Source organism: Hoylesella loescheii DSM 19665 = JCM 12249 = ATCC 15930 (assembly GCF_000378085.1).
In the GTDB taxonomy this organism is placed as follows: domain Bacteria; phylum Bacteroidota; class Bacteroidia; order Bacteroidales; family Bacteroidaceae; genus Prevotella; species Prevotella loescheii.
Genome location: NZ_KB899226.1, coordinates 1 through 48,578, shown reverse-complemented (window position 1 = coordinate 48,578; position 48,578 = coordinate 1). Strand labels below are relative to the sequence as shown.

Annotated in this window: 34 protein-coding genes and 3 pseudogenes; 27 read left to right on the top strand and 10 right to left on the bottom strand. The window is 42.3% G+C overall.

The window, feature by feature from the left end; translation table 11 throughout:
* The 3 genes from F453_RS0112785 to F453_RS0112775 all read right to left on the bottom strand — a co-directional run.
* On the bottom strand, positions 1 to 5,909 hold a 5,909-nt coding region (locus F453_RS0112785; RefSeq protein WP_018968364.1), incomplete at its 3' end, for a helicase-like domain-containing protein.
* A gap of 93 nt (positions 5,910 to 6,002) precedes the next feature.
* Complete coding sequence (locus F453_RS0112780; protein ID WP_018968363.1) at positions 6,003 to 8,084, bottom strand: type IA DNA topoisomerase; 2,082 nt, start codon at positions 8,082 to 8,084, stop codon at positions 6,003 to 6,005.
* A 21-nt stretch (positions 8,085 to 8,105) separates the two neighbouring features.
* The gene (locus tag F453_RS0112775; protein ID WP_018968362.1) at positions 8,106 to 9,515 is read right to left on the bottom strand and encodes a DUF3945 domain-containing protein; all 1,410 of its coding nucleotides are present in this window, start codon (positions 9,513 to 9,515) and stop codon (positions 8,106 to 8,108) included.
* 214 nt (positions 9,516 to 9,729) lie between these two features.
* On the opposite strand from F453_RS0112775, the gene F453_RS15495 reads away from it, so the two are divergent.
* The 11 genes from F453_RS15495 to F453_RS0112715 are packed head-to-tail and all read left to right on the top strand — an operon-like array spanning position 9,730 to position 24,377.
* Complete coding sequence (locus F453_RS15495) at positions 9,730 to 9,933, top strand: helix-turn-helix transcriptional regulator (RefSeq protein ID WP_018919960.1); 204 nt, start codon at positions 9,730 to 9,732, stop codon at positions 9,931 to 9,933.
* 51 nt (positions 9,934 to 9,984) lie between these two features.
* Positions 9,985 to 10,887, top strand: coding sequence for a DUF4007 family protein (locus tag F453_RS0112760; protein ID WP_021825659.1), 903 nt, complete (start codon positions 9,985 to 9,987; stop codon positions 10,885 to 10,887).
* Positions 10,874 to 14,023: a hypothetical protein gene (locus F453_RS0112755; RefSeq protein ID WP_018968360.1), complete on the top strand. Its 3,150-nt coding sequence runs from the start codon at positions 10,874 to 10,876 to the stop codon at positions 14,021 to 14,023. Before F453_RS0112760 ends, F453_RS0112755 begins: the two co-directional genes overlap by 14 nt.
* Positions 14,020 to 15,129, top strand: coding sequence for an adenine nucleotide alpha hydrolase family protein (locus F453_RS0112750; RefSeq protein ID WP_018919963.1), 1,110 nt, complete (start codon positions 14,020 to 14,022; stop codon positions 15,127 to 15,129). The genes F453_RS0112755 and F453_RS0112750 overlap by 4 nt, the downstream gene beginning before the upstream one ends.
* A gap of 5 nt (positions 15,130 to 15,134) precedes the next feature.
* Complete coding sequence (locus tag F453_RS0112745; protein WP_234398573.1) at positions 15,135 to 17,321, top strand: sensor histidine kinase; 2,187 nt, start codon at positions 15,135 to 15,137, stop codon at positions 17,319 to 17,321.
* Between the two features lie 9 nt (positions 17,322 to 17,330).
* Positions 17,331 to 18,437: a hypothetical protein gene (locus F453_RS0112740; RefSeq protein WP_018968358.1), complete on the top strand. Its 1,107-nt coding sequence runs from the start codon at positions 17,331 to 17,333 to the stop codon at positions 18,435 to 18,437.
* A 3-nt stretch (positions 18,438 to 18,440) separates the two neighbouring features.
* Positions 18,441 to 19,103 (top strand): hypothetical protein, encoded by a 663-nt coding sequence (locus F453_RS0112735; RefSeq protein WP_018968357.1) that lies wholly within the window; start codon positions 18,441 to 18,443, stop codon positions 19,101 to 19,103.
* Between the two features lie 10 nt (positions 19,104 to 19,113).
* Positions 19,114 to 21,384 (top strand): DEAD/DEAH box helicase family protein, encoded by a 2,271-nt coding sequence (locus tag F453_RS0112730; protein ID WP_018968356.1) that lies wholly within the window; start codon positions 19,114 to 19,116, stop codon positions 21,382 to 21,384.
* A 6-nt stretch (positions 21,385 to 21,390) separates the two neighbouring features.
* Entirely contained in the window at positions 21,391 to 21,624 is a 234-nt protein-coding gene (locus F453_RS0112725) for a hypothetical protein (protein ID WP_018919968.1), read from the top strand.
* Positions 21,621 to 23,795, top strand: coding sequence for an AAA family ATPase (locus F453_RS0112720; protein ID WP_018968355.1), 2,175 nt, complete (start codon positions 21,621 to 21,623; stop codon positions 23,793 to 23,795). The genes F453_RS0112725 and F453_RS0112720 overlap by 4 nt, the downstream gene beginning before the upstream one ends.
* Before the next feature lie 6 nt (positions 23,796 to 23,801).
* The gene (locus F453_RS0112715; RefSeq protein ID WP_018919970.1) at positions 23,802 to 24,377 is read left to right on the top strand and encodes a hypothetical protein; all 576 of its coding nucleotides are present in this window, start codon (positions 23,802 to 23,804) and stop codon (positions 24,375 to 24,377) included.
* A gap of 116 nt (positions 24,378 to 24,493) precedes the next feature.
* On the opposite strand, the pseudogene F453_RS0112710 reads toward F453_RS0112715, so the two are convergent.
* The 4 genes and pseudogenes from F453_RS0112710 to F453_RS0112690 all read right to left on the bottom strand — a co-directional run.
* Positions 24,494 to 24,895: pseudogene (locus tag F453_RS0112710) on the bottom strand (conjugal transfer protein TraG); the annotation flags it as partial.
* A gap of 7 nt (positions 24,896 to 24,902) precedes the next feature.
* A pseudogene (locus F453_RS14620) lies at positions 24,903 to 25,500 on the bottom strand (DUF3945 domain-containing protein); the annotation flags it as partial.
* Between the two features lie 195 nt (positions 25,501 to 25,695).
* Positions 25,696 to 27,393, bottom strand: a complete 1,698-nt coding sequence (locus tag F453_RS0112695) for an ABC transporter ATP-binding protein (protein WP_026292578.1) — start codon at positions 27,391 to 27,393, stop codon at positions 25,696 to 25,698.
* Positions 27,394 to 27,395: 2 nt separating this feature from the next.
* A complete protein-coding gene (locus tag F453_RS0112690) occupies positions 27,396 to 29,141 on the bottom strand; it encodes an ABC transporter ATP-binding protein (RefSeq protein WP_018968351.1) in 1,746 nt (581 codons plus the stop codon).
* Between the two features lie 199 nt (positions 29,142 to 29,340).
* On the opposite strand from F453_RS0112690, the gene F453_RS0112685 reads away from it, so the two are divergent.
* The 4 genes from F453_RS0112685 to F453_RS15490 all read left to right on the top strand — a co-directional run bounded on the left by F453_RS0112685 (position 29,341) and on the right by F453_RS15490 (position 34,432).
* Positions 29,341 to 31,716 (top strand): TonB-dependent receptor, encoded by a 2,376-nt coding sequence (locus F453_RS0112685; RefSeq protein ID WP_018968350.1) that lies wholly within the window; start codon positions 29,341 to 29,343, stop codon positions 31,714 to 31,716.
* Between the two features lie 18 nt (positions 31,717 to 31,734).
* Positions 31,735 to 32,916, top strand: a complete 1,182-nt coding sequence (locus tag F453_RS0112680; RefSeq protein WP_025790150.1) for a DUF4374 domain-containing protein — start codon at positions 31,735 to 31,737, stop codon at positions 32,914 to 32,916.
* Positions 32,917 to 33,041: 125 nt separating this feature from the next.
* Positions 33,042 to 34,022: a helix-turn-helix domain-containing protein gene (locus F453_RS0112675; protein WP_018968348.1), complete on the top strand. Its 981-nt coding sequence runs from the start codon at positions 33,042 to 33,044 to the stop codon at positions 34,020 to 34,022.
* Positions 34,023 to 34,105: 83 nt separating this feature from the next.
* Positions 34,106 to 34,432: an RteC domain-containing protein gene (locus tag F453_RS15490; RefSeq protein ID WP_026292577.1), complete on the top strand. Its 327-nt coding sequence runs from the start codon at positions 34,106 to 34,108 to the stop codon at positions 34,430 to 34,432.
* A 254-nt stretch (positions 34,433 to 34,686) separates the two neighbouring features.
* Here the strand turns inward: F453_RS15490 and mobC are convergent, their stop codons facing one another.
* From mobC to F453_RS0112655, 3 genes are all read right to left on the bottom strand, one after another.
* Positions 34,687 to 36,690: a conjugal transfer protein MobC gene (gene mobC / locus F453_RS0112665; RefSeq protein WP_018968346.1), complete on the bottom strand. Its 2,004-nt coding sequence runs from the start codon at positions 36,688 to 36,690 to the stop codon at positions 34,687 to 34,689.
* 84 nt (positions 36,691 to 36,774) lie between these two features.
* Positions 36,775 to 38,055: a conjugal transfer protein MobB gene (mobB, locus tag F453_RS0112660; RefSeq protein WP_018968345.1), complete on the bottom strand. Its 1,281-nt coding sequence runs from the start codon at positions 38,053 to 38,055 to the stop codon at positions 36,775 to 36,777.
* A complete protein-coding gene (locus F453_RS0112655) occupies positions 38,052 to 38,465 on the bottom strand; it encodes a plasmid mobilization protein (RefSeq protein ID WP_018968344.1) in 414 nt (137 codons plus the stop codon). Before F453_RS0112655 ends, mobB begins: the two co-directional genes overlap by 4 nt.
* 591 nt (positions 38,466 to 39,056) lie before the next feature.
* Here F453_RS0112655 and F453_RS0112650 point away from each other — a divergent pair.
* From F453_RS0112650 to F453_RS15485, 12 genes and pseudogenes are all read left to right on the top strand, one after another.
* Complete coding sequence (locus F453_RS0112650) at positions 39,057 to 39,860, top strand: division plane positioning ATPase MipZ (RefSeq protein WP_018968343.1); 804 nt, start codon at positions 39,057 to 39,059, stop codon at positions 39,858 to 39,860.
* On the top strand, positions 39,847 to 40,374 hold the full coding sequence (locus F453_RS0112645; protein ID WP_018968342.1) for a DUF3408 domain-containing protein: 528 nt from the start codon (positions 39,847 to 39,849) through the stop codon (positions 40,372 to 40,374). The genes F453_RS0112650 and F453_RS0112645 overlap by 14 nt, the downstream gene beginning before the upstream one ends.
* Entirely contained in the window at positions 40,371 to 41,141 is a 771-nt protein-coding gene (locus F453_RS0112640; RefSeq protein WP_018968341.1) for a hypothetical protein, read from the top strand. Before F453_RS0112645 ends, F453_RS0112640 begins: the two co-directional genes overlap by 4 nt.
* Positions 41,142 to 41,274: 133 nt before the next feature.
* A complete protein-coding gene (locus F453_RS0112635; protein ID WP_018968340.1) occupies positions 41,275 to 41,574 on the top strand; it encodes a DUF4134 domain-containing protein in 300 nt (99 codons plus the stop codon).
* Positions 41,575 to 41,578: 4 nt separating this feature from the next.
* Positions 41,579 to 41,914, top strand: a complete 336-nt coding sequence (locus F453_RS0112630; RefSeq protein ID WP_018968339.1) for a DUF4133 domain-containing protein — start codon at positions 41,579 to 41,581, stop codon at positions 41,912 to 41,914.
* A complete protein-coding gene (locus F453_RS0112625; RefSeq protein ID WP_018968338.1) occupies positions 41,911 to 44,424 on the top strand; it encodes a TraG family conjugative transposon ATPase in 2,514 nt (837 codons plus the stop codon). Before F453_RS0112630 ends, F453_RS0112625 begins: the two co-directional genes overlap by 4 nt.
* Before the next feature lie 27 nt (positions 44,425 to 44,451).
* Positions 44,452 to 45,081, top strand: coding sequence for a DUF4141 domain-containing protein (locus F453_RS0112620; protein ID WP_018968337.1), 630 nt, complete (start codon positions 44,452 to 44,454; stop codon positions 45,079 to 45,081).
* 53 nt (positions 45,082 to 45,134) lie between these two features.
* Positions 45,135 to 46,172, top strand: a complete 1,038-nt coding sequence (traJ, locus tag F453_RS0112615; protein ID WP_018968336.1) for a conjugative transposon protein TraJ — start codon at positions 45,135 to 45,137, stop codon at positions 46,170 to 46,172.
* Between the two features lie 45 nt (positions 46,173 to 46,217).
* Positions 46,218 to 46,841, top strand: coding sequence for a conjugative transposon protein TraK (gene traK, locus F453_RS0112610; RefSeq protein ID WP_018968335.1), 624 nt, complete (start codon positions 46,218 to 46,220; stop codon positions 46,839 to 46,841).
* A gap of 4 nt (positions 46,842 to 46,845) precedes the next feature.
* Positions 46,846 to 47,148, top strand: coding sequence for a hypothetical protein (locus F453_RS0112605; protein WP_025790148.1), 303 nt, complete (start codon positions 46,846 to 46,848; stop codon positions 47,146 to 47,148).
* Complete coding sequence (gene traM / locus F453_RS0112600) at positions 47,141 to 48,409, top strand: conjugative transposon protein TraM (RefSeq protein WP_018968334.1); 1,269 nt, start codon at positions 47,141 to 47,143, stop codon at positions 48,407 to 48,409. The genes F453_RS0112605 and traM overlap by 8 nt, the downstream gene beginning before the upstream one ends.
* Before the next feature lie 49 nt (positions 48,410 to 48,458).
* Positions 48,459 to 48,578 (top strand): annotated as a pseudogene (locus tag F453_RS15485) (conjugative transposon protein TraN); the annotation flags it as partial.

Here is a 48,578-nt window from a genome sequence, read left to right as displayed (position 1 = left end):
TTAATGAAGTTCTGACACGCAAGTTTCGGGTCTGTTGCCAACTTACCATTATTATAGGTATAGTAGATACTCTCCTGTCCTTTGACGAAGAAGCGGTTCACCGAACAGTCAAACAAATCCTTGGAAGTACTCTCTGTCTTGACCATAATGGAGAAACCATAGATTTCGCCAATTTTGTGGTATTCCCCTTTGGTGCGAGCTTTCTCGTCAATCTCCTGTAAACGTGCAGCAATGACCTTGAAGTCTGTACTATCTTCCACACCCTTGATAGTTAGTTTGTTGATGGGCTGTCCATCGGCATCACGTTCTACACGCTGCTCAAATAGAGCTAAGTCAGACTGTGCTTCCTTGATTTTGTCTGTATGGAAAGATACGGAACTGTCAATCTCAGCCAACTTCCCTGTTGCAGCATCACGTTCACGGAGGAAGTTCTTACGTTCTGATTCCAAGGTAGTAATCTTCTTATCCAATCTTGCTTTTTCCAAAAGGTCGGTATTGCCTGAAAGCACTGCTACATACTCTGAGAAGTTCATGCCGCTGTCCTCATCCATCGAACCCTCGTCGATGGTGCGACAACCAAGCTGGTTACTTTTCAGTTGATTGATGAACAGCTGCTTGTTATGCAGCAGGTTAAACTTGTAGCTATCCAAGGAACGTTCCACGGCATAGATAATCACATCGACTTTGTTGTCGGCAAACTCTTTGGCGATGAGGTTTCCTTTGCGTACGGCACGTCCGTTACGCTGCTCTAAGTCCGAAGGTCGCCAAGGCGTGTCCAAATGATGGATCGCAACGGCACGTTGCTGGGCATTCACACCAGTACCCAACATGGACGTAGAACCGAAGATAATGCGAATATCACCGCGGTTCATCGCATCTACCATTGCCTTCTTTGCTTTCTCGTTCTTGCATTCCTGAATGAAACGTATCTCGTAGGACGGGATATGATAGTCTTCTACCAGCTTACGCTTGATTTCCGAATAGATGTTGAACTCTCCGCCGGGCTTGTAAGTTCCCAAGTCAGAGAACACGAACTGTGTACCTTTCTGTGTATCGTACTTTCGGTAATAGTCATTGAGCATCTTGGCACAATGGCTTGCCTTGTTGTCTATATGGTCTGAGTACCCTTTTTCATCAATCATGCGTAAATCAAGGCTCATCTTCCTCGCGTAGTCTGTTGCGATAAGCATCTTTGCCCTTTCCTCACTCTCACTCAGAGGTGCTCGCCCCAAGATTGTGGCATCGCCACTCTTGGCAAACTCCATCAGCTTTCCGATAAAGACTTCCTGCTCGGGTGTAGGCGGAATGTTGTGTAGTATCTCATTCTTTTCCGGGCGGTCGATGCCAATATCCTTTGCCGTGCGAAAATCGCAAATCTCCGCATAGAAAGCAGCCAGTTCGGGCACTTTGATGAAGGTACGGTAACGTTCCTTTTGGATAATCTCATTGGTGATGGAGAACTCGTAGTCAGTCGATTTCTTGGCAAAGACGGCTGCCCATGCATCAAAACTATTGATACCTTGCTTTTCCAAAGCCTGCGGACGGAGATACTTGAAAAGAAGATACAACTCCGTCAGGCTATTGGAAATGGTCGTTCCCGAAAGGAAAGTGGCTCCTAAGTCCTTTCCGGACCGTTCTTGTATGGTATGAATGGCAAAGAGCATGTTTAAGGCACGCTGTGAACCATCAGGATTACCCAAGCCCGATACACGGTCATGGCGAGTGTTGAACATCAGGTTCTTGAATTGGTGCGATTCATCTACAAAGAGGTGATCGATACCCATCATCTTGAAATCCACCGCATCGTCCTTGCGTTCGGTGATGCTGTCCTGTATGTTCTGTAACTTGGCTTCAAGCGTCTGTTTGCGTTTTTCCAGTCCTTTGAGCATCCCACGGGAGATATCTCTTCCTTGTTGCCGCAACACCTCGAGGTTCTCTTCCACGGAGTCCAGTTCCTTTTGCATAATCGCTTCCTGTATCTCCAAGGCCTGCGGTATCATACCGAACTGTTCGTGCGTGAGGATGATACAGTCCCAGTCGTTGTTCTTGATGTCGTTGAAGATACGTTGTCTGTTCTGTTTATTAAAATCGTTCTTACCAGGATAGAGTACCTTAGCATTAGGATAAGCTTTCCTAAAGGTATCGGCAATGTCGAATACATTTGCCTTCAGTCCGATAATCATCGGCTTGTTTGCCAGTCCCAAGCGCTTCATCTCGTAGGCAGCTGTACACATGATGAGTGTCTTTCCCGCCCCCACCTCGTGGTCGCAGATGCCGCCACCGTTGGTTTTGAGCATCCACACTGCATCCTTCTGGCTCTTGTAAAGGTCATCAATACCCAATCGTTTGAGGTCAAGGTCGGGAAAGGTCTGGTGCGTACCGTCAAAGTTAGGGCGTACAAAACAGTTAAAAAGGCGGTTGTATCTGTCGGAGAGTTGCTGTTTGAAGGTATCGGGTGTGCGCCCGAGCCAATCGACAAAGCCTTGTCTGATTTCCTCAATCTTGGCATTTGCCATCTGGATGGCATGTCCGTCCCTTACTTTGATGGTCTTGGTCTCTCCCGTAACCTTGTCCGTCACCTCCTTGCTCTTGTTGATGTCGGGAATGGTATTGTGCAGGGCATGCTTCAAGAGATTGATGCCGTCATAGCGGCGGAACTCTCCCTGTACGGCATACTTGTGCCAGATATTGGCATTCTTTCGGTCGCAGACAATGCCGTACTCGTCCATGTTGGAATGGTAGGATACGCCAATATCCGTCCCGAAAAACTCCGAAGCAAACCTGCCATAGACCTTGGCAGGTATCCAGCGTTCACCGAGATTGAAGTCAAGGTCCGCAAAAGGAATGGGTGTTGGCGTGGCTGCACGTAGGGCAGCAAGGCTCTGCTTTGCTTCCTCGTGCCCGGGATGGTCCAAGAGCCACGACTCGATGCGCTCCGCCTTTTCTATTACATTGCCCGAAATGAACTTATCCGCCACCTCGTATGCGTTTTTTTCGGGATTGAAATAGATGCGCCCTTCCAAGGAAGAAATGATGTCGCTTTCCTCCATATCAGGTAAAAGCGAACTCATGTAATCAAGTTCCACTGTGCCGTACTTGTTGAGCGATGCGCCAAGAGCCTCCATCGGGTCTGTGGCAATGGTCAGTTCCGTGGTAGAAAATGCCGTTGGATGGTCGAAGATGTCCGCCTTGATGTACCTGCCGTTCTCGGAGCGTTCCAAGAACAGCATTTCCACGCCTGTAGCATCCATCTTGATGATGTCGGTGTTCGCTTTCTGGTTAAAGTAGCCCCAACGTGCAACATAGTCATCATACAGGTGGTTGAGCCTGCTGCGGTCTTCCCTGTCTTCTGCATGGTTCTCTGCCTCGTAGTCATAGAGACGGTGATAGCACTCCCGTATCTCGATATAGGCTTTGAGACGGGAAAGCTGCGCATACGGCAAGTCCATCGGGTTGAAGGTCGGATGTCGCTTCAGGTCAGAAAGAAACCCCACCTGACCTTTCTGCACGACAATGGAGCCGTCTCTCAGGTGAGAGTCCGGCGAAGAGAGAAAAGGGCGCGGTGAAGCGTCAAACTCTTTTCTGACTTCTGCTATCGGCTGCGGCTTGCGCTCCTCGGCTTCGTTCATGAAGTCGAAAAGGGATGGCTCACGTGAAGAGGAAGAAGCCGCTTTCCTGCTGCCACGGGTACGCCGTTGAGGAATGGTCGCTGCCTTTTGTATCTTGGACTCCGATGGTTTCTGGGGAGCAGTTTGAGTTATAGGACGGCGCACCTGTGAAGTTCCTGAATTATCCTTGATTTCATGGTTCACACGGGTAACTTCTCTTGTCCAAAGACTGTATTCCTCCGGGGCAAATAGTGACAGTTGCTCCGGTTGTCCGATGTCTTCCATGTTATTGTCCACCACCGGATGATGATCGTCGTCAAAGAATATCGTCTGCCCGTTCATCTCTCTCGGGGCTTCAATATCCGTACGGATTTCTTGTGGTTCCTGCTCGTATTGATGATGAAGTGTCAAGGCGGGTACGCCTTCGGGAGCAGGTTCTATAGTCATGGAAGGCTGTTCTGATACGAATTGTTGTGGGGCAGACTCTGATGATGACGGCTGTAATGGAATTGTCTCGCCGTTAGGAACGGTATTTTCCATTATCTGCGTATCGTTCTCAGAAGCAATGGTTACAGTCTCTTTAACCTTATTCTCTGTTTCTGCCTTTGTTATCACTTCTTCCTTGATTTCCTCTGCTACCACTTCTTCTTTGGTATATTGTCCCCTGACTATTTCTTCCAGTTCGGCTATCTCGTGCAATTTCTTAGGAGAGAAGTACAGGTCACGTTCAATGCCCAGTCCTCTTACTTTTACGCCTTCCATCTCATCGAGGGACATATTGCCAAGCTCCCAGCCGTAACCCATCGTGACAGCACCGAAGCCAATGCGGCTCTTAGGATCATATTCCAGAAGGTAGGCTGTGTATGCTCCCATAGGGAAGAAATAGCATGCATAGGCAACCTTATCGCCTATGAGTTCCTTTTCCGTGCTGTAAAGTTTTGGTAGTTGCTTCCTGATACTGTCGGGCATGAGGTTATAGGCATCGTTTATACCCTTGTCTTCAGTCTTTGTCTTCTCTGTTTCTTCTTCCCGAATTATGGTAATACCCAACTTGCGAAGCTGTTTCTCCGCTTCTGCCTCTCGCTCTACCTCTGTCATCGGTATACCTGTTTCATATAGTTTACGGTCGATACGTTGTTCCATTTCAAGGGAGAGCCGTGTTCGGAGACTTTCTGCCATTTCCTCAATCCCTCCTGTGAACCGATACTCCCATGCAGGTCTTCCATAAGGGTCTGTACCCATTATGCGCTCTGTGGCAACGGTGCGATGAGATATGTCTTTCCAATCCCCTACAAAAAGAGAGTTATGCTTGAAGACGACAGAAGAGCCTTCTTCCTTGGGAACGGAAACGGTTTCTACGAACTGCTGCTCAATGCCCTCGCTGATTTCTTTACCTGTCTGCTTCTGTAGGACGATGAGGTCACTGCCCACGGCCGTTCCTGCATTGTCTGAAAACATACCCGATGGCAGTCGGAGAGCGGAGATAAGGCGGCTGTTCTGCATGAGGTAACGGCGTATGGCTTCATTGCGGGGACTGTCTAATACGCCCTGTGAGGTGATGAATGCCAAAATTCCACCTTCCTTGATGCAGTCCAGACCTTTCACGAAGAAGTAATTGTGAATGGCACGTGTGGACTCACGTTTAAGAGTGTCCTTACCTTTGCTGTATTCTCGGTCATAGACCATGAAATCACCGAAAGGAATGTTACTTGTAATAAGGTCGTATTTGTCTTTGTTTTCTAACTCCCCAATAGCTTCAAAAGGCTCGTTTCGGACGAAGATATTGCCTTTGCCATAGGGGTGCAGGGCCTGTGAGATGCGGGCAGTGAGCAGATCCTTTTCCATTGCATCTACAACTCCTGCTTGCCTTGCAAAGATTTCGGCAAAGGCACCCATACCCATAGAAGGGTCTAAGCATCGTCTTATCTGCAGGTTTGTGAAGGCAAGTGCGTCTGAGATGGCAGAAACGATGCGGGTATCAGTATAGAAGGAGGTTAGCACGCTTGCCTTGATGCTCTCCCAATACCGCTTGGCGGTATTGGCATCAACGGCATCACGGTAAATCATCTGCTTGAGCCTTTGGGTTGGCTCGAAGAGGTGTTGCTCCGACTTGCTCCAATAGCGGATGTCATCGGGGTTATCCGTACGGTTGAGTACACATTTCAAGCCACCGAAGCCTTGGTAGTCCCGTAAGATACTTTTCTCAGCTTCGGTGGCTTCGCGGCGTTCTTTCTCCAGGCGCAAGACCACACGGATAGTTTCCGTATTGGCTTCAAGGACGTTTTTCTTATTATATGCCATAGTGTTTTCTTTTAATAAAGTGGAGGTAAAAAGGTCGGGAGGTAATACTTGTATCTCCCAACCTATATCCGTTCCTCTCTGTATCTGTCAGGATTATCTCCCTTTTTGTTTTCCTTTCTTGTTCTCAAACTCAAAGGAAGTGGCGTAGTCTTCGCCCAGAACAAGTCGGGCATTAAACTTCTTGCCTGCCTTGCTGGTCAGCCCTTTAAGGATAGGCGTACGACCGGAACTTATCAAGTCGTGGATATTATCTTCAGAGAGAAGTATGCCGCAGACTTCACGAAACACATGGAAACCACAGGTCTCATGCCTGCACTTGGCTACCTTGGCATAGATGCCGACACTCTGCTGTCCGCATTTTGGGCAGCGGTAGACAGGATAGGACTTTTGCTCTGAAGAAAGCGAGAGGAGTTCCTCGCAGATTGTCCCCACGTATGAATTAATGCCCTGTGCGAACTTATCAGATGGCATCTTTCCTGCTTCAATAGCGGCAAGGGCAAGTTCCCAACTGCCTGTCATCTCCGCATTGGCAATCTTCTTGTCCTTGACAATCTCATAGACTGCCAGGCCTTTCTCGGTAGGTATGATGGATTTCTTGTCCCTACAGATATAGTCACGGAGGATAAGCGTCTCAATGATGTTGGCACGGGTGGCAGGTGTTCCGATACCACACTCTGCCATTGCCTTCTTACTTTCTGCATCTTCGACCTCTTTTCCTGCGTTCTCCATAGCAGAAAGCAGTGTCGCTTCTGTGTAGAGAGGTTTAGGTTTGGTCTTATGCGCGGTTATCTCGGCAGAAACAAGTGGTAAAATCTCTTCTTCTGTCAAACTAGGCAATGAAGACAAAATCTGTTCATCACCATCTTCTTTCTTCTCTACTTCAGTTGCCTGCTCTTTCTGTACAGCTTTCCAGCCTAAAGAGATTTGTCGGCATGCTTTCCAAGTAAAGGTATTGGTACCGTCAGTAAACCGCACCTGCATACGCTCTTCCTCTGAATCGGGGGAAAAGGCTTCTATAAAGCGATTAACTACCATTTGATAGATGGTCGATTCATCTGCCGACAATCCTAATGGTGTTTCACCTGTCGGTATGATGGCGTGGTGGTCGGTAACTTTGGTAATGTCCACCGAATGGCGGTTAAGTGGATTGGATAGTGTCTTGCCTATCTTGCGCAGCAGGGCGGGGACTTCCTCGAAGACATCCTCGCTGATGTATCGGCTGCCAGTGCGGGGATAGGTCGTGATTTTCTTCTCATAGAGGCTTTGGGCTATTGAGAGGGTTTTGTCCGCTGAAAAGCCGTGGCGTTTGTTGGCATCCTTCTGCAAGGCAGTGAGGTCGTACAAGAGTGGTGGCGGTGTATGCGTTACCTTTCTTGCGACCGATTCAACTTTAAGCCGGCTCTGACTGCGAAGCAAGGCGAGAGCAGTCTGTGCCGATGCTTCACTCTCATAGTCTGCACTGCCAATGGCTTTCAGCGACAAGCCCTCTTTTTCTGTGAGAACGGAGAGTTTCCAATAAGGTACGGAAGAAAAATCACGGTTCTCTATGTACCGACGGCAGACCATAGCAAGTGTCGGGGTCTGTACCCGCCCCAAAGAATAGCCTCCCTTGCGTGCGATGGACAGGGCACGGCTTGCATTGATACCCACCAGCCAGTCGGCTTCGCTTCTTGCTTTGGCGGAGTGATAGAGATTGTCGTAACTGCTTCCCGGTTTGAGATTGGAAAGTCCCTCACGGATAGCTTTGTCCGTGAGGGAGGAAATCCACAAGCGGTCGTAAAGCTTGTGACAATTGAGATAGGAATAGATGTAGCGAAAGATGAGCTCACCTTCACGCCCTGCATCGGTGGCGACGATGATGCGGTCTGCCTTGTCAAAGCAGGAACGGATGACTTTAAGTTGCTTTAATGCAGAAGGATCTGATACAAATTCCTTGTCCCTGCGCACTTGGCGCACGATGAGCTGGAATGGATTGGGACGGATGGGTAAGTCTTCGGCTTTGTAGGCAGAAAGACCGTAGGTTTCGGGCATGGCAAGGGCGATGAGGTGTCCCATTACCCAAGTAACGAGATAACCGCAGCCTTCCAAGTATCCGTCTTGTTTACTATTTGCCCCAACAATGCGGGCAATGTCTCTGGCTACCGAGGGCTTCTCGGCAATAATACAAGTTGTCATAGTCGATAATAGAATTAAGGGTTACATCTTACGTCCACGGGACTTCTTTTGTTTGTTCTCGTCCTGCTTTTGCTTCTGCTCGGAAGTAGGTTGTGTCTGACCCGTCTTGAGTGGTTCTTTCACGTTCTTGGTGGCTTCGTTGGTCTTGCCGTGGTTGTTCACGGCTACCTGCGTTTTGTGTTCTTCGGCTACGGCAACCACCTTTTCTTTGCCAGTTTCCTGCTTCTTGTCAGGATTCCACTTGTAAAAACGTGGGCGGTTCTGTTCCTTGTCCATGCGAACGTATGCGTTGAAAGGTTGTCCCTGTTTATCCACCATATTTTTTAGATATAGTGTACGACCGCTGTCCAATGCTTCACGCTGTTTATCAGATAACTCTAAGCCGCAAAGCTTATGTGGGACGCCTTGCTGCTGTGTCTGTTTGTGTTCCTGTCGTTCTCTTAAACTCTTGTTGTCGCCAAAGATAAACTCAATGCCCTTTCGCTCGGCATTGACCTGCAGGGTTGCATTGAATGTCTTACCACTCTTGGCAGTCATGCCTTCCACCTTCACAGCTTTGCCTTCCACAAGTTCTTTGTACTGGGCATCGGAAAGTGTCACGCCTTTGATTTCCTTAGGGATGTTCACACGGTCAGCACGCAAGGCTACAATTTCGTTGGTCTGCGGGTCAATAGATACGTAGGCAGAGAAAGGCTCTCCGTTCTTGGGTGTCACCTCGATGGTTTTGCCGAGATTGCCCATAGTGAGGAGTTGCTCCTTCTCTTCGGGAGAGAACTTGTAACCCATATAGGGAAAGTCAAGCTGTGGTTCTTTTCTCAAAGGATGAATTGCCAAACCGACATTGCCGTTATCGTCCGTGCGAAAAGCAAGGCGAGCTTCGGTGTAGATGGTTGTGTCGCCAATGGGAACGGCAATCGTCAAAAGATTGCTCTTCTGCCAATTGAGCATCTTTTCCAATTCTCCACTCTGCTCCAATCGCTCACGGGTAAGTCCGAGATTATCGAGTTGCTTCCAATCAACCTTCGACTCATCGATGGCAGTAGCATTCTTCTGCTGGGGCAGGTAATCCTCAAAGGGCACTCCCATCTCAGCCAGTTGCTGTTTGCTTTCGAGCTTCTCGCGGTTGTGCAACATAGTACGCAGGTTGTCCACACCCTGCTCCACATTGTCTGCCAATACCTTGTACAGTCCAAAATGAGTCGGGTTATTGAACTGTTTGAGGAAGTTGGCCATGAAGTTCTTCAGCAGTCCGTCTTTGTTGCTGAACTTCAAGAACGCTGCCTGATTGGCAGCAATTGCCTCAGTGGTTTTAAGGTTTCCCTTTTCGTCAACACTGGATACGACGGACAATTTACCCGCTTCCTGTTCATTCTTTACCTCCGTGCGGTCTTCCAGGACCAGCACGTAATTGTCATTACTGTTTGATTCCATTTTTTGTATTTAAGATGAATAAATAACTATTTTCTGCAAAAATACATGTATAAAACAAGCCTTTTATAAGGCAAGGATATAGCAGGAAATGATGGGGAAATATTGGAAATATGAAGATTTTTCGGAATTCCTGTGAACGTTCTTGCTTAATCTGATCAGAAAAGAGTACCTTTGTGTGGAATTTAATCATTGTCCAGATAAATGAAATCATCGTATGGCGATAATAAATAGAATCAAAATTATGCTTGTTGAAAAACAACGAACAAGCAAATGGCTTGCAGAACAACTCGGAAAGTCGGAAAATACTGTCTCGAAATGGTGTTCCAACAAGGTTCAACCCTCTTTGGAAAATCTTTACGAAATTGCTAAGCTGTTAGATATAGAAGTACGTTCTTTAATTTGTTCTTCAAAAGAATAAGTATGAATCTATTACGTATTCTTTTGATAATAGATACTAAGAAATCTATTAGTGATAGACATTTTGCTAAAAGCTTTAATTGTAATTCTAACTATGGTTATAACTAAATATACATTTTCAGGACACGAATCATTCCCCTGTAAGACATTGTGGCTTAAAAAAGGATATGATTTTGTTCTAGAAAATAATGATTGGAACAATCTTTACTCTGTTGTTAAACTCGGAGTTGGGAAAAATATGGTAGCATCTATACGTTATTGGATGCGATCTTTTGGTCTAATAAATAATGATGGGGTAACTGATGTTGCTCATCTAATTTTTGATTCAAATAGTGGTACAGATCCTTTTATGGAAGATCTAGGTACATTATGGCTTTTACATTACCAACTTGTAAGATCTAATGAAGCAACCCTTTATAATTTATTTTTTACACGATTTCAGCGAGAACGTATGACTTTTGACAGAAATCATGTTGTTGCATTTGTCAAACGTTTTATGCTTGAGAATGGGAAAATAAAACAGTTTAACGAAAATACTATAAAAAAAGACGTTGGCGTTCTTTTGCAAAACTATTCTCTTTCACGCACACCCTCTTCTATGGAAGATTATTCTGTTCTATTAGCAGATTTAGATTTAATATCGTTATCAAGTGATGAAAAACAATACTCTTTTAATATTGAAGGAAAGAGACAATTACCTATTGAGATACTCCTTTACGCTATCGTTAAGGAAAAAGGTAATACTGATAGTGTAGACTATGATACACTTCAGATGATAGGCAATGTATTCTGTCTTAACGATATGGGGCTCATCAATATACTTATGAAACTACAGACAAAATTCCCAAATATATTTCGTTATACCGATACAGCAGGATTGAGACAAGTACAATTTCTCAAGAGAGTGCTACCCTACGAAGTTCTTAAATATTACTATAGAAATGAAGAATTATAGTCCATCGGCCAATATAGAATCCGGGGTTACAGGTAATGAAAAATACATTATTACACCCAATGTTCAAAAAGTAGCGGGCGAAATCGTTAATCAGTATCAAGCAGGCATTCATTCTTTTACCATCATTGGGACATATGGTACAGGAAAGTCGTGTTTCCTTCTGAAATTAGAACGAGACCTAATTGGATTTGATTCTGAGGCTGCTTTGATAAAAAGCCTAAGAGTCTTAGCTCCAGTTAGCGGAGTTGACATACTAAACATAATTGGAGAGTATTCTTCATTAGAGCGGCTAATAATTGATAAATTAAATAAGAAGGCGAATGGAGATACTGCGATAGAACTATTAAAAAACTATTACAATAGATTGAAAAGGCAGAATAAAATGCTAGTAATAGTCATTGATGAATTTGGTAAACTTCTTGAACACGCAGCAAAAAATGAAGTTGAGAAAGAACTATACTTTGTGCAACAGCTGGCAGAGTTTGTCAATATGCCTGAAAGAAATATTCTTTTGCTAACAACTCTCCATCAAAATTTTAGTTCATATGCATCCAAACTCAGTTCGGTTCAAAAGAACGAATGGACAAAAGTAAAAGGACGCTTCCAAGAAGTGGTGTTTGCAGAACCTGTAGAGCAGTTGTTGTATATGGCTGCGGAGTCTCTTAACAATGAGGTTATCAATGCTGACATGCAGGTATCTAGTATTTATGCAATGGCTCTAAAGTGTAAGCTTATAGTGCCGACACTCAAAGAAGAGACGATACGAAAACTCTTTCCTTTAGATGCATTTTCTGCAGTAATACTCACAAAGGCTATTCAAAAATATGGCCAGAATGAACGTTCTTTGTTTTCATTTCTGAATGCTAATGGATCTCATGCTCTGAATTCTTTTGAGCCTACGCCTACTTGTACATATAATTTGAGTATAGTTTATGATTATCTTGTAGCTTATTTCCATTCATATTTGTCTGATGCAAATGCAGATTCAATGGGATGGAGAGCTATCCTTGTAGCCATAGAACGTGTGGAAACTGCCGACTGGAAGACTACTCAATTAATGGAGGAAGCAATAAAGACAATAAAAGCAATCGGCCTTCTCAATATTTCTGGAGGGGCGGGATTCTCTATGTCAAAGAATGAGCTTGTCGATTATATGAAACAAGCTATGTCAATAGATTTTGCAGAAAATTTACTAGATGAACTGATTCGACGTCGTATTATAAGGTATGCAGAGTACAAATCACGATTTATCCTGTTTGAAGGGACTGATGTAAACATTGAAGATGAAATTATAAAAGCTTCGACTATTGTATCTATTCCAACGAACCCTGTTGATTCTCTTAGAGACATTTTAGGCAATCATATAGTTCCTGTTAAGGCATATTATTACTATAGTGGTACACCTCGCTATTTTGAGTATCTTCTCTCTGAAAGTCCTTTGGATTTAATTCCAGTTGGAGAAGTTGATGGGTTTATTGAATTAATTTTCTCAACAAATGAAAATACAACAGATGAGGTACGAAAGTTTAGTGCAAATTGCGAATATGCACGTGTATTTGCAGTTTTCAACAATACAGAATCTTTTATTTTACATTTGCACAAAATACAGATTTATGACTATATCATTCAAAAAACTTTGATAGATAAGACTGATCATATTGCCTTACGTGAAATTAACAATCTAAAGTCATATGAACATAACTTGTTAAAAAAAGAGCTTAAAGAAAGCCTATTCTCATATAATGGACACGTCGTCTGGTTCTACAAGGGAGAAGAAAAGATAATAAAGAATCAGCGAGACTTCAATTCTTTATTATCTTATGTTTGCAAGGATGTTTATCCTCTTAGTCCTGTTATAAGTAATGAACTTATTAATCGTCATAAACTGAGCGGAAGCATATCTGCCGCACGTATAAAATACTTACAAGCCCTTATTGGTGAATCAGAAAAAGACGATTTTGGATGGGACAAAGAGAAATGCCCTCCAGAGAAATCAATCTATTACACTCTACTCAAAACGACGGGCTTACACAAAGGCGGAGAATTTGCAGAAGAGCCGACAGTAGATAGCATTATGCCCTTATGGAATGCCTGTGAGAGTTTTCTTCGTAGTACTCAAGATAAATCGCGAAAAATATCTGAACTGATTAAGATGCTATCCGAAAAACCCTACAAGGTAAAGATGGGAGTATTGGATTTCTGGATTCCTACATATTTGTATATGAAGCGGCTTGACTATTCTCTATTTGGAAGTAATGGTATGTATATCCCGGAAGTCAATATGGAATTCTTTGATTTATTAAAGAAGCATCCTTCAGATTTTAGTATAAAGGCATATACAGAAGATGGTGTAAAAATAAAATTCTATAACCAATATCGAAGGTTTATCAATGTAAGTGAAGACGAAAAGATTAAAGGAGACAAGTTTATAGAAACAATAAAACCTTTCTTTTCTTTTTATAGCCGTCTGAATGATTATGCTAAATACACACGTAAATTTGACAATATTACAACTCTTCGTTTTCGAGATGTATTGGCTAAAGCCAAGGATCCGGAGAAGACGTTTTTTGAGGATTTACCTGAAGCTTTAGGATACGATAAAAAATCTCTTAACAATGAGGTGTTTGTAAAAAATTATTGCAATCTCATCCAAAAGGCTGTGAGAGAACTTCGTTCGTGTTATAATGCGCTAATAGATCGAATAGAAGGACAATTAATCGAAAGGCTTGAACTACAAGGATATGAATATTCAGATTACATCATTGAGATTCGTCATCGTCTTTCACATATAAAAGAACATCTCCTGTCGGACAAGCAACATGATTTTTATAATCACGTTATGACAGTATTCGACAATCGACAAGAATGGTTTCAAAGTATTGCATATGCTGCTCTGGATCAACCTCTTGAGCGTTTAAAAGATGACCAAGAGGAACAACTAATAGATAATATCGTATATCTCTTCCGTGAGTGTGAGAAACACTCTATTGTTTCTGAAGCCATGTCTTTTCAAATAAATGCTGAAGAGAGAAAACGCTCTAAAGAGTTAGAAACGAAAATAGAGAAGCTATTGTCAGAGGATGTTAATCTCAATATCTATGCTTTGATGAATTTATTGAAAAAGAAAATGAAATGACAAACGTAAGACATATACTCGGCATATCAGGAGGCAAAGATAGTGCTGCCCTTTCTATCTATCTAAAGCAGAAATATCCTCAGATGAAGATAGAGTATTACAATTCTGACACGGGTTGCGAGTTGGAAGAGACCGAGAGGCTAATAGATAAACTTGAAGCCTATTTAGGGAGTATTAAGCGATTACGTGCAGCAGAAAGGAGTCCCGAAGCAACTCCCTTTGACCACTTTCTGAAAGCCTGTGGTGGATTTCTTCCATCTCCACAAGCTCGATGGTGTACGCAAAAAATGAAATTAGCTGAATTTGAACAATATGTTGGAGATGATTATGCGGTATCTTATGTCGGCATACGCGGTGATGAAAATCGTGATGGATACATCTCCTCAAAGCCCAATATCCAAGCGGTCTTTCCTTTCCGAAGAAATATTTGGAGCATTGACATTATTAATAAGATTCTCCATAATGATCAGCGGGAACAACTAATTGATATCTATAATCATTTTTATTCGGAGTCCCAGCAAGAAAAAATTATGGGAATATTAAAAAGACCACTTAGTAAACAGTTTTATTATTCTAAAACGCTTAATGCTTTACTTGACATTGACGTAAAATTATTCAACCGCGTAGTTTTTGAGTATCTAAAGACCACAGACTACCCAGTGGGAAAATTGGATTCATTTCCACTAATAGATAATGATGAAGTTCTCGTCAAGGAGGATATATTTCGTTTGTTGCACGAAAGTGGAGTTGGAGTTCCTGCATATTACGAAAAGATACCTTTTGAAGTTGATGGAAAGATTGGAACATATTGTCGAAGCCGTTCAGGCTGTTATTTCTGTTTCTACCAGCAGAAAATTGAATGGGTTTGGCTTTATGAACAGCATCCTGACCTATTTAAAAAAGCAATGGAATACGAAAAAGATGGTTACACCTGGAATCAAGGTGAGAGTTTGGAAGACTTAATTAAGCCTGAACGTATACGTCAAATTAAGTTAGATGCTATTAAACGACAAGAACAAAGAGCAAAGATGAACAGCAATTCTTTGTTGGTAGATATATTCACGGACGATGATAATGACGTTTTATGTGCAAATTGTTTTATATAGAAAGTATGGATGCGCAGAAAGAAATAAAGAAAGTCGGTTTTACTGTAGATGCTGGACTTATTCAAAGATTGGGATATGAATTGGTCGGTCGTGCAGAAACAGCTGTATCGGAATTGATTAAAAATTCCTATGATGCTGATGCAACGGTAGTTGATGTAGATTTTATTGATTCAAATGAAATTGGCGGAAAACTATTCATCTCAGATAATGGTGCCGGTATGTCAGAGAGTCAGTTGATTAATGGATTTATGAGAATTTCATCGACTGATAAAGTGCATAATCCTACTTCTGCAAGATTGCATAGGACAAAAGCTGGTAAAAAAGGTATTGGTCGATTCGCGGCTCAACGATTGGGAGAAAAATTGGTTATTGTTACACAAACTAAAGAATCTAAAAGTGCTATCCGGATTGAAATTGATTGGAATGAGTATTCGATAGACAGAGATTTAACATCTATCACTTTCCCTATTGAAACTGTTCAAAAAGAAAAATCTGAAGGTACAGTTATTGAGATCCACAGTCTTAGAGAGAGATGGACCGAAGCTGCTATTAAACGCATTTATAGATATGTCTTAGATTTATTTCAACCGGATTATTTGTCTGAACGAAGTAAAATCGACAGTATTGCAGTTCAAAACGAAGAGTCGTTCAAAGTGAATTTCAACTTAGTTTTCAATGATAAAAAGTATCCATTTCTAAACGACCAAATTTCTGTGTTCGATAAATCCTTAGCTGTTTTTGAAGGCTATATTAATAAGGAACATTGTGGGCTGGTAAACGTAAAAAGTGATAGTTTACACATCAATGATATTCTTGAAATTGAACACAAAGAAGATGATAACAAGTTTTCTGCTCTTTCAGATGTTTATTTTAAAATTCATTACTTCATTTACGATAGACCTCAATATTATGGAGATAAGCTTTCTGGTCTTGAATTAAAAAAAATACAAGAATTATCAAAAACAATTGGTGGTGTTAGGTTATATAGAAATGGATTCAGAGTATTACCATACGGAGAACCAAAGGATGATTGGACAAACATTGACAAACGTTGGAGCACGGAGTCTGGAAAAACAAATATCCCTCTAAACAATCAGAATTTGTTTGGTTTTGTTGAAATAATTGACCCAACAGGTAATATATTTGAAGAAACAGCCAGTCGGGAAGGTTTAATAGAAAATGAAGCATTTCATCAGTTATCTGAGTTTATTAACAAATCTCTTATTGCTGTTAGAGGTAGGATTGCAGAGAAGATAAAGTGCTTCAAAGATAGCCAAAATAATGATGATTTCACTCAAAATTCAGAGAAGAAAGATCAAACAACTCAGGAAATGTTCGAAAAACTGAAGAATATCCTTTACTACAAATCTGATCAAAACATAGAAACTCAGAATAGCGAACAATTCTCAGAAAATAACAGAGAAGAAGGGCTGGAAATTATAAAGAAACTGGAAAACCTAATTGAAGAAGCAGGAATGCTTCGAGTATTAGCCGGTTTAGGTCTTACGATTGGAGAATTTACGCATGAGATGAAGCAATACCATTCTTCTGTTTATGGGTATATCAGCAAATTAAATCAGATACAACTTGGGGTTGAGGCAAAGAGCCAATTAGACGGAATCAAAACTGATTTCGACAACCTATTTAGTTATACTGAGTATTTTGGAACAACTATATCTCAAAATATAAATAGAAAAAAAATGCCAATTGATTTATTGGCAACTTTGGATAGATTTAGCAACATAATAAAAAACGATTTGCAGAAAAATCAAATAGAGTTCAAAATCGATGCATTCGACTTTGATGCAATCACAATACCCATGCATAGTTCTGAATGGAATTCAATTTTTTACAATTTATACACAAATTCAAGAAAGGCTATAAAAAGAGCAAGAGTAGCTGGTAAAATTTTGGTCGAAGTTGGCGTTGAAAATGGAGATACGTTTATCAATTTTCATGATAATGGAGACGGTATTCCCAAGGAAAATGAAAGTCGGATTTTTAATGCATTCTTTTCAACTTCTACACCTGCAAGTTTCGATGCTCCTAACGAAGAACAATTGATTGGGACAGGGCTTGGACTTAAAATCGTAAAAGACATTGTGATTTCATACAGAGGAAATGTCAGTGTTGTATCCCCTAATCAAGGGTATTCTACGTGCTTAAAAATAACAATAAGTAAAAATAAATAAACATTTTTTATGGCAACAAAATTTTATTTTATTGATGATGATCCTAATTCTCAAAACAAGGTGCGTGGGTTTGAGAATAATGATTTAACCATTGACGCAATGCAACATAAAGACTCTTGGGGAGAAGAAATATCGTTTTTGAACGATCAGAAAGACCAATTTGATGGTATAATTCTTGATTTGAAACTTGATGATTTACCAAATAGAAATGGGAAAAGAGCCGATTTTCGAGGAACTTCTCTTGCACAAGAAATTAGGACGAGACAAAAAGAGGGAGATATGAATAGTTTCCCGATTATCCTGTTTTCTGCGAATGATAAAATCCAACAAGCATTGGAAAATTCGGGGAAAGATTTATTTGATATTCGTATCAATAAATCAAAGTTAAATGAAAGTGCATTTTCGTATTTCACCCCTCAATTAATTGATTTATCTGATGGTTACAAGCGTTTATCGGGTTCTTCATTAGCAATAAGCCAAGTTTTGCAAATTGATGAAATGACTCTTGACAGTAGGTTTGTTGGCGAGTATAATAAAAACAAGGAATGTCCAGTACATATTCAATCAAGATTCTTGATTACAGAATTCTTAACAAAACAAGGATTGGTAATTGACGAAAATGTACTTGCAGCAAGACTTGGTATTGATAAGTCGAATTCTGACAATTGGTCTGATTTATTGAAGAATTTATCGAAAGCCAAATATCAAGGGGTATTTAGCAAAGGTTGGTCTCGTTGGTGGATGCATTTGGTGGAACAATGGTGGAATGAAACTATCAAGGCTGAAACTTTTTTGCGTTCGACACCAGCAGCTGAAAGAGTTGAAAAAATCAAAGAAGTTACAAAATTACCCAAATTGGTTGCCGCAAAAAAAACAGAAAAATCAGAAAGTGACGAATTCTGGACGGTTTGCAAAGGACTTGGTCAACCATTAGATCCAGTTGATGGTTTATTAATTCAAGGTCAGGATAATTTGTTTTCTTGGCAAGAACCTGAATATGTTTCTGTTGATGCGGCTTTATTACGAAAGAATATTGAGAAATGGATTGGTATTGCTGATATTGAAAAAGAAAGATATGAAAATTTAAAGGTATTGTATTCACGTAAAAAACAATAAGATATGGGAAACTATGCAACGGAAATACATAATATTGCAACCATTCTTAGAAAGAATAAATTATGTTTTGACACTTCCCCATTAACTAATGGTTACAAAAATGGAAAATGCAATATCGCAAAGCTGAAGCTTAATATAAGTGACGTTCCACGGAATACGAGACCTACAGTGTCTTCTTTGGCTATTATCTTAGATGTTGTATTTGATGAAAAAACGGATACAGATATTCCCATTACTAATTATCTTTTTAAGGTAACGATAGAAGGACAAGATGATTGCAATATTGTAAAATCGTCTTGGCATTTGGATTATGATAGCAATGATAAGCAAGATTATATCCATCCTTGTTTCCATTTAACATGGGGTGGTGATACAATAAAAAAAGTGGACTTAGGGAATATATTGCTTTTACCAACTCCTCGAATTTCATACCCGCCTATGGATATTATATTGGGGATAGATTTTGTACTTTCTAATTTTGTAAAAGCAGAAATTTACAAGAAAATTCAGAGTGATTCACAATATAAAGCTGCAGTGAAAAAGGCACAAGAAAAACTATGGAAACCTTATATGTTGTCATTAGCTCATCATTGGTGTAAAAATATATGTTCTAATGTTCATTTGAATACTATTACTGCTACGAATTTCCATCCAACATTGATATAGGTTAATTGCAATGCTAAAAGAAGTGATATTTCCAGCACACCGCCATTTTAAATCGCGGACAGAGTGGGAACCTATAGGCTTCTTCTCTGATTGTTTGTGTAATGCCACTAGATTTGATTTAATGTTAGGGTTCTTTTCCTCTTCTGCAATTAATATCTTAGCTGATGGTTTCGCATCGTTTCTATATAATGGTGGACGTATGAATCTAATTGTAAACGACATTCTGACTGAGCAAGATAAAAATGCCATTGCCAGTGGTGAACTTGATTTGTACATACCATTTTTCGATATAACTGACATCGAAAAACTAAAAAATATATTGTCAGAACGAGATACTCATTTCTTCGAATGCCTTGCCTGGCTTATCCGCAACAATCGGCTTGACATTAGAATTATTGCCCCAAAAGATGGCATTGGTATTTCGCACACCAAAACAGGTATTTTTAGTGATGGAGTGAATAAAGTCTGTTTCGATGGCTCTTGCAACTTTTCACGGTCGGCATTGATTGACAATATCGAAAGCCTTACGGCTTTCTGCGATTGGGACGGCAATCCAGCATCCGCTACCATAAATAAAATCAACGGAGAGTTTGAACTTGTGTTTACAGGCAAAGATGAGAATGTTGTTTTTGTTCCAACCGACAGAGTGAAAACCCATATTGCAGAATCGTTCAAAAATAAGGAACTGAAGGATTTACTGGAAGATGAATACAAGTTTATTCAGCAGGATATTGCTGATAAGTTATTGCCAAAATCTGTGACTAAGGCGTTGGAAAAAGCCAAAAACAAAGTTGAGTTCGAGATAGAGAGAATCAAGAAGCAAGGCGAAACTATTGAGTCAATTGATTTTGGTAAGCCTAGTTTCCCATACGAATCTGGTCCACGTGAATATCAGAAACAAGCATTTGAGAATTGGAAGCATAATAAGCAGAAAGGCTTGTTTGTAATGGCGACAGGTACGGGCAAAACTATTACCTCTCTGAATTGTCTTCTTGAGATCTACAACAAGTTAGGCTACTACAAAGCCATTATCCTTGTTCCGACCATTACACTTGTCGAACAATGGGAATCTGAATGTAAAAAGTTCAATTTTAGAACAATCATAAAAGTTTGCTCAAAGTATAACAATTGGAAATCGGCGGTGGCTAATCTTCGCTTGCTCGAAATGACGAACGCCAGCAATGATTTGTCATACATTATCATATCAACTTACGCATCGTTTGTCCGTTCCAATGTTTTTATGGAATTGAACCAATTCCCCAAAAATAAACTTTTATTTATCGCTGACGAGGCTCACAATATGGGTGGCGGATTGATGGCTCAGCGCCTTTCTGATATAAAATATTTGCGTCGCATAGGACTTTCTGCTACACCCGAAAGGCAGTTTGATGATACGAGTAACCGAAAACTGATGGATTTCTTTGGCTGTGCCAACAATTACACCTTTGAATATTCAATGGCTGAAGCCATTCAAAAAGGTGCTTTGTGCCGTTATTATTACTATCCACACATTGTTCGACTGACCGAAAACGAAATGGCTGATTATGTTGAACTTTCAAAAAAGATAGTCAAAATAATGGGCTTTCACGATGAGGAAAGTTTGAAACGATTGAAAATGCTTTTACTAAAACGCAAACGTATCATTCACAAAGCAGCCAACAAGTTGTCCGCTTTCCAACAGATTGTTCAACAGCGTATGGAAGAAAAAAACAGTCTGAAATACACGTTGGTCTATGTTCCAGAAGGCAACAAGCCCGACAATTTCGAGGCAGATATTTTCGATCAATCCGACACCATCGATTCCGACCCTGAAACAGAACATCTGATTGACGTTTTCACTCGCATTGTCCGTGATATGAATTCTCATATCATTGTCCGTCAGTTTACTTCTGAATCAACCGACCGCGATGCCATGCTCAAAGGCTTTACCGATGGCAACATTGATGTGCTTACCTCGATGAAGTGTTTGGATGAAGGTGTTGATGTGCCGCGAAGCGAATTGGCTATATTCTGTGCAAGCACAGGGAACCCACGCCAATTCATTCAACGCCGTGGTCGTGTCCTACGTACACACAAAGACAAACGCTTCGCCATCATTCACGACCTCATCGTAATACCTGACAATGTGTTTGATGAAGAATGCTACGCTTTGGAGAAAAGCCTTGTGCAAAGCGAGTTGAGACGTGTCCGTGATTTTGCATTATTGTCAGAGAATCTGAATGATACCGACAACGAACTGCAAGAAGTATTAAATCATTATAATTTATCCATATTTAATTAGTGAAATATGAGTACATATAAAACAAACGGTGATAAGATTTTACAGGCTGTAATTGCTGATGAACAGCTTCTCAATTTCTATGGCTACAATCCCGATAATTTCAGGTCAATTTCAGAAGCCTTGGATTCTGAAATAGCAGTAATCCAAGCCATAGCACAAATTATCAACCGAAATGAGCAAAAAGCTACCGAAAGGGAAATCTACAATGAAGTCAGTAACTTTTTAAAAGCAAACATATGATTATCAAAGATATAAAAATAAATAACTTCCGTAGTTACTACGGAAGCAATAACCTTTCGTTATCAAAAGGTCTAACTTTGGTTATCGGAGATAATGGTGATGGTAAAACGACCTTATTTGAAGCGTTGGAATGGCTGTTCGACACGACGGGCGAGAACAGAAAAGATTCACACATTTCCGAAAAGCGTAAATCAGAATTAGAAATTGGTGAAAGTGATGAGGTCTCGGTAAGCATAACCTTTGAACATGATGGTGAGAAAGAGATAGAAAAGAGTTTCACTTTTGAGAGAATATCCGGAGACAACATTCGTACAAAGGATTACAAGTTTGTCGGATATTCCATTGTTGGTGCGGAACGTCATTCCATAGCCGGCGACAAGCTGTTGAATGGGTGTTTTGAGCCTGTCTTACGTAAATATTGTTTGTTCAAAGGGGAAAACGAACTCAATGTTTTCGACAATGACACTGCGTTGAAAACGTTGGTTGATACGTTTTCGGGAATCAGGGATTTTGACAAATTGGTTGATTTGACATCAAATTTTGAGCAAAGCTCTGCAAGAGCGGCAAACCGTGAATTGCAAAACGATAAGAAAGTATCGAAGCAAGCGAAAGAATTGAATACACAACTGAATGATGTTACAAACGACATTCAAAGCATCAAGACAGAACTCAATCAAAAGAAAATCTCAATCAATGAATTTTCGTCGAAGTTGGAATTGCTAGAAAAGAACCAAGAAACATCGGAACGCTACCAAGCCATAAAAGAACGTATCAAAGGGTTGAAAGACAAGCAGGCGAAGCTGGTGGCGTGGTCATCGTGCGAGTACAGCACTAACTTGTTGGATGAATATTGGATTTTACGTTCCTTCCCTGCAATCATAAAAGAGTTTTCCGCAAAAGTTTCTGCTTTGAGCAAAGAGAAACGAAGACTTGACAAACAGGAAACAGAACGTCGTGCGAAAGAGGCTGGAGAACGTGAGGCTATTTCAAAAATTCAAAAACTTGCCAATGATGCCGTTCCTTTGCCATGGAATTTGCCCGATGAGGCGACAATGAAAGAAATGATTGATGATGAAATCTGTAAAGTCTGCGGTCGCCCTGCCCCCAAAGATTCGGAGGCTTACGAATTTATGTGTAATAAACTGAATGAATATCTTGCCCATATAGCAGCGGAGGCCAATAAAAATTCAAGTTTAAAAGAGGATGATGATAAGCCGCTGTTTCCAAATTCTTTTATCAATGAATTACATTCTCGCCAAATCAAATTAAGTGGCGACACAGAGCAGGAGATTGCAAAGATTGCAACAACAATTTCAGATCGTTTGGAATTTGTTGCGAAAAGAAAGGCGGAATTGGCAGAGGTAGATAAACAGCTGCAAGAGTTGGAAATAGAACAAAATGATTTGCTGATGCAATCAGGTTTAAGCACAGATTTGCTAGATAAGACTATATCTGATTTAAGAGGTTTCTTTGATGCTAAAAGTCGTGCTGAAAGCCGTGTTTCAGAATTGGAAACCACTCTAAAATACAAGGAGAGTGCAAGAGACGAAATACAAGAAAAACTGTCGCAACTTGAACCGACAAGTTCTATGACACAGGTATATCAGCGTGTGCATATTGCATTTGAGAAGATAACCAAAGCATTCGCTAACGCAAGAGAGCAGAATGTTAATAATTTTCTTCAAATTCTTGAGAATGAATCAAATAAATATTTACAGAAGTTGAATAAAAACGACTTCTATGGAATAATTCGCATCAGAAAAACCCTCAACAGTTCTGCACGTATTGAACTCTATAGTGATAACGGAACTCGAATCGAAAATCCAAACGGTGCACTGAAGACAACTATGTATATGTCGGTCCTGTTTGCCATTTCTCAAATCACAACATTGAAACGCGAACAAGACTATCCATTGATCTTTGATGCCCCAACATCCTCATTCGGCGGTTTCAAGGAAGATACTTTCTACAATGTAATAGATACCATTGATAAGCAATGTGTTATCGTTACGAAAGACTTGCTCAATATCGACAAAGTAACAGGAAAAAAGGTGTTGGATTTCGACACAATCAATATACTTTCTTGTTCTGTCTTCCGGATTGAGAAAGTAGAACCATTCAATGACAAGGATTTGTCAACCATTCAAACAATTGTTAAACAGGTAAAATAACAAATTATGGCGACAGAAAAAATATATGATTTGTGGGCAAACCGAAATCCACAATGGGAAAAAAGATACGAAGACAGCATCATCAAAAACTTTTGTGACTATGGCCGTGGTGCAACTTCTTTACGTGAAGACAGAGGAAAAGTCTTTGGTGGTGGTTATGAAATATTCATTGTCGCATTTTTTATGGGACTTTATTTCAACCAAAAGCGACCACTCATAGAGGACACACAAAAACGCAAGACTTTCGGACAGCCCATTCAATATTGGGGCAATTTAGACTCTGTCAAAGGACGAAAAGCCTATCCGAAACTCCGGGAGTATATTTTCACCGCTCTTGTTTCCCGTACCGACATTGATTTCATTGCTTTGGAAAAAGGCGAAATGACATCACGAAAAGCGGTTGACATGCTTATGCAGACAATGGAGGAGTACGCCAATTGGGGGTTTCATTTTATGGAGGATAAACTGACCGATGCCCCTAATTATTTCTTTCGTGAAACTGCATTTTTAGAAGTATTTTTAGCTTTTGATGCCGCAGCTTCTGAAAATATAAATGAAGATGAACCAGAATCATTAGATTAAGCATATTCATATTGATCAAACACAGTAGAAGAGAATGTCTTATTTATTTTATATCTAATTGAATTTATTGTATATCAGATTCTATTACCAATACGGGATTCTGAACTTAGGCTTCACTAATCTCCATTCTTTATTAGATGACATAAACTTGGAGTGGTCTTAATTATTCTAATCTCATTATCAACAAGTGTTAGTATCTCTTTTTTTACACGTTTATAGTTGGCTTCGATGGTCTCGTTGAGATCGTCGGAGCCATTTTCGTTTGTAAAGTCTGCTATCACAGGTATGGGTTGGTAGGCTTTCATCTCGGCAGATACCTTGACACTGTCCACCACAATCTCTGCATGAAAAATCTTCTGGTTGATGCGTTCATCAAAGTTGTCTGATACTGCCCCCACAAACATTCCTTGCGTAAGGTTACTGATTTTGGATGCAGGGATAAGGCTATCCATCTGAGTGGAAATAGATGTGGATTTGTCATTGCGGTTGATGGTCATAGACTGCCGTTGCTGGAGCACATTACTTGTCAAAGATGAACTTAATGCCTTTTCGCTCGGCATTAACCTGCAACGTGGCATTGAAAGTTTTTCCACTCTTGGCGGTCATGCCCTCCACCTTCACAGCCTTACCTTCCACAAGGTCTTTATACTGTGCATCGGAAAGGGTAATACCCTTGATTTCCTTGGGGATATTCACATGGTCAGCACGCAGGGCTATAATTTCGTTGGTCTGCGGATCGATAGAGACGTAAGCAGAAAAAGGCTCAGCGTTCTTGAGTGTTACTTCGATAGTTTTACCGAGATTGCCCGTAGTGAGAAGTGCCTCCTTTTCTTCGGGAGAGAACTTGTAGCCCATATAGGAAAAGTCAAGCTGTGGTTCTTTTCTCAAAGGATGAATTGCCAAACCGATATTGCCCGCTATCGTCTGTGCAGAAAGCAAGGCGAGCTTCGGTGTAGATAGTCGTGTCGCCAATAGGTACGGCAATCGTCAAGAGATTGCTCTTCTGCCAATTGAGCATCTTTTCTAATTCTCCACTCTGCTCCAATCTCTCACGGGAAAGACCGAGATCGTCGAGTTGCTTCCAATCAACCTTCGACTCATCGATGGCAGTAGCATTCTTCTTGGTCTTTGATTTTTTCGTCCATATTACAATGTTTTTAATGACATTAACAGCGGTGTATGGGCAAAGGTAAATCAAAGAAACTGTGCATGTTAGCAGTTGGAAATAACTGCGTACTTGTGGCGTTAATATGGATGAAAGTGGCAAAAAGAGAGGTATGGATCAAACTCCATACCTCCATATTTTTCATTGATTAGGTTATTGCATAGACAGCAATTTGCAGTACATTCCGTTTTTTGCTGCAAGTTCTGCATGCGTCCCATTCTCTACAAGTCGTCCTTTGTCCATCACAATAATCTGATTAGCATTACGGATGGTTTGCAAATGATGGGCAATGACCAAGACTGTGCGATTTCGGATAAGGGCAGACATTGCCTGTTGTATCTTATATTCATTGACAGGGTCAACATTGCTCGTTATCTCGTCCAAAAGAATGATGGGAGCGTCTTTCAAGAAAGCACGGGCGATTGAAAGCCTTTGTTTCTGCCCTCCGGAGAGTCCCAAACCGTTTTCTCCGATTTTTGTTTCATAACCTTCCGGCAGGCTGATGATAAAGTCGTGTATCATCGCTCTACGTGCTGCTTCTTCGATTTCTTCCTGCGTAGCATGTTGATTGCCCACTTTGATATTATTGGCAATGGTATCTGAAAAGAGAATAACATTTTGCATCACTACACTGATTTTACCGAGCAGATAATCATAGTCCATTTCTCGAATGTTTATACCACCGATACGGATACTGCCGGTCTGCGGTTCCCAGAAACGGAGTAACAGGCTGGTAATGGTTGTTTTACCAGAACCTGACGATCCGACAAGTGCCGTTACCGTTCCTTCGGGAACATGGAACGTGAGATTTTTCATCTCAAAACCTTCCTTCTCATAATGGAAATCCACTTTGTCAAAGGAAAGATTGAAATGGGTTGCTGTTTTCGGCTGTTCAGGATTGGTGATAACAGGAGCATTCAATAAATGGGAAATGCGTCCGTAACTATCTTTTACCTTGATGTAATTCAGCCAATGACTCTCCATATTGACAAAAGGTTTGTAGAATTCTTTTGAGACGATGATAAACATTAAATAAGCGAAAAGAGAAAGTTCCCCCTGCTGTGTCCACCAAAGACCGATTGTAGCCATCAGAGCGAAAGCCAATTCTATCAGGAAAGTGTATCTGCCCACACTCACAGCTGCCAAACGAGAAGTATTCTTACTGCTTTCTCCAAATTCACTGACAGAGTGGTCAAGTCTGTCACGGAACATTCCTTTTCCTCCAAACACTTTCAAAACCGGAATGCCCTTGACGTATTCTACAAAGAGGCTGACCATATCCGCCAGATTGTCCTGAGACTCTTCCTGTGCTTTCATTCCCGAGCGAATGCCCCGATACAGAGAAAACAGGGCAATAGGAAGAATGGCTACCATTGTCAATCCCATGCGCCAGTCCACACAAAATAGTCCAATACCGAGTATTAGAGCTACAATGAAGTCGGCGGACATCCGTGTCCATAGATGTCCTACTACCATTTCCATATTATCAACGTCTTTGTGAATGATTGTACTTATCTCTCCCAGACGCTCATTGGTATAGAAGCCGAGTGAGAACATTTTCAGTTTCAGTATGATTTTCTCGCGGATACGTTCCACAAGATCAAATCCGGCAAAATGCTTACTCATATCGGCAATGGCATTGGATATGGTTTTCAAGACCAGCAGACTACCGAGTACCCATGCTGCCGAAATGAAAGAGATGCTTTCTCCATGTATATGACGGTCGATGAGAAACAAGACTGTGAGCATTATCGCCGTGCCACAAAGGGCATAAACCACGAAAAACAGTGCGGAGATAATTAGATGCCGCACTCCGCGAGCGGTCAATTCATTCAGTATATTGCGTACCATTCTTATTGCTCCTCTTCTTTTAATTGCCATTTACTTACTTGTTCTTGCGTTTCCGTCATATTGCGGTATAGAGAACAGTCTTTCATCAGTTCACGGTGTGTTCCCTTCGACACGACCTGCCCTTTGTCCATTACAACAATACGCTCCATATCCTGAATAGTATTGAGACGGTGAGCAATGGTAATGACAGTCTTGTTGCGCTGCAATTCATCAAGAGCTTCTTGGATTAGTTTCTCATTCTCTCCGTCCAATGCAGCAGTGGCTTCATCAAGAATAACTATTGGAGAGTCTTTGAGCAACATTCGAGCAATGGAAATACGCTGTTTTTCTCCGCCAGAGAATTTTATGCCGGCTTCGCCTGCCAGCGTATCATAACCATTCGGCAAGCCCATGATAAAATCATGAATACGAGCACGCTCTGCTGCCATTTCCACTTCCTTTTGTGTGGCGGTAGGTCTTCCAATACGGATATTGTCCCGAATAGTTGTGTTAAAGAGAAAAACCTCCTGCTGTACCATCGAAAAATAATCAGCGATATTACGTTCGGAGAATTCCATAATATTCTCTCCTCCTAGTCGGATAGTACCTGTTTGAGGTTGCCAGAACTCCATCATCAGACTTGCCAACGTGGTTTTTCCCGATCCGGATTCGCCGACGATAGCTGTATGACTTCCTTTCGGAAATTGAAGACATACATCTTTCAGCGCATTGTCTTCCTCGTTTGGATAGGAAAATGTAACATGCTCGAAACAAACATCCGTTTGTGTCGTATCCGTTTTCTTGTCAGCAGTTTCCTTTGTCTGTACCTCTGTAATGGACTGTACTTTTGCCAACGACTGAGCATAGATGATTCGGAAATGTTGGAATGTTGCCAACTTAGCAAAAGAGGACGAGAACAATCCACCCAATATCAGGGCAAGAATAAAACGGGCTACAGTTAATTCGCCCGAACTCATCATCCATAGTCCAATAAGGGTCATTACCACGATACCACCTTCCAAGAACATCGTTATCAATGTCATGGGAACGGTAACGCTAAACATGCTCCGCTTTACCCAACAGATGTAGTCGCGCATACCACCAAGTACCCGTTCCGTTCTGTTTTCCTCGTTACTGAAGGCTTTGATTACCGATATGGTAGCCACATATTCCAAAAGGTCTTCCGACATTTTTTGCGTACTTTCCATAAAGTGTTGAAAGCTCTTTCCCCAAAGTGTTTTGACAGCCATTTGCAGAAGAAATGCCACAGGTAAAAGAGAAATGAGCGACAGCCCCAAACGCCAGTCTAACACCATAATGATTACCCAGAGTAAGGCTGGAAAAAGCGTAGCCGAAAGGATTTCGGGTAATCCATGTGCTAAATAAATTTCAATTTGTTCCACATCGTGGTTAATAATATTCACCAAGTCGCCAACTTTCCGTTCTTGAAAGAAACCGAGCGGCAAGCGTTGCAGATGACTTATGATACGCAACCTCAATCGTGTAAGGGCATTGTAAGCCGACTGGTGTGCACGCCAAATCGAGGTTCCATAGAATACGCCTCTAAGCATTGCCAACAGTATCATTATTCCTCCAATACCCCAAACTATTATGGGAGAGAGTGTACTATTCATCAACTTGTCAACCGCCCACACTACAAGCAGTATAGGGAGTGTGCCTAAAATAAGGTGCAATATAACCACAACATTGGAGAGCAGGCTACGGCTCTCCCGTTCCTCATCAAGGGGTCTGACTTTTTGTTTATCCATATATGTGTCGTTTTGATTTTTTCTGTTGCAAAAGTACGGCAACAAACAGGGATAAAATAACCCCGATAAGCATTACACTGCCCCAAAACAACAATTTGCTCGCATATAAACACAACAGGGGTATAAGCGTGTATAATAGGGTTATTTATTTGCTCGGAAGGTAAGTACCTTTGCACAGAATCTCACAAACAAATATGATATGTCAATCAGCTCAATAGTCCATTTATACAAAAGAATGCTTATTGTCGGCTTTCTTTCGTTGTGGTCTTTTCCTATGTTTGCACAACTGCAACCAACAGAAATAAAAGTTATTGATTCAGAAAATGGGAACAGTATAGAATTTGCCGCCGTACAATGGAAAGGTTTGAATGCTCCAACGTACACGAATGGTACGACTACAAACAGGAAAGGTATTGCAAAATTAAATGCATCAAGTAATCAAAAACTTATGCTTATGGTAAGTTATGTCGGTTATCAGACCATTACCGATACGATTACTGCAAATGGGATGCGTTATACCATAAGACTACTCCCGGAATCAACAGAGCTGGCAGATGTAGTCGTAGTAGGAAAAACAAGAGCACAAATACTCAGAGAGTCACCTGAAGCAGTTTCTGTAATAAATGCAAAAGAACTTCAAGGCAGATCTATTTCGTTAGAAACCGTTTTGAATAAAACCATAGGTTTGAAAGTTGGGCAGACTGGCGGTTTGGGAAGCAGTTCGAGAATTATTGTTCATGGATTGGAAGGAAACCGCATTCAAATCTTATGGGACGGAATACCAATGAGTACTTCTGACGGGGCTTTTTCTCTTGATGAAATTCCGATAGACATTATAGAAAGAATAGAAGTCTATAAGAGTATCATACCCGCCCGTTTCGGATGTGATGGATTGGGGGGAGCCGTCAATATCGTTACTAAAGAGTTTAGTACGGATTATTTAGATGCCTCGTATGAATTCGGATCTTACCAAACACACAAAGGAAGTGTCTTCTCTCGCAAGAATTTTCCAAAGAGTGGCATTCTACTCGGTGCGGGAGGTTATTATACATCTGCAAAGAATGACTACTCTTTCAGAGTTCCCGAGAGAGAAAATCTGTTAGTAAGACGTGACCACGACCGTTTTCGTTCGTATATGTTGAAGGGAAAAATTGCTTTCACGAAACTTTGGCTCGATGAGATTAGTACCGAGTTCGGGTATTACAATCGTTTCAATGAAATCCAAGGTATCTTAAAAAACATACAACATGCCGAAAACAAATCAAGAATGTTTATGTTGGAAAACAAATTGATAAAAAGCGGAATGCTGAACGACCGCCTTAACTTTGAGTCCCATTTCTCCCTTTCACATACAACAAACAATTTTGTGGATACGGCACGAGTTAATCACGATTTCGAAGGAAACATATATCCGAGTCCGAATGGACAGGGAGAAACAGGGGATGTTCCTCACAACTCGAATGACAAAGGATTGGAAATCAATGAACGTATCAATTTTGATTACAAGTTGTCCGCCAATCACAGTTTGAATCTGAACACACTTATTAACTACGCCAGAAGACAACCGAGCGACAACATTGCAAGTCAGCATGCAGGTTTTGTTATCGGAGGATTTCCCAGTAAAAAGACCAGTTTCATTTCGGGGTTGACTTGGGAGTCAAAACTCTTTGATAAGAAACTGACGAATATGCTCTCCGCAAAGTATTTCCACCTCCATTCCGAGATAGAAGATTTGACTTCATACGAGATGATTGAGGCTCCGAAGAAAAAGAACAATACGACCTCACAAATAGGCTGGATAGAGGCTATAAAATACGAGCCCTTCAGAGGTTTTCACTTGAAAGCATCTTACCAGCGGGCAATACGCCTTCCCAATTCACAAGAACTATTCGGTGATGGTATCATCACCTTTCCTGCAGCCGGATTGAGACCAGAGAAAAGCCACAACTTCAATCTGGGGTTCTTAATAGACAAAAATGATGTCCTCGGCTTATCGCGATTGCAATTTGAAGTGAACAGCTTTTATATGCAGGTAAGCGATATGATAAAACTGATGAAACAACACATGGCAGCCGGATATGTAAACGCAGAAAAGGTACATATTAAAGGTATAGAAACCGAAATAAAATTGGACATATCACCAACGGTCTATGCCTACGGAAATCTAACTTATCAGGATGTGCGTGATGTCTTGAACTATTTACCCGGTACCCAAGCCCCCAATCCGACAAAAGGATTGCGACTACCGAACATTCCCTATTTGTTCGCCAACTTCGGGGCGGAGTATCACAGCAACCGATTATTCAAGAATTGGTATGTCAAGGCTTTCTGGGACGGCAAATTTACTGAGGAGTTCTTCTACTTCTGGGAACTTACCGAATTACAGAAACGACGTATTCCCCGCAGTTTCGTCAATGACATAGGGCTATTGTTGACCTACAAAAGCAAATATTCCGTAGCCTTGGAATGCCATAATATAATGAACAAAGAAGTTTGGGACCAATTCCGCCAACCATTGGCAGGACGGACACTTCACCTCAAATTCAGATATGTCTTCTCAAAAGGAATTTTCTAATTTAATAAATATAAAAAGATGAATACAACAATTTTCAATCGTATAGCTTTTTCTGCTATGCTGGTCGGCTTCATAGGGCTGACATCTTGTAACAAAAATGATGAACCTACGCCTACTCCTCAAGAGGTGCAGCAACATTTCACCTTTGTGCATTATGTGGACAAAAGTGCTTATGTAGGGACATTCAGTGATTTGACTCCTCAAGCGACCGACAATAAGAAAGCATTTGAATTCGGGTTCGGTTGCTACCTCTTTGCTAAGGGTAATACAGTGCTTGTACCCGAAGGGAAATTCGGGGATAAGATACATAAGTTTACAAGAGGTGCCCATGGAGAACTGATAAAAGCAGGTACTATGACATTTGAACAGATGGCTCAACCCGGAGAAATTAACTTCGTTGATGAACAGCGGGCATACGTTGCTTTGCATGGACGTGGAAAAATTGCGTTAATCAATACTTCAACATTGCAAAAGGAAGATGAAATTGACCTCTCATCTTATGCGGTTCAAGACAACAATCCTGATCCCGGCTGTAATGTCATCCGTGATGGAAAGATGTATGTTGCCCTCAATCAGCTCAATTCGCCTCATACCTCCGTACCGGGTACTGGAGCAGAGGTAGCTATCATTGACCTCAAGACGAAAAAGACTGAAGTTATCAAAGATAACCGCACAAGTGTTGTAGGATTGTTCCGCCATTCTGACGCATTCATAGACGAGCGAGGTGACATCTACTTTTACAGTGCGGGCAACAACTTCAATGTTGCCGATAAGGAAGGTTTCCTGCGTATCCGCAAAGGAAGCGACAAATGGGATAGCGATTATCTGTTCAACCTATCGAAGACAACCATAAAAGGAATAGGCAAAACAGGGCAGTATATGATTAAGTCTTTCTATGCAGGTAATGGTATTGTGTATAGTTGCGTGAAAGTAACGGATACAGAATTTGGAATACTCAAGAAAGACTTCCAACCTGTGAAAATCGACATTTGGAACAAAACCATCGAAAAACTTGATTTGCCAATGACCGACAGCAATGGCTCTTTTGCTATAACTCGCTACAAGGACTTCATCGTCTTTGGAATGATATGTAACAATGGTACGGGGTATTACACCTACAATACCAAGACTGGCGAATGCTCGCAAAAACCAATTGTTGCTGCCATAGGAGTTCCTTCAAGTTTAGTCGCATTTGAGTAAACTCTCATTAAAAACATTTCTCATGGAGCTATTGATTCTTTTTTGAGAGTAATACGGATAAAAACTTGCGATAAATCAAGTTTTTATCCGTATTTGTTTGTAACTTTGCAAAAAGACATGATAAAATGACCATAGAATTTTGTGCAATCAATAAGCCTGAAGATTGGATGGAGATGGTTGCCGAACAATTTGGCACATCAGTAATAAACGATGGATTTACCATTCCTTCTTCTATTGGTAGTGGATTCTTCAAACAATATTATCCTCTGCCATGGCTAACATTGACTTATATCAGTTTCGTAGCATACGAGCCGATAACTATGATACGTCGCTCGGTGGAAAACTCGAAATGGATTCCTGTCATGTTCTATATCAATGAGCATAAACACGAGCAGATAATTGGAACAAGGACAAAAACGGTCGGAGTGGACACGCTCGATGGCATTTTCATGCCTTCAAGTAGCATCCCGACTGAGTGGAGTTTTCCTCCAAAGAAACGATACGAAAATATTACACTGACTTTCAATAAGGATTGGATTGAAAAGATTGATGCAGCACATGAAACCTATATCGGTCGGCTTCTCCAATCGGACAAGTCTTTTTATTTGTTTGAGACCATTACACCTGCAATGCAACAGGTCTTGGATAACATTAAGTCTATAACTGAAATCGACAATCCTTTTTCAACGCTTCATTTGCATGGAAAAACTATGGAATTACTGACAATGTTCCTTGAAAAGCTCGAAAAACGTTCGGAAGTAAAATCTCTTGCCAACCTAAACTTGAATGATGTTGAATCAATATTCCGTGTTCGTCGCCAGATTCTTCAAAGTCTCAGTAATGTACCGAGTATTCCCGAATTGGCGCGTGAAGCCAATATGAGCAGTTCCAAATTACAAAAGTGCTTCAAGCAGGTTATTGGAAAAGCCATCGCAGAATATGCCCTATCCGAAAAGATGGAATGGGCAAAACGACTGCTTTCCACTCGCCTCTACTCGGTGTCAGAAGTAGGCTATAAAGTTGGATATACTAACCTCAGTCATTTCACAGAGGCTTTCTGCAAATATCACAGGATGAAACCTAAGCAATATCTTGATTCATTATAAGTTTTACACAAATATTACTTGCATTTTGAGGGTTATTTTGCCCTAAACAATCTTTCGAACTTAGCCTGCAAAAACATCAGGCAATGAAAATAACGACATTTAAGTTTCATTTTTTTGCCAGAGTAACAATTTTATCATTGTCTTCTGGTATTTCTGTTTATTATTTAGTCGAACTCTTGTATGCTCTCGACACCTGCAATTGTATCAGTAATGGAGAAATTGGTATGGAGGAATTGGCACACACACTCTCTGAAATCTTCGGAGTGGAGATAAAGAACTGCTACAACGTATATATGAATATAAAGCATCGCAAAGATGACAGTCGCACTTATTTTTTTGACGAACTCCGTGAAAAAATCAATAAGCGGATGGTGGGGAGCGACCTGAAAGGCGGCAAGTTCAAGAAGTAGTAAATCAAAAGGGAGATATTCCGACTCTGGAATATCTCCCTTCATTCATTCTTTGATAAGCACTTCCAACTTTTTGGCTATATCCTCTGAGGTTGGAAGCACTTGTTTCCGTATTTAATGCATTATGAGAAAATAGGCTATAATATTAATATACTCAATTTTGAACGAAATCGTTGTGAGATTTACAGAGATCATACCTTTGATTCTTATTGGGAATAATCAAATCCATAATTAATGATGTATAGATGAAAGGATTACATTTTGATTAAATGAGCAAGCTTCGGATCATTCTTAATACGCATAATCTCTAAATCAACTAACGAGAGAATTTCTTCCTTGATTTTGCGATAGTTAGCTTCGATGGTCTCTTTGAGATTATCGGAGCCATCTTTATTTGTAAAGTCTACTATCACAGGTATGGGCTGATAGGCTTTCATCTCAGCAGAAACCTTTGCACTATCAACTACTATCTCTGCATGGAAAATCTTTTGGTCGATGCGTTCGTCGAAATTATCGGAAACAGCACCCACAAACATTCCTTGTGTGAGGTTAGAAATCTTGCTAGCAGGGATTAGACTATCCATCTGTGTGGAGATAGAGGTGGACTTGTCATTGCGGTTGATGGTCATGGATTGGCGTTGCTGGAGCACCTTTCCAAACCGCTCAGAAAGTGTCTTGGCTGTTTCTCCTACCACTTGTCCAGAGAATACGTTACCTACAGTGTTCTGTATTACCTTACTCTCCTTGTCTCCATAATCACGGGTAAGTTGTGAGAAGTCCTGAAAGCCCAAACATACGGCAACTTTATTGCTTCGTGCAGTAGCTATGAGGTTGTCAAGCCCACGAAAGTAGATTGTCGGCAACTCGTCGATAATCACTGAGGATTTGAGTTGCTTCTTCTTGTTGATGAGCTTCACAATACGACTGTTATACAAACCAAGTGCAGCCGAATAAATATTCTGTCGATCAGGATTGTTACCCACAACAAGGACTTTCGGCTCATTAGGGTTATTGATGTCAAGTGAGAAATCATCGCCTGTCATCACCCAATAAAGAGCAGGTGAAATCATGCGTGATAGCGGTATCTTGGCACTGGCAATCTGTCCCTGTAACTGGTCCTGAGCTCCACCCTCCCATGCGTCCATAAAAGGAGAAAGGTAGTTGGCAAGTTCATCGTAGGAAGTGAGTATAGGAAATATCTGTGCGTAGGGACGGTTGAGAAATTCGACGGCATGAGGGAAGGTGCAATACTTTCCGTTCTCATAGATTTTCAGAAACCATATAATAGCTGCCAATAGGATAATCGGCGACTCCACAAAGAAATCTCCCTGCTTCTGTATCCACGAGCGGTTCAAGTTGAGCATGATGGTGTAGGCACTTTCGTAAGCGTCCGATATATCCGTCATAAAGGCAGGATTGATGGGATTGCACCGATGCGATTTCCTCGGATCGTCAAAGTTGATTACATAGAACTGTGGCTTCATCTTGTAGGCATCCAAGTGATTAAGTAAGTGATTGTAAGCAATCTCTGAAAGGTCGGGAAATTTATAGTCGTAGATATACATGGCAAAGCCTTTCTCTATCTGCTGCTTGATGTAGTTGTTCACGATAGCGTAGGACTTACCAGAACCCGGTGTACCGAGCACCATTGAGGCACGAAATGGATTGACTACGTTTATCCAACCATTGTTCCACTTCTTCTTATAGTAGAAGCGTGTAGGAAGATTGACAGAGTATTCATTTTCCATCAACCGCGTTTCCTGCATAAAACTCTCGTTCTCCGTATTAAACACATCGTCCATCAGGTTGTTCTTAAGCAAGCGGCTCATCCATACACCTCCCATCAGCAGACAGATATAGCCAACGGACAGCGTAAATATATAGAGGGAAGCTGCTCCGACTTTTCCAATGGGCAATACCAACAGCCACCAATTAAGAAAGAAGAATACAAAGCCAGAGAAAAGCACCGTCCAAATCTTTGGCCAAGTGATTTTCTCCTCTTTCACGCCCTTTGTTCCCAAACATGAGAGAGCAAGAAAAACCACGCAAAAGAGTTTTGTCCAGAGGATAGACGAAAATAATCCCGTCGTTCGCTGGAAATTTATCAGAATCTTATCCACAATACCGAGCGTAAAGCCCCATGTATGGAACGCTTCGTAGCAGAACCAATAACAGTTGATAAGGAGAAATATCACTGATATACCCCGCATAAAGTCCATGACCTTACCCAATGCTCTTAAATCATCTTCTTGTGCCATAATTATATTGTTTTTATATTTGTTGTATTATCGTTATTTGAATTGCATTTGAATGTTATTCAAACATAGTTTGAAATATCTTACCTATCTTTTCCACCGCCTGAGATTGACTTTGTTTTGCCTGCGGAGTTTACGTTGCCATGCAGTTTCCTTCCAATCATCGTTGCCCGTGGGTAGGAACAAACCATCTGCCATATCCTCAAAGAGTTCATCAATAAGGTTATCGTTTTCCTCCGTATTTTGCTGCGAGGGTTGAACGGTTGCCGATTGTTCCAAACGGGCAGACAGATTGCCATACAGCGTTTCATCTAAGAATGGATTACGTGTTGGATTGGAGAAATAGCCATTGAATACGTTAGCGGCATATCCCTTACCCAATCGGGAGCCATTGAGTGCAACACCCTGCTCATCGTCAATAAAGGTAATGCCATAGATACGACCGCTTTCGTTCTTTCGGATTACCACACGCAAGCCTTGTTCCTCCAATCTTTGCCGAAGTTCTTTCTCCGTATTGGGAGAGGTACGCATAGTTTGTAACACTTTGTTCCTGACGGTTGGTATCAGTGGTTTGACGTTTTGTTTCGATTTCTGCATCCTGTTCTGTACGGCAGTATAGCCCACACCACGACCGATGTCTGAGGCGTGGATGGGGGTGCCTGCCTTGTTGCCCTTTTCATCAGTTGGAACATAAACCAGTCCGTCATACTTCTTTCCCCGAAACTCTGTCTTCACTTCTTCTACTGCAAGATGGTATCGGGAAAGAATGGCATTCAGCTCTCCTAATGAGCAGAACTTATAATGTTTCAGCACCATGCGAAGGGTACTTGCCACTTGCTCCTTGATATTTCCTCTGGTGGTATCAATTTTGGGCGTTTCTTTCATCGCCTTGTCAGTAACTTTTGAACTTGGAATGAGACCAAATTTCCTCTCCAAGGCATCGGTAATCTGCTTGCTCCTTCGCTTTTCAAATCTGTCGTTAATCTTCTGCCCACTACTGTCCACCCGAAGCGATACGATGTGGATATGCTCACGGGCGATGTCGTTGTGCTTGAACACAATATAGGGCTGCATGCCATAGCCGAGTGCCTTCATATATTCTTTGGCAATCTGCGTAAGCGTTTCATTGGAGAGTTTCTCATCTGGATGCGGATTGAGAGAGCAATGAAATACCATCTTTTTTGTTCGACATTTCTCTGGAATAACTGCTTGCATATCGGCAAATACTTCAGCCATCGTATAAGTTCCCTCTTTGTTTTGAAACAAGCCTTGGGCAAGGAGAATGCTTGCTTCCCCTTTCTCCACCTTTTTGAAGTTGTAGCCGATAGCCCCTCCAAGGTTTTCCGTTGCAGAAATCTTCGCTATCATTTTTTGCGGTAATCTATGGTAAGACTGATAGCCTGCTCCTGCAAGACAATGATTTGAGCAGACAATTTCTCCAACCTTTCAAGTAGGATTTGTGCCGTCTTCACGCTGTGATAACTGTTGATGGCACGCACGGTTTGGTTATACAGCACGCCAATCTTATGGATTTGTGCCGTCAATTCTGAGAGCTTCCGGTAATATTCCACTGCGGATTTATCCACCGTAATCACCTTGAAACTCTCTCCAAGAATGCGAGCGCGTACGAAATCCGACTTTGTTTTTGCCCCCGAACGCTGAAACAAATCTATCGCTCGTTGCTGGTCTTTGGGGTTGGGCAACCGTACATGCCAGTTGTCCCAACGTGGCTTTTCTGCCGTCTTTTGTTCTGAACCGTGTTCCGTTTCCTTTTTCATATTCGTTTTGGCTTCTAATTACGACTTTGGAGTAATTTACTCCCCCCTTCGGGGCAAGGGTCTTTGTGGTACAAACGGCTGTTTGTGTTACAAAGACACACCTTGCCAATATTAAGAGTTGATACGATTGAAGTATCCACCCTTTTGGGGTGTCTGCTTCGGGACGTTACCTCCATGTATTATTCTCGCCTGCAAAGTTACGGCAGATTTTCAAATATCTCATTATCAGCGACATTCACTCTTTTTCCTCGTATTTCCCTGCACTTCCTCGCTGTAATAGAATCAGCAGAAATATCATTTATTTTGCAGTCAGAACGAGCGAACAATGGTATGATAACACAAGCAAAAGATATATCATATTACCGCCTGCTTGCACCAAAGATGACAAGAAGGAACAATACATATTCATAACAATTTATTGTCATGACAAACTATTGTCAATACAACAAATTGTAAGAACTTGAAATCGTCCTTTTGGACTATCGCCCGAACCATACGCAGTCAGAGCAAACTGTCTGCTGATGACTCTTAATAATGAGAGAATATCCAAACATCAAATAGACAAATAATATGAACTAAGAAATTATCATTATGGAGAACAAAGAACAACGCCCCCTTTTTCTGGGCTTCTCTTCCCAAAAGGGAGGAGTGGGAAAAAGTACTCTTGCCGAAATCGTAAGCAGCATATTGTACTACGAGCAAGGCATCAACCTCTTCGTGATGGACTGCGACCTGTCGCAAGACTCTTTCTACAAACTGAGGGAACGTGAGAAAAGTATCGTTCAGGAGAGCGAAGAGCTTTCCAAATCCATGCAGGAGTACTTTCATCACCTCGGCAAAAAAGCATACAGAATTTACAAGTCTGCACCCAGGGAAGCCGTCAGGACTGCACGAAGTAAAATCGACGGTATCAGCAACGAGAAGTACCAGTTGGTTATATTTGATTTCCCGGGACATGCCGGAACAACCGAACTGATGGAACTGTCCCTTCAGATGGACTATATCCTTTCTCCGATTGAAGCCGACATTCAGTCGCTGGTTTCATGTCTGGCATACGCCAAGACTATCACGGAGATTGGAGTTTCGATGTCCGACTCCCGGATAAAGGACATTATCCTGTTCTGGAACAAGGTGGACAGAAGAGTAAGGAACATCATCATCGATGAATATACAAAGCTCATCCATGAATACGAACTCACGCTCCTGCCCGGCTATGTATATGCCACGCACCGCTTCTCTCACGAACTTTCCACATACGGACTGCGCGGAGTGTTCCGCTCTACCTATCAGCCCCCTGCAAGGGGATTACGAATGGGTACAGGGCTGGACGAACTCGTCAATGAGATAATTCAACGTCTCAAACTAAAAACGAAAACAGAAAATGGCAACGATTGAGGAAAGAAAGCAACAGCTGGAAAACAAGCTGAAGAAAATGGCAGAGGACAATGTCGTGGTGAAACCTGTCACGATACCCAACTCCTTCGACCCTTCCGAGGATACTGAGTCCTCCCCTGCAACATCAAGGGAGGAAGACAATAATTTAGAAGAGACGAAAGAAACGAAAACAGCAAAAGAAAAACCGGTAGATGAAATAGAAAGAGAGGAAACGGGGAACATGGAACAGAAACGGGAAAGGAAGCCGAGAATGGAAAAGCCCGGCGTGTCCTCCATTTCCATAGAGGACTACCGTTCCCTGTACTTTCATCCCGTCCGCTCCCAAATGCGGACAGCCTTCTCCATTAATCTGGAAACGCTGCAGAACCTGCGCAACGTGTTGCAGGACTTGGGGGAGCGTGTTTCCATAGCCGCATATATAGACAACATTCTTAGGGAACACCTGCGTGAACATTTGGAATTGCTCAACAGTGCGGCAGCAAAACAAAGACGCAAGACAACAATAACACTATGATGGAAACAATACTTTTCAGTTTTATACTGATACTCATCATCATTTGGATAATGCTGGGTATCCTGTACTTCTATATGCGGTATGTATCTCCGTATGGCATCCTTATCAAGAAAAATAAAAAGGGCAATGAGCAGACTAAGGAGAATGAAGCGACGAAGGAAAAAGACGGACAAAAAGGAGAAGGAAAAGAAGATCAAGCCGAGTTTGTACTGATTGGCAAAAGCCGTTCCATTTCCCCTATTATCCCACAAGTTCCCTCTGCTTCTTCATCTGAAAATTCAGAGCAGAATAGTAATAATTTTGCACCTCAGAACTCCGAAAAGAAAGAGGACATGAAGGAAGAGGACAACGAGATGGACGTTGATTTCGAGATGGAGCGAGTTGATGAGAATGAGGTCGCCCGTGAGGAATTAATTCTGCCCATTGAGTCCACATCGGACGAAACCGAGATGTCAGGGCAGTCCGTCCTCGCACGTGACTTAGTCCGCCTGCAAAAATGGGCAAAGAACTGTGAGGAGGCTGATGAGAAAGAAGTCAAAGAGACCATTCGGCAGCTTCAAGACTCAGATTTATTGGATAAGTACAAGGAGAACATCGCCAAGATGCAGGGTGAGCAAACTTCGCTATTGGAGAAAATCCGTAAAGCGGAAGAACAAAGCGAGCAACAAGCAATGTTGTTTTCTCAAAACTCAATACCGGCAGATTCAAGCGCTTCTGACACTTCATCCGATAATGACGACGACAAGCCTCTTTCATATTATCTGTAAACAATCAACGATGGAAGCGGGAAAAGAAAACGGCTCATTAACAGCTGCAAGGTTTCCACATGAAAATGTGCCTCTCTTTCCCCTTCCTTTTAAGAACAAGCAATTTTATCATACTTAAAATTATAACATACAAATGAACAAAAAAATTACACTGATGATGCTCCTGCTGATGACTGCCGCCATAGGAGCATACGCACAAGGCAATGGTATTGCCGGAATCAACGAAGCTACAAAAATGGTAACCTCCTACTTCGATCCCGGCACGAAACTCATTTATGCCGTAGGGGCGGTAGTGGGGTTGATTGGAGGCATTAAAGTGTACAACAAGTTCTCAAGTGGTGACCCCGATACGAGCAAGACCGCAGCCTCTTGGTTCGGTGCGTGTATCTTCCTCATTGTGGCAGCCACTATCTTGAGAAGTTTCTTCTTGTAAGGCGATGGCTGCATTTGAAATCAACAAAGGTGTAGGCCGGACGGTGGAGTTCAAGGGCTTGAAGGCACAGTACCTCTTCCTCTTTGCAGGAGGACTGCTGGCAGTCTTTATTCTCGTTGTCGTGCTCTATCTCTGCGGCATCAGTCAGATAATCTGTCTTGTCATAGGTGTAGTGGGTGCCAGCCTTGTGGTATGGCAAACGTTCACCATGAATAGAAAGTACGGGCAATATGGGCTGATGAAAAAAGGAGCAGTGCGTATGCACCCACGCTACCTTGTAAACCGCCGTACGGTCTGCCACCTTATTCGTAACCTTCAACCAAAGATAGCGAAGAAATGAGAAATAAAAGCAAGATAACGACCTTGGAATCGAAGTTTCCACTGCTCTCCATAGAGCAGGGCTGTATGGTGAGCAAGGATGCAGACATCACGGTGGCTTTCCGTGTGGAATTGCCCGAACTCTTTACCGTCACTTCTACAGAATACGAAGCAATGCACTCTGCCTGGCACAAGGCTATAAAAGTGCTGCCCAATTACAGCATCGTACACAAGCAGGATTGGTTCATTAAGGAGGACTACCAAGGAAAACTTTCCAATGGTGGACTCAGCTTCCTTGCCCGTTCCTCTGAACGGCATTTCAATGAACGTCCGTATCTCCACCACTCAGTCTATCTCTTCCTTACCAAGACCAACAAGCAGCGTATGGCACAACAGAGCAATTTCTCTTCGCTCTGCCGTGGGCACCTGCTACCAAAGGAGATTACCAACAAGGATGAAGTCATGAAGTTCATGGAAGCCGTAGACCAGTTCGAGCGTATCATCAACGATACCGAGCAGATAAGGATTGTACGCATGACAGAAGTGGAATTGATAGGTACAAAGGAAAAAGGCGGTCTCTTGGACCGTTATTTCTCCCTCTCGGAAGAAGGACATGCGTCTTTGGAGGACATCCGTCTGGGCGCAGACCTTGTGCGTGTGGGCGACAATATGCTTTGTCTGCATACACTCAGTGATACGGACGACCTGCCTACAACGGTCAGCACGGACAGCCGATATGAGCGACTGTCAACAGACAGGAGTGACTGCCGTCTTTCCTTTGCCTCTCCCGTGGGTCTGATGTTGCCCTGCAACCATATCTATAACCAGTATCTCTTCATCGAAGACAGCGACGCCAACTTGGAACGTTTTGAGAAACAGGCAAGGAATATGCATTCGCTGGCACGCTACAGCCGTAGTAACCAAATCAACGAGGAATGGATACAGGAGTATCTCAATATCGCCCACTCACAGGGATTGACCTCTATCCGTGCTCATTTCAACGTACTGGCATGGAGCAGCGATAAGGAAGAACTTCGCCAGATCAAGAATGACGTGGGTTCAGCACTTGCTCTTATGGAATGCCACCCTCGCCACAACACCATTGATGCGGCAACGCTCTACTGGGCGGGTATTCCCGGCAATGCGGCAGACTTTCCTGCAGAAGAGTCGTTTTATACTTTCATCGAGCCTGCCCTCTGCTTCTTTACGGCAGAGACGAACTACAAGGATTCACTCTCTCCCTTCGGTATCAAGATGGCAGACCGCCTTTCAGGAAAGCCCGTCCACTTAGATATATCGGATTTACCGATGAAAAAGGGAGTCATCACCAACCGTAACAAATTTATCTTGGGTCCTTCGGGTAGTGGTAAGTCTTTCTTTACCAACCACATGGTACGCCAGTATTACGAGCAAGGGGCGCACGTCCTTTTGGTTGATACAGGAAACTCATATCAAGGCTTGTGTGAACTTATCCACCGCAAGACCAAGGGTGAGGACGGCGTATATTTCACCTATACCAATGAAAGTCCTATATCTTTCAACCCTTTTTACACGGACGATTATTTCTTCGATGTAGAGAAAAGGGAGAGTATCTGTACGCTACTACTTACACTTTGGAAGAGTGCAGATGAGCATATCACTAAGACCGAGGCAGGTGAACTTGGTTCAGCCGTAAACTCCTATATCGAGCTGATATGTGCAGACCACAACGTTACACCCTGTTTTAATACTTTCTATGAGTATCTGCGGGACGTGTACCGAAAGGATATGGAAAAGCGTGACATCAAGGTAACACTCTCGGACTTCAATATCAACAACCTCTTAACTACATTGAAGCAATACTATCGTGGTGGTCGATATGATTTCCTGCTGAACTCGGACAAGAACATCGACCTACTCTCCAAACGCTTCATCGTCTTTGAAATTGACCAAGTGAAGGACAACAAAGACCTCTTTCCTGTGGTAACGATTATCATCATGGAAGCCTTCATCAACAAGATGCGCCGATTAAAGGGTATCCGCAAGATGATACTCATTGAGGAAGCATGGAAAGCCATTGCTTCGGCAAACATGGCAGATTACATCAAGTATCTTTATAAGACGGTGAGAAAGTATTTCGGAGAAGCCATTGTCGTAACGCAGGAGGTGGACGACATCATCCAGTCACCCATCGTCAAGGAGAGCATCATCAATAACTCTGACTGCAAGATACTGCTCGACCAGCGCAAGTACATGACCAAGTTCGATGGTATACAGGCGATGCTCGGTCTTTCGGAAAAGGAAAAGAGCCAGATACTCTCCATTAATCAAAACAATGACCCGAACCGACTCTACAAGGAAGTGTGGATAGGTCTGGGCGATATGCAGAGTGCTGTCTATGCCACGGAAGTGAGCATGGAGGAATACCTGACCTACACCACGGAGGAAACCGAGAAGGTGGAGGTGATGAACAGGGCAGCACAGCTTGGTGGGGATATCGAAACGGCTATCCGTCAGCTTGCCATAGAGAAAAGAAACAATAAAAAGAAATAAGTACAAACCATCAAAACTATAGTAACAATGAAAAAGTACATTTTCATGGCTCTCTTAGGATTGAGCCTTTCTGTTCCCAAAGCCCACGCACAGTGGGTAGTAACCGACCCTGGCAATTTTGCCGGCAATATCGTCAATTCAGTCAAGGAGATAGCAACAGCTTCGAAGACGGTGAAAAACACCCTTGACGGTTTTAAGGAAGTGGAAAAACTCTACAACGACACCAAGAAGTATTATGATGCCCTAAAGAAGGTGAATAACCTTATAGGAGATGCCTACAAGGTCAAGGAGTGCATCCTTATGGTGGGTGACATCTCGGAGATTTACGTCACCTCGTATAAGAAGATGCTTTCGGACAAGAACTTCCGCCCTTCAGAACTTGCTGCGATGGCTTCGGGATATGCCAAGCTCTTGGAACAGAGCGGTGAGAGTCTCAAGGAACTCAAGTCCATCGTTAAGAGTAATGTCTTCTCGATGAACGACCACGAACGAATGCAGGCCATCGACCGCATCTATACCACGCTGAGGGAAAACCGCTCACTTGTATCCTACTACACAAGGAAAAACATCTCCGTGAGCTATGTGCGTGCAAGGGAGAAGAACGATCTTGCCTCTGTTAAGGCACTCTATGGTAATACGGCAAGCAGGTATTGGTAAATCCACAGACAAAAAAGAACTTGAAAGAACTTTCATAAAAAACACTTTTGCTTATGGATTTTGCCAGTTTACACGAGCTGCTACGCTCAACCTATGACGAGATGATGCCACTCTGTGCCCAGATGACGGGCATTGCTAAGGGTATTGCGGGCTTGGGTGCACTCTTTTATATTGCTTTTCGGGTATGGGCTTCCATTGCCCGTGCCGAGGCGATAGACGTCTTTCCTTTGCTGCGCCCCTTTGTCTTGGGCTTTTGCATCATGTTCTTTCCGACAGTCGTACTGGGTACGATGAATGCCGTTCTCTCGCCCGTAGTGCAGGGAACGGAGATGATGGTACACCAACAGGAGGGGAACCTTGTCGAGCTTACTGCCAAGCGAGACAAGTTGCAAGAGGAAGCCTACCTTAGGAATCCTGAAACAGCCTACCTTGTTTCCAATGAGAAGTTCGATGAGAAGATAGAGGAAATGGGTATCATCGGACCTGAAGATGCCGTGACGATAGCGGGTATGTATGCCGAGCGTGCTGCCTATCAGACCAAGCAATGGATTATGAAGATGGTACACGACCTTTTAGAACTTCTGTTCCATGCTGCAGGGCTTATCATCGACACGCTGCGCACCTTCATACTCATCGTTCTTGCCATTCTCGGTCCGATAGTCTTCGGCATTGCCGTATGGGATGGTCTTGCAGGCTCACTTACGGCATGGTTCTCACGCTATATCTCTGTCTACCTGTGGCTGCCTGTCAGCTCTATTCTTACGGCACTGCTTACAAAAATACAGGTGCTGATGATAGAGAAGGATATTGAAGCACTCAGCGACCCTAACTACCTGCCTGATTCGGGGACGTGGTACTACATCGTCTTCTTCCTTATCGGTATTGTAGGCTACTTCTGTGTACCTACCGTGGCAGGCTGGATTATCGAAGCTGGAGGTGGTATCGGCTCATACGGTCGTAATGTTAACCAAACAGCACAGCATGGTGCGCAAGGCGCATATACCGGTGGCAAGGCTGCTATGGCTGGCGCAGGTGCTGCTGTGGGAAATGTCGGTGGACGTATCAAGGGTGCACTGCTCAAAGGAAAATAGAAATCGAACAACTATGCTTAATTAATCAACAGATATAAAAGAAAAATGGAATTCAAATCACTTGGTAATATCGAGACTTCATTCAAGCAGATAAGACTCTATGCCTTTGTCTTTGCCATCGTATGTGTGATAGTAAGCGGTTATGCCGTCTATGCCTCATATAGCTTCGCAAAGGAGCAGAGGGAGAAAATCTATGTGCTTGATCAGGGTAAGTCACTCATGCTTGCCCTCAGTCAGGATGCAAGCCGTAATCGTCCCGTAGAGGCAAGGGAGCATGTACGTCGCTTCCATGAGCTGTTCTTCACCATTGCACCAGACAAGGATGCTATTGAGAAGAACATGGAGCGTGCCTTCGTGCTGTGTGACAAGTCGGCCTTCAACTATTACAAAGACTTGGCAGAGAAGGGCTATTATAATCGTGCCATATCGGGTAATGTCAATCAGCGCATAGAGGTGGACTCTATCCACTGTAACTTTAATACTTACCCTTATGCGGTAACAACCTATGCACGGGAGTTTATCGTCCGTCAGAGTAACGTTACAGAGCGCAGTCTTGTTACGACCTGCACGTTGCAGAACTCTGTCCGTTCGGATAACAACCCACAAGGCTTCTTGATGGAGAACTTCCTCGTCAAGGAGAACAGGGACATACAGACTTATAAACGATAAGGCTATGGTAAGGAAAAGAAACTTTTTACTCTCACGTCACTATCTACGCTTTCACCTATGGCTCCGCCATCGGTGTGAAAGGCTCACGATAAGGCAGAGAAAGGAAATCGTCTATGGGCTGAGTTTCATCTATTTGCTCTGCTCGCTTTGGATGATAGCACAGTTTTTCCTTCCTCCAAAGAAGGAGAAACTACCCATCCCCACGGGAAAGCTGACGGACAGTCCGATACGCACGGACAGCACTTTACAAGAGTTACACGGTAATTTTTATCTACAACATCATCAAACAATCAAAGAAAATGGATAATAAACAGAAAGAACAAATGAAGAAAGGCTTGGTCTTCGGAGGATTAGGACTGCTGTTTGCCCTCTCGATGTGGTTTATCTTCGCCCCTTCGAGCAAGGATAAGACCGCATCGGAGCAGGGACTCAATGACAGCATCCCGCAGGCAACGACAGAAAAGCTCACCGAAAACAAGCTCAAAGCCTACGAATTGGGCGACAAGGCACACGAGGAGGAACAGACCCGTGAGGAGATGGGCAGACTATCGGACTATTTCGCACAGAACACAGCTCCATCAGAGGAGCAGCGTGCAGAGACAGCTGCTTCTACGGCAAAGATAGAAAACTCTATGCATCGTTATGAGGAGAATAATCGCCTCTTAAACTCCTTTTACGCTCCCGATCCACACGAGCAGGAGCGTGAAGCCTTGCGCTCGGAAATAGATAACCTTAAAAAGGAACTCTCTGCCAAAGACAGCAGGGAGGACAATGAAGAGAAACGGCAGCTTGCCTTGATGGAAAAGAGCTATCAGATGGCAGCGAAGTATCTTCCTAAAGCATCAACTCCACCTACTTTCAATAGTGGCTTGACGGCTGGAAAAGAGAAGACGGAAGACACAGCAGGTGGCTCTGAAGCCGCTAAGGGCAAGACCATGCAGAATGAAAAGCCTGCAATGGAAGTTCTGCCGGAGCGTAGGCAGATAGTTTCTTCACTTGATCAGCCTATGAGCGATGTGTACTTTATGGAGGAATACGGCAAGAAGGCTCGTAATATGGGCTTTCATTCGCTTGCAAGCACGTCTGTACCTACAATGCGCAATACGCTCAAAGTAGTAGTGGACAGGACTACAGTTCTTAAAGAGGGTGACAATGTGGTCCTTCGTCTGCTGGAAAGTGCCAAGGTAGAGGGGCTGCACATTCCACGGCAGAGCCGACTAATAGCAGTCGCCAAGATTGAAGGTAACCGTATGCACCTACTCATCAAAAGCATTGAGGTGGACGGTCATATCATAGCCGTCAAGCTCTCTGCATATGACACAGACGGACAGGAGGGCGTGTATATACCAGGTTCGGAGGACATCAATGCGCTTAAGGAAGTTGGTGCGAACATCGGTGGTTCAATGGGAACATCCTTTACCTTCGCTTCCTCTGCCAAAGACCAGATTATCTCAGAGGCTGCCCGTGGGGTGATGCAGGGCGCAAGTCAGCTGCTTCAAAAGAAGCTGCGCACCATCAAGGTAACGCTCAAAGGTGGCTACCGCCTTTTCTTGGTTCAGTCCAAATAAAACAATCGAAAATGATAAGTAAAAAATAACATCAAATAAAAAAGGAACAATGAAGAAAATTATTTTATCAATGGCTATGCTTGCCATGGTGGGAGCAACAGCCACAGCACAGGAAAACAATGATGATCTGACACCGAGCCGTCCGCTTACTTCGGGAGAACTTTTTCAA

Bases quoted from the DNA above. Each gene is read 5' to 3' on its own strand.
- F453_RS0112630 (WP_018968339.1), top strand. From the start codon at position 41,579: ATGGCTGCATTTGAAATCAACAAAGGTGTAGGCCGGACGGTGGAGTTC.
- F453_RS0112685 (WP_018968350.1), top strand. From the start codon at position 29,341: ATGTCAATCAGCTCAATAGTCCATTTATACAAAAGAATGCTTATTGTC.
- F453_RS0112740 (WP_018968358.1), top strand. From the start codon at position 17,331: ATGGCAACAAAATTTTATTTTATTGATGATGATCCTAATTCTCAAAAC.
- F453_RS0112720 (WP_018968355.1), top strand. From the start codon at position 21,621: ATGATTATCAAAGATATAAAAATAAATAACTTCCGTAGTTACTACGGA.
- traM (WP_018968334.1), top strand. From the start codon at position 47,141: ATGGATAATAAACAGAAAGAACAAATGAAGAAAGGCTTGGTCTTCGGA.
- F453_RS0112735 (WP_018968357.1), top strand. From the start codon at position 18,441: ATGGGAAACTATGCAACGGAAATACATAATATTGCAACCATTCTTAGA.
- F453_RS0112635 (WP_018968340.1), top strand. From the start codon at position 41,275: ATGAACAAAAAAATTACACTGATGATGCTCCTGCTGATGACTGCCGCC.
- F453_RS0112715 (WP_018919970.1), top strand. From the start codon at position 23,802: ATGGCGACAGAAAAAATATATGATTTGTGGGCAAACCGAAATCCACAA.
- F453_RS0112695 (WP_026292578.1), bottom strand. From the start codon at position 27,393: ATGGTACGCAATATACTGAATGAATTGACCGCTCGCGGAGTGCGGCAT.
- F453_RS0112775 (WP_018968362.1), bottom strand. From the start codon at position 9,515: ATGGAATCAAACAGTAATGACAATTACGTGCTGGTCCTGGAAGACCGC.
- F453_RS0112690 (WP_018968351.1), bottom strand. From the start codon at position 29,141: ATGGATAAACAAAAAGTCAGACCCCTTGATGAGGAACGGGAGAGCCGT.
- F453_RS0112755 (WP_018968360.1), top strand. From the start codon at position 10,874: ATGAAGAATTATAGTCCATCGGCCAATATAGAATCCGGGGTTACAGGT.
- F453_RS0112680 (WP_025790150.1), top strand. From the start codon at position 31,735: ATGAATACAACAATTTTCAATCGTATAGCTTTTTCTGCTATGCTGGTC.
- F453_RS0112750 (WP_018919963.1), top strand. From the start codon at position 14,020: ATGACAAACGTAAGACATATACTCGGCATATCAGGAGGCAAAGATAGT.
- F453_RS0112640 (WP_018968341.1), top strand. From the start codon at position 40,371: ATGATGGAAACAATACTTTTCAGTTTTATACTGATACTCATCATCATT.
- mobB (WP_018968345.1), bottom strand. From the start codon at position 38,055: ATGATAGCGAAGATTTCTGCAACGGAAAACCTTGGAGGGGCTATCGGC.
- F453_RS0112650 (WP_018968343.1), top strand. From the start codon at position 39,057: ATGGAGAACAAAGAACAACGCCCCCTTTTTCTGGGCTTCTCTTCCCAA.
- traJ (WP_018968336.1), top strand. From the start codon at position 45,135: ATGGATTTTGCCAGTTTACACGAGCTGCTACGCTCAACCTATGACGAG.
- F453_RS0112645 (WP_018968342.1), top strand. From the start codon at position 39,847: ATGGCAACGATTGAGGAAAGAAAGCAACAGCTGGAAAACAAGCTGAAG.
- F453_RS0112745 (WP_234398573.1), top strand. From the start codon at position 15,135: ATGGATGCGCAGAAAGAAATAAAGAAAGTCGGTTTTACTGTAGATGCT.
- F453_RS15490 (WP_026292577.1), top strand. From the start codon at position 34,106: ATGAAAATAACGACATTTAAGTTTCATTTTTTTGCCAGAGTAACAATT.
- F453_RS15495 (WP_018919960.1), top strand. From the start codon at position 9,730: ATGGCGATAATAAATAGAATCAAAATTATGCTTGTTGAAAAACAACGA.
- F453_RS0112605 (WP_025790148.1), top strand. From the start codon at position 46,846: ATGGTAAGGAAAAGAAACTTTTTACTCTCACGTCACTATCTACGCTTT.
- F453_RS0112625 (WP_018968338.1), top strand. From the start codon at position 41,911: ATGAGAAATAAAAGCAAGATAACGACCTTGGAATCGAAGTTTCCACTG.
- F453_RS0112655 (WP_018968344.1), bottom strand. From the start codon at position 38,465: ATGAAAAAGGAAACGGAACACGGTTCAGAACAAAAGACGGCAGAAAAG.
- mobC (WP_018968346.1), bottom strand. From the start codon at position 36,690: ATGGCACAAGAAGATGATTTAAGAGCATTGGGTAAGGTCATGGACTTT.
- F453_RS0112725 (WP_018919968.1), top strand. From the start codon at position 21,391: ATGAGTACATATAAAACAAACGGTGATAAGATTTTACAGGCTGTAATT.
- F453_RS0112780 (WP_018968363.1), bottom strand. From the start codon at position 8,084: ATGACAACTTGTATTATTGCCGAGAAGCCCTCGGTAGCCAGAGACATT.
- F453_RS0112675 (WP_018968348.1), top strand. From the start codon at position 33,042: ATGACCATAGAATTTTGTGCAATCAATAAGCCTGAAGATTGGATGGAG.
- traK (WP_018968335.1), top strand. From the start codon at position 46,218: ATGGAATTCAAATCACTTGGTAATATCGAGACTTCATTCAAGCAGATA.
- F453_RS0112620 (WP_018968337.1), top strand. From the start codon at position 44,452: ATGAAAAAGTACATTTTCATGGCTCTCTTAGGATTGAGCCTTTCTGTT.
- F453_RS0112730 (WP_018968356.1), top strand. From the start codon at position 19,114: ATGCTAAAAGAAGTGATATTTCCAGCACACCGCCATTTTAAATCGCGG.